60 protein-coding genes (2 of these 60 running past the window's edge) are annotated in these 56,955 nt (G+C 68.0%); 22 read left to right on the top strand and 38 right to left on the bottom strand.

The window, feature by feature from the left end; genetic code table 11:
* The 4 genes from manA to G341_RS0110285 form a co-directional block, all read right to left on the bottom strand.
* A protein-coding gene (manA, locus tag G341_RS0110270; protein ID WP_018179050.1) for a mannose-6-phosphate isomerase, class I crosses the window boundary here: on the bottom strand, positions 1–285 show its start. 945 nt of this gene lie to the left of the window's left edge; 285 of the gene's 1,230 nt are visible here — the first part of the coding sequence; the start codon lies at positions 283–285; its stop codon lies off the left edge, out of view.
* On the bottom strand, positions 285–1,373 hold the full coding sequence (locus tag G341_RS0110275; protein ID WP_018179051.1) for a hypothetical protein: 1,089 nt from the start codon (positions 1,371–1,373) through the stop codon (positions 285–287). The genes manA and G341_RS0110275 overlap by 1 nt, the downstream gene beginning before the upstream one ends.
* Before the next feature lie 21 nt (positions 1,374–1,394).
* On the bottom strand, positions 1,395–2,771 hold the full coding sequence (locus G341_RS0110280) for a phosphomannomutase/phosphoglucomutase (protein WP_018179052.1): 1,377 nt from the start codon (positions 2,769–2,771) through the stop codon (positions 1,395–1,397).
* 165 nt (positions 2,772–2,936) lie between these two features.
* Complete coding sequence (locus tag G341_RS0110285) at positions 2,937–5,333, bottom strand: ATP-binding cassette domain-containing protein (RefSeq protein ID WP_018179053.1); 2,397 nt, start codon at positions 5,331–5,333, stop codon at positions 2,937–2,939.
* Positions 5,334–5,547: 214 nt separating this feature from the next.
* Here G341_RS0110285 and G341_RS0110290 point away from each other — a divergent pair, with 214 nt between their 5' ends.
* A complete protein-coding gene (locus tag G341_RS0110290; RefSeq protein WP_018179054.1) occupies positions 5,548–6,675 on the top strand; it encodes a phosphatase PAP2 family protein in 1,128 nt (375 codons plus the stop codon).
* A 13-nt stretch (positions 6,676–6,688) separates the two neighbouring features.
* Here G341_RS0110290 and G341_RS0110295 read toward each other — a convergent pair whose 3' ends face one another.
* On the bottom strand, positions 6,689–7,099 hold the full coding sequence (locus tag G341_RS0110295; protein ID WP_081622500.1) for a DUF3499 domain-containing protein: 411 nt from the start codon (positions 7,097–7,099) through the stop codon (positions 6,689–6,691).
* A gap of 161 nt (positions 7,100–7,260) precedes the next feature.
* On the opposite strand from G341_RS0110295, the gene G341_RS0110300 reads away from it, so the two are divergent.
* Positions 7,261–7,752, top strand: a complete 492-nt coding sequence (locus G341_RS0110300; protein WP_018179056.1) for a metallopeptidase family protein — start codon at positions 7,261–7,263, stop codon at positions 7,750–7,752.
* 142 nt (positions 7,753–7,894) lie between these two features.
* Here the strand turns inward: G341_RS0110300 and G341_RS0110305 are convergent, their stop codons facing one another.
* The gene (locus G341_RS0110305; protein WP_187329177.1) at positions 7,895–8,164 is read right to left on the bottom strand and encodes a WhiB family transcriptional regulator; all 270 of its coding nucleotides are present in this window, start codon (positions 8,162–8,164) and stop codon (positions 7,895–7,897) included.
* 465 nt (positions 8,165–8,629) lie between these two features.
* On the opposite strand from G341_RS0110305, the gene cofD reads away from it, so the two are divergent.
* The 4 genes from cofD (at position 8,630) to G341_RS0110325 (ending at position 12,366) form a co-directional block, all read left to right on the top strand.
* On the top strand, positions 8,630–9,634 hold the full coding sequence (gene cofD / locus G341_RS0110310) for a 2-phospho-L-lactate transferase (protein WP_018179058.1): 1,005 nt from the start codon (positions 8,630–8,632) through the stop codon (positions 9,632–9,634).
* Complete coding sequence (locus G341_RS0110315) at positions 9,627–10,991, top strand: coenzyme F420-0:L-glutamate ligase (protein ID WP_018179059.1); 1,365 nt, start codon at positions 9,627–9,629, stop codon at positions 10,989–10,991. Before cofD ends, G341_RS0110315 begins: the two co-directional genes overlap by 8 nt.
* Positions 10,988–11,554, top strand: a complete 567-nt coding sequence (locus G341_RS0110320) for an NUDIX domain-containing protein (protein ID WP_018179060.1) — start codon at positions 10,988–10,990, stop codon at positions 11,552–11,554. The genes G341_RS0110315 and G341_RS0110320 overlap by 4 nt, the downstream gene beginning before the upstream one ends.
* Positions 11,555–11,652: 98 nt before the next feature.
* Positions 11,653–12,366 (top strand): LpqN/LpqT family lipoprotein, encoded by a 714-nt coding sequence (locus G341_RS0110325; protein WP_026303506.1) that lies wholly within the window; start codon positions 11,653–11,655, stop codon positions 12,364–12,366.
* Positions 12,367–12,375: 9 nt separating this feature from the next.
* Here G341_RS0110325 and G341_RS0110330 read toward each other — a convergent pair whose 3' ends face one another.
* From G341_RS0110330 to dapE, 14 genes are all read right to left on the bottom strand, one after another.
* Positions 12,376–12,870 carry an FBP domain-containing protein gene (locus G341_RS0110330; RefSeq protein WP_018179062.1) on the bottom strand — a complete coding sequence of 165 codons (495 nt, stop codon included), beginning with the start codon at positions 12,868–12,870 and terminating at the stop codon, positions 12,376–12,378.
* A gap of 179 nt (positions 12,871–13,049) precedes the next feature.
* On the bottom strand, positions 13,050–14,264 hold the full coding sequence (gene glgC, locus G341_RS0110335; protein WP_018179063.1) for a glucose-1-phosphate adenylyltransferase: 1,215 nt from the start codon (positions 14,262–14,264) through the stop codon (positions 13,050–13,052).
* A gap of 37 nt (positions 14,265–14,301) precedes the next feature.
* Complete coding sequence (locus tag G341_RS0110340) at positions 14,302–15,123, bottom strand: putative RNA methyltransferase (protein ID WP_026303507.1); 822 nt, start codon at positions 15,121–15,123, stop codon at positions 14,302–14,304.
* Positions 15,124–15,147: 24 nt separating this feature from the next.
* Positions 15,148–15,315, bottom strand: a complete 168-nt coding sequence (locus G341_RS23490) for a DUF3117 domain-containing protein (RefSeq protein WP_018179065.1) — start codon at positions 15,313–15,315, stop codon at positions 15,148–15,150.
* Positions 15,316–15,401: 86 nt separating this feature from the next.
* A complete protein-coding gene (locus tag G341_RS0110350) occupies positions 15,402–15,722 on the bottom strand; it encodes a DivIVA domain-containing protein (protein WP_018179066.1) in 321 nt (106 codons plus the stop codon).
* Positions 15,723–15,763: 41 nt separating this feature from the next.
* Entirely contained in the window at positions 15,764–16,531 is a 768-nt protein-coding gene (locus tag G341_RS0110355) for an acetoacetate decarboxylase family protein (protein ID WP_018179067.1), read from the bottom strand.
* Entirely contained in the window at positions 16,531–17,352 is an 822-nt protein-coding gene (locus G341_RS0110360) for an SDR family oxidoreductase (RefSeq protein WP_018179068.1), read from the bottom strand. Before G341_RS0110360 ends, G341_RS0110355 begins: the two co-directional genes overlap by 1 nt.
* Positions 17,353–17,498: 146 nt before the next feature.
* Positions 17,499–18,443 (bottom strand): glucosyl-3-phosphoglycerate synthase, encoded by a 945-nt coding sequence (locus tag G341_RS0110365; RefSeq protein WP_018179069.1) that lies wholly within the window; start codon positions 18,441–18,443, stop codon positions 17,499–17,501.
* Positions 18,440–19,342, bottom strand: a complete 903-nt coding sequence (folP, locus tag G341_RS0110370; protein WP_018179070.1) for a dihydropteroate synthase — start codon at positions 19,340–19,342, stop codon at positions 18,440–18,442. The genes G341_RS0110365 and folP overlap by 4 nt, the downstream gene beginning before the upstream one ends.
* A gap of 4 nt (positions 19,343–19,346) precedes the next feature.
* Positions 19,347–21,155 (bottom strand): long-chain-acyl-CoA synthetase, encoded by a 1,809-nt coding sequence (locus G341_RS0110375; protein ID WP_018179071.1) that lies wholly within the window; start codon positions 21,153–21,155, stop codon positions 19,347–19,349.
* 92 nt (positions 21,156–21,247) lie between these two features.
* Positions 21,248–21,802, bottom strand: a complete 555-nt coding sequence (locus G341_RS0110380) for an LOG family protein (protein WP_018179072.1) — start codon at positions 21,800–21,802, stop codon at positions 21,248–21,250.
* Positions 21,799–22,572, bottom strand: coding sequence for an LOG family protein (locus tag G341_RS0110385; protein ID WP_043451255.1), 774 nt, complete (start codon positions 22,570–22,572; stop codon positions 21,799–21,801). Before G341_RS0110385 ends, G341_RS0110380 begins: the two co-directional genes overlap by 4 nt.
* A gap of 60 nt (positions 22,573–22,632) precedes the next feature.
* The gene (locus G341_RS0110390) at positions 22,633–23,634 is read right to left on the bottom strand and encodes a hypothetical protein (RefSeq protein ID WP_018179074.1); all 1,002 of its coding nucleotides are present in this window, start codon (positions 23,632–23,634) and stop codon (positions 22,633–22,635) included.
* Positions 23,635–23,668: 34 nt separating this feature from the next.
* The gene (gene dapE / locus G341_RS0110395; protein WP_018179075.1) at positions 23,669–24,769 is read right to left on the bottom strand and encodes a succinyl-diaminopimelate desuccinylase; all 1,101 of its coding nucleotides are present in this window, start codon (positions 24,767–24,769) and stop codon (positions 23,669–23,671) included.
* Between the two features lie 73 nt (positions 24,770–24,842).
* Here dapE and dapD point away from each other — a divergent pair, with 73 nt between their 5' ends.
* Entirely contained in the window at positions 24,843–25,787 is a 945-nt protein-coding gene (gene dapD, locus G341_RS0110400) for a 2,3,4,5-tetrahydropyridine-2,6-dicarboxylate N-succinyltransferase (RefSeq protein ID WP_018179076.1), read from the top strand.
* A gap of 114 nt (positions 25,788–25,901) precedes the next feature.
* Here dapD and G341_RS0110405 read toward each other — a convergent pair whose 3' ends face one another.
* The 5 genes from G341_RS0110405 to fdxA form a co-directional block, all read right to left on the bottom strand.
* Complete coding sequence (locus G341_RS0110405) at positions 25,902–26,363, bottom strand: SCO6045 C-terminal-like domain-containing protein (protein ID WP_018179077.1); 462 nt, start codon at positions 26,361–26,363, stop codon at positions 25,902–25,904.
* A complete protein-coding gene (locus G341_RS21700) occupies positions 26,344–27,210 on the bottom strand; it encodes a multinuclear nonheme iron-dependent oxidase (RefSeq protein WP_245556962.1) in 867 nt (288 codons plus the stop codon). The genes G341_RS0110405 and G341_RS21700 overlap by 20 nt, the downstream gene beginning before the upstream one ends.
* On the bottom strand, positions 27,143–27,403 hold the full coding sequence (locus G341_RS23965) for a hypothetical protein (RefSeq protein ID WP_187329174.1): 261 nt from the start codon (positions 27,401–27,403) through the stop codon (positions 27,143–27,145). Before G341_RS23965 ends, G341_RS21700 begins: the two co-directional genes overlap by 68 nt.
* Before the next feature lie 405 nt (positions 27,404–27,808).
* Complete coding sequence (gene dapC / locus G341_RS0110415) at positions 27,809–28,957, bottom strand: succinyldiaminopimelate transaminase (RefSeq protein ID WP_018179080.1); 1,149 nt, start codon at positions 28,955–28,957, stop codon at positions 27,809–27,811.
* A gap of 9 nt (positions 28,958–28,966) precedes the next feature.
* Positions 28,967–29,293 (bottom strand): ferredoxin, encoded by a 327-nt coding sequence (gene fdxA, locus G341_RS0110420; RefSeq protein WP_018179081.1) that lies wholly within the window; start codon positions 29,291–29,293, stop codon positions 28,967–28,969.
* A gap of 139 nt (positions 29,294–29,432) precedes the next feature.
* On the opposite strand from fdxA, the gene G341_RS0110425 reads away from it, so the two are divergent.
* Positions 29,433–29,987, top strand: coding sequence for a cysteine dioxygenase (locus tag G341_RS0110425; protein WP_245556968.1), 555 nt, complete (start codon positions 29,433–29,435; stop codon positions 29,985–29,987).
* Positions 29,984–30,361: a rhodanese-like domain-containing protein gene (locus tag G341_RS0110430; RefSeq protein ID WP_018179083.1), complete on the top strand. Its 378-nt coding sequence runs from the start codon at positions 29,984–29,986 to the stop codon at positions 30,359–30,361. The genes G341_RS0110425 and G341_RS0110430 overlap by 4 nt, the downstream gene beginning before the upstream one ends.
* A 785-nt stretch (positions 30,362–31,146) precedes the next feature.
* Here G341_RS0110430 and G341_RS0110435 read toward each other — a convergent pair.
* From G341_RS0110435 to typA, 6 genes are all read right to left on the bottom strand, one after another.
* On the bottom strand, positions 31,147–31,461 hold the full coding sequence (locus G341_RS0110435) for a DMT family transporter (RefSeq protein ID WP_018179084.1): 315 nt from the start codon (positions 31,459–31,461) through the stop codon (positions 31,147–31,149).
* A 24-nt stretch (positions 31,462–31,485) separates the two neighbouring features.
* Positions 31,486–34,059, bottom strand: a complete 2,574-nt coding sequence (locus G341_RS0110440; RefSeq protein WP_043451261.1) for a bifunctional FO biosynthesis protein CofGH — start codon at positions 34,057–34,059, stop codon at positions 31,486–31,488.
* A gap of 77 nt (positions 34,060–34,136) precedes the next feature.
* Entirely contained in the window at positions 34,137–34,502 is a 366-nt protein-coding gene (locus G341_RS0110445) for a hypothetical protein (protein ID WP_018179086.1), read from the bottom strand.
* Entirely contained in the window at positions 34,499–35,377 is an 879-nt protein-coding gene (gene mshB / locus G341_RS0110450) for an N-acetyl-1-D-myo-inositol-2-amino-2-deoxy-alpha-D-glucopyranoside deacetylase (protein ID WP_018179087.1), read from the bottom strand. Before mshB ends, G341_RS0110445 begins: the two co-directional genes overlap by 4 nt.
* Positions 35,377–37,311 (bottom strand): ABC transporter family substrate-binding protein, encoded by a 1,935-nt coding sequence (locus G341_RS0110455; protein ID WP_245556963.1) that lies wholly within the window; start codon positions 37,309–37,311, stop codon positions 35,377–35,379. Before G341_RS0110455 ends, mshB begins: the two co-directional genes overlap by 1 nt.
* A gap of 5 nt (positions 37,312–37,316) precedes the next feature.
* Positions 37,317–39,224 (bottom strand): translational GTPase TypA, encoded by a 1,908-nt coding sequence (gene typA, locus G341_RS0110460; protein ID WP_018179089.1) that lies wholly within the window; start codon positions 39,222–39,224, stop codon positions 37,317–37,319.
* Positions 39,225–39,425: 201 nt separating this feature from the next.
* On the opposite strand from typA, the gene G341_RS23970 reads away from it, so the two are divergent.
* Entirely contained in the window at positions 39,426–39,602 is a 177-nt protein-coding gene (locus tag G341_RS23970) for a hypothetical protein (RefSeq protein ID WP_187329175.1), read from the top strand.
* Here G341_RS23970 and G341_RS0110470 read toward each other — a convergent pair.
* The 3 genes from G341_RS0110470 to G341_RS0110480 are packed head-to-tail and all read right to left on the bottom strand — an operon-like array spanning position 39,599 to position 43,645.
* Positions 39,599–40,993 carry an ATP-binding cassette domain-containing protein gene (locus G341_RS0110470; protein WP_018179091.1) on the bottom strand — a complete coding sequence of 465 codons (1,395 nt, stop codon included), beginning with the start codon at positions 40,991–40,993 and terminating at the stop codon, positions 39,599–39,601. The two genes, G341_RS23970 and G341_RS0110470, sit on opposite strands and share 4 nt — an antisense overlap.
* A 1-nt stretch (position 40,994) precedes the next feature.
* Positions 40,995–42,638, bottom strand: coding sequence for an ABC transporter permease (locus tag G341_RS0110475; RefSeq protein ID WP_018179092.1), 1,644 nt, complete (start codon positions 42,636–42,638; stop codon positions 40,995–40,997).
* Positions 42,614–43,645: a thiamine ABC transporter substrate-binding protein gene (locus G341_RS0110480; RefSeq protein ID WP_026303511.1), complete on the bottom strand. Its 1,032-nt coding sequence runs from the start codon at positions 43,643–43,645 to the stop codon at positions 42,614–42,616. The genes G341_RS0110475 and G341_RS0110480 overlap by 25 nt, the downstream gene beginning before the upstream one ends.
* Before the next feature lie 254 nt (positions 43,646–43,899).
* Between G341_RS0110480 and G341_RS0110485 the strand changes: the two genes are divergently transcribed.
* The 4 genes from G341_RS0110485 to G341_RS0110500 all read left to right on the top strand — a co-directional run bounded on the left by G341_RS0110485 (position 43,900) and on the right by G341_RS0110500 (position 47,822).
* The gene (locus G341_RS0110485) at positions 43,900–44,694 is read left to right on the top strand and encodes an Rv1157c family protein (RefSeq protein ID WP_018179094.1); all 795 of its coding nucleotides are present in this window, start codon (positions 43,900–43,902) and stop codon (positions 44,692–44,694) included.
* A gap of 278 nt (positions 44,695–44,972) precedes the next feature.
* Positions 44,973–45,848 (top strand): hypothetical protein, encoded by an 876-nt coding sequence (locus tag G341_RS0110490; protein ID WP_026303513.1) that lies wholly within the window; start codon positions 44,973–44,975, stop codon positions 45,846–45,848.
* A 40-nt stretch (positions 45,849–45,888) separates the two neighbouring features.
* Entirely contained in the window at positions 45,889–47,079 is a 1,191-nt protein-coding gene (locus G341_RS0110495; protein ID WP_081622501.1) for an alpha/beta hydrolase family protein, read from the top strand.
* Entirely contained in the window at positions 47,076–47,822 is a 747-nt protein-coding gene (locus tag G341_RS0110500) for a lysoplasmalogenase (RefSeq protein WP_081622502.1), read from the top strand. Before G341_RS0110495 ends, G341_RS0110500 begins: the two co-directional genes overlap by 4 nt.
* Here G341_RS0110500 and G341_RS0110505 read toward each other — a convergent pair.
* Complete coding sequence (locus G341_RS0110505; RefSeq protein WP_018179098.1) at positions 47,809–48,222, bottom strand: SRPBCC family protein; 414 nt, start codon at positions 48,220–48,222, stop codon at positions 47,809–47,811. The genes G341_RS0110500 and G341_RS0110505 overlap by 14 nt on opposite strands.
* Before the next feature lie 33 nt (positions 48,223–48,255).
* Between G341_RS0110505 and G341_RS0110510 the strand changes: the two genes are divergently transcribed.
* Genes G341_RS0110510 through G341_RS21705 form a run of 3 tightly spaced genes read left to right on the top strand, consistent with a single transcriptional unit; the run spans position 48,256 to position 50,755 of the window.
* A complete protein-coding gene (locus tag G341_RS0110510) occupies positions 48,256–48,843 on the top strand; it encodes an HhH-GPD-type base excision DNA repair protein (RefSeq protein ID WP_018179099.1) in 588 nt (195 codons plus the stop codon).
* 47 nt (positions 48,844–48,890) lie between these two features.
* Positions 48,891–50,003 carry a hypothetical protein gene (locus G341_RS0110515; RefSeq protein WP_018179100.1) on the top strand — a complete coding sequence of 371 codons (1,113 nt, stop codon included), beginning with the start codon at positions 48,891–48,893 and terminating at the stop codon, positions 50,001–50,003.
* A complete protein-coding gene (locus G341_RS21705; RefSeq protein ID WP_222836593.1) occupies positions 50,000–50,755 on the top strand; it encodes a rhomboid-like protein in 756 nt (251 codons plus the stop codon). Before G341_RS0110515 ends, G341_RS21705 begins: the two co-directional genes overlap by 4 nt.
* On the opposite strand, the gene G341_RS0110525 is transcribed toward G341_RS21705, so the two are convergent.
* The gene (locus G341_RS0110525; RefSeq protein WP_018179102.1) at positions 50,694–51,269 is read right to left on the bottom strand and encodes a helix-turn-helix domain-containing protein; all 576 of its coding nucleotides are present in this window, start codon (positions 51,267–51,269) and stop codon (positions 50,694–50,696) included. The two genes, G341_RS21705 and G341_RS0110525, sit on opposite strands and share 62 nt — an antisense overlap.
* Before the next feature lie 68 nt (positions 51,270–51,337).
* Between G341_RS0110525 and G341_RS0110530 the strand changes: the two genes are divergently transcribed.
* The 4 genes from G341_RS0110530 (at position 51,338) to G341_RS0110545 (ending at position 54,120) form a co-directional block, all read left to right on the top strand.
* On the top strand, positions 51,338–52,288 hold the full coding sequence (locus G341_RS0110530; RefSeq protein WP_018179103.1) for an NAD(P)/FAD-dependent oxidoreductase: 951 nt from the start codon (positions 51,338–51,340) through the stop codon (positions 52,286–52,288).
* A gap of 38 nt (positions 52,289–52,326) precedes the next feature.
* Complete coding sequence (locus G341_RS0110535; protein ID WP_018179104.1) at positions 52,327–52,710, top strand: PPOX class F420-dependent oxidoreductase; 384 nt, start codon at positions 52,327–52,329, stop codon at positions 52,708–52,710.
* A gap of 67 nt (positions 52,711–52,777) precedes the next feature.
* Positions 52,778–53,584, top strand: a complete 807-nt coding sequence (locus G341_RS0110540; RefSeq protein ID WP_018179105.1) for a maleylpyruvate isomerase family mycothiol-dependent enzyme — start codon at positions 52,778–52,780, stop codon at positions 53,582–53,584.
* A gap of 29 nt (positions 53,585–53,613) precedes the next feature.
* The gene (locus tag G341_RS0110545; RefSeq protein ID WP_051092752.1) at positions 53,614–54,120 is read left to right on the top strand and encodes a GNAT family N-acetyltransferase; all 507 of its coding nucleotides are present in this window, start codon (positions 53,614–53,616) and stop codon (positions 54,118–54,120) included.
* A gap of 1 nt (position 54,121) precedes the next feature.
* Here the strand turns inward: G341_RS0110545 and G341_RS0110550 are convergent, their stop codons facing one another.
* Both G341_RS0110550 and G341_RS0110555 read right to left on the bottom strand, forming a co-directional pair.
* Positions 54,122–54,631, bottom strand: a complete 510-nt coding sequence (locus G341_RS0110550) for a GNAT family N-acetyltransferase (protein WP_018179107.1) — start codon at positions 54,629–54,631, stop codon at positions 54,122–54,124.
* Positions 54,628–55,017 (bottom strand): hypothetical protein, encoded by a 390-nt coding sequence (locus G341_RS0110555; RefSeq protein ID WP_018179108.1) that lies wholly within the window; start codon positions 55,015–55,017, stop codon positions 54,628–54,630. Before G341_RS0110555 ends, G341_RS0110550 begins: the two co-directional genes overlap by 4 nt.
* Positions 55,018–55,063: 46 nt before the next feature.
* Here G341_RS0110555 and G341_RS0110560 point away from each other — a divergent pair, with 46 nt between their 5' ends.
* Positions 55,064–56,955: the 5' portion of an OPT family oligopeptide transporter gene (locus tag G341_RS0110560; RefSeq protein WP_018179109.1), read on the top strand. It continues 73 nt past the right edge of the window; the window shows 1,892 of its 1,965 coding nt (coding positions 1–1,892); it begins with the start codon at positions 55,064–55,066; its stop codon lies off the right edge, out of view.

Below are 56,955 nucleotides of genomic sequence, written 5' to 3' on the forward strand. Positions count from 1 at the left end.
CTGCAGCGACAACGGCTCCTCGGCGGCGAGCACCTTCATCAGAAACGGCAGGCGTCCGCCGAACTCGGCCACACAGACCGCGCCGAGCTGCACATCCGGGTCGGCATCGATCACCGTCAACAGGCTGATGTTCTCCGGCGCCGCGGTCGCCGGATCGCCCGGGTGCGCGCCGAACCACAGCTCGGCCTCGGGGTGCGGCGACGGGGTGGGCTCGCCGCGCAGTTCCGCGAGGGCGGTGCGCGATCCCCAGGCATACGGCCTGATCGCACCGGTCAGCAGCCGCATCAACGGCCCCCGACCAGTCGCAGATAGACCAGTGCCATCTCGATCCGCTGCACCAGAATCAGCAGCGGGACAAGGTCATCGGGCTGATCGCTCTCGACGATCTCCGACACCTGCGGCACCGCCGCCGATGTCTCGGACTCGGTACCGACCAGCACCTCGACGTCGGGTGCCGCCGCGGTGCGCCGTTCGGCCAACCAGGCGCGACCCGGCACGGAGATCACCTCGAACCGGTTGGGAACGGTCTGTGCCGGACCGTCGATCTGCGGGTCGTGGAACAGCGCATCGGCGGTCGGCGCCGATCCGGCCGGCGCCCGCATCGCCTGCATGACTTCAGCAGCGGCACAAGCGATTCCGGAAACGGCCAGAGCCCGTTCGGCGAAATAGGCGGCGACCGCGCAGGTGCCCGGCGTATCGCCGACCCAGGTGATCGACCGGTCCTGTAACCGCTCCGCGAGCAGCTTCGCGGCATTATGGAACAGTTCGCTGTCCGGATGATCGGCCACCGATTCCGTGTCCAGGTCGTCGGCGATCCGGGCGAGCGGCATCGCCGTGGACCCCCGCACCGCGGACAGTGATGAGCACACGGCCACCAGCGCCGCGGCGTGCCGGATCAGCGGCGAGCCCATGGTCGCCCCGAATCGTGGAGACAGGTCGATCGCCTTGTCCCCCAGCACCTCTGCCAATGGTCCTTCCAGCGGCGCCGCGATCACGACCTCGGCGTGGCGGCGCAGGGCCCGCCCGGCCGCATCGACCAGGCGCGGGTCGCCGGCGTCGTCGCCGAGCAGAACCACGACGTCCAGCGGCCCGATCCAGGTCGGCAGCGACGGGGCCGGCACCAGCGGCGCGTCCAGCCGCGGACCGAAGAGCGCCCCGACGACCTCCGTGCCCAGGCGAGCGGCACGAGTGGCAGTGACGATGACGACCGCCCGCGGTCGCAACGCGTTCAGCGGCGCGGTGACGCCCTCGGAAACTGCCTCGGCCACAGCCCGAATCGTCGCTCCGGACATGGCCGTAGAGCGCAGCAGTCCATCCACGTCGGCTGCCGCCAGCGCGTCGGCATCATCGATATCGGGCACGCCCGTCAGCATGGTGTCCAGCCTATCGGCCGATCAGCCCGCGCGGCCCCGGACCACGCCCAGCACCCGATCGACGATCGCCTGCACCTGGTCGGTATCGGCGGCCTCGACGTTCAGGCGCAGCAGCGGCTCCGTGTTCGACGCCCGCAGGTTGAACCAGGCCCCATTGGCCAGAGAGACGGTGACGCCGTCCAGGCGATCGATCTCGGCGACCTGGTCGCCGAACTCGGCGATGACCGCCTCCGTCGCCGCGGCGGCATCACTGACCGTCGAATTGATCTCGCCGGACGATGCATAACGCTCGTACTGGGCCATCACCTCGGACAACGGGCGGTCCGACTCGCCGAGCGCAGCCAGCACGTGCATCGCGGCCAACATGCCGGAGTCGGCGCCCCAGAACTCGCGGAAGTAGTAGTGCGCCGAGTGCTCTCCGCCGAACACGGCACCGGTCTCGGCCATCTGCGCCTTGATGAACGAGTGACCGACCCGGGTCCGCACCGGCTGCCCACCCCACTCACCGACCTGTTCGGGCACCGCGCGGGAGGTGATCAGGTTGTGGATGATCGTCGAACCCGGGTGCGCGGCCAGCTCACGATGGGCGACCAGGGCGGTGATCGCCGACGGCGACACCGCGTTGCCCTGCTCGTCGACCACGAAGCAGCGGTCCGCATCGCCGTCGAACGCCAGGCCGATGTCGGCACCCTGATCGAGCACGAATCGCTGCAGATCGACGATGTTCGCCGGATCCAGCGGGTTGGCCTCGTGGTTCGGGAACGAACCGTCGAGTTCGAAATACAGGGGCCGGATATCGAGCGACACGATCGTCGACAGCACCTTCGGCACAGTGTGCCCGGCCATGCCGTTGCCGGCGTCGACCGCGACGACCAGCGGCCGCGACTGCGTCAGATCGACCAGCTGCTGCAGGTACTCGGCATAGCCGTCGAGCATGTCCGCGCGGGTGATCGTTCCGGCCTCGCCCGCATACTCGGGCACCCCGGCGACCAGCTCGGCCGCGATGGTCGCCAGCCCGGTCTCCTGCCCGACCGGCTTCGCACCCGCGCGGCAGAGCTTGATGCCGTTGTAGGCGGCCGGATTATGGCTCGCGGTGAACATCGCACCGGGGCGATCGAGTACGCCCGACGCGTAATAGAGCTGGTCGGTGGACGCGAGGCCGATGAGGGTGACGTCGAGGCCCTGCGCGACCACGCCGGCCGCGAACGCCTCGGACAGCGCCGGCGAGGAATCACGCATGTCGTGGCCGATCACCACGGCGGTCGCGCCCTCCTCGCGCATCAGTCGGGCGAAGGCGCCACCGACGTCGCGAACGAAGTCGGCATCGATTTGCTCCCCGACCAGTCCGCGCACGTCGTACGCCTTGACCACGGCATCGACCAGTTCTTGCGGTCGCATCGCGCCGCTCCTTCCCACAAGTCCGTCTCAGCCCGGCAGTGATCTGCCAGGCGAGGCCCGGCAGTCATCGTAGTGGACCACGCTGAGCCGGCCTGTCAGCCAGCTGAGCGGATGCTGATCATCCGCCCCCACGGCCGACCCCGGCTCCCCGCAGTCGCGGCGCGGTCAGGCGCCGACGTAGGCCGCGAGGTGCCGGCCGGTCAGCGTCGACCGATCCGCCACCAGGTCGGCGGGCGATCCGGTGAAGACGACCGTTCCGCCGTCATGTCCGGCGCCCGGGCCTAGATCGATGATCCAGTCGGCGTGGGCCATCACCGCCTGGTGATGCTCGATGACGATCACCGTCTTCCCGCCGTCGACCAGCCGGTCGAGCAGGCCCAGCAGCTGCTCGACATCGGCCAGATGCAGGCCGGTCGTCGGCTCGTCGAGGACGAGGATGCCGCCCGGCTCGTTCATGTGCGTGGCCAGCTTGAGCCGCTGCCGCTCGCCGCCGGACAGCGTGGTCAACGGCTGTCCCAACGTCACGTAGCCGAGTCCGACATCGACCAGCCGGGTCAGAATCTTGTGCGCCGCCGGCGTCTTCGCGTCGCCCTCGCCGAAGAAATCGGCCGCCTGTGCCGCCGACATCGCCAGCACCTCACTGATGTCGCGGCCGCCGAACTTGTATTCGAGCACCTCGGCGCCGAATCGCTTGCCGCCGCACTCCTCGCAGGTCGTCGCGACGCCCGCCATCATCGCCAGGTCGGTATAGACGACGCCCGCGCCGTTGCAGGTGGGACACGCGCCTTCGGAGTTCGCGCTGAACAACGCCGGCTTGACCCCGTTGGCCTTCGCGAACGCCTTGCGGATCGGCTCGAGTACACCGGTGTACGTGGCCGGATTACTGCGCCGCGAACCCTTGATCGCCATCTGATCCACGGCGACGACATCCTCGCGCGTACTCACCGACCCGTGGATGAGCGAGCTCTTGCCCGACCCCGCGACACCGGTGACCACCGTCAGGACGCCGAGCGGAATATCGACGTTCACCGACCGCAGATTGTGCGTCGACGCGCCCTTGATCGACAGCTTTCCGCACGCCTCACGGACGGTCTCTTTCACGACCGCGCGATCGTCGAGATGCCTGCCGGTCAACGTGTCGCTGGCGCGCAGCTCGGCAACAGTGCCCTCGAACATCACCTGACCGCCCTCGGATCCGGCCCGCGGACCGAGGTCCACCACATGGTCGGCGACCGCGATCGCCTCCGGCTTGTGCTCGACCACCAGCACGGTATTGCCCTTGTCGCGCAGGCGGATCAGCAGCTCGTTCATCCGCTCGATGTCGTGGGGATGCAGGCCGATGGTCGGCTCATCGAAGACATAGGTGATATCGGTCAGCGACGATCCGAGATGCCGGATCATCTTGGTGCGCTGCGCCTCTCCGCCGGACAGCGTTCCCGACGGCCGATCCAGGCTGAGGTATCCCAGGCCGATCTCGACGAATGAGTCCAGCGTCTCGCCGAGGGCGTCGAGCAGCGGCGCCACCGACGGCTCCGTGAGGCCCCGCACCCACTCGGCGAGATCGCTGATCTGCATGGCACAGGCGTCGGCGATGCTGAGTCCCTTCGCTTTCGGCGACGACGCGATCTTCGACGACCGGGCGAGTTCGGACAGCCGGGTGCCGTCGCATTCCGGGCAGACCTGGAAGGTCACCGCCCGCTCCACGAAGGCCCGGATATGCGGCTGCATCGCTTCGGGATCCTTCGACAGCATCGACTTGCTGATCTTCGGGATCAGGCCCTCGTACGTGAGGTTGATGCCATCGACCTTGATCTTGGTCGGCTCCTTGTAGAGCAGATCGCTGCGCTGCTTCTTCGTGAACTTGGCGATCGGCTTGTCGAAGTCGAAGAACCCGCAGCCCTTGAAGATTCGGCCGTGCCAGCCGTCCATGCTGTATCCGGGCACCATGATCGCGCCCTCGGACAGCGACTTGCTCGCGTCGTAGATCTGCGTCAGATCGATGTCGTTGACCTTGCCCATGCCCTCGCAGCGCGAGCACATGCCGCCGGTGATCGAGAAGCTGCGCCGCTCCTTGATCTTCTGTCCCGCCTTCTCGACGGTGACCGCGCCGGCGCCGCTGATCGATGCCACATTGAACGAAAAGGCTTGTGGCGAACCGATATGCGGCTTGCCCAGCCGGCTGAAGAGGATCCGCAGCATCGCGTTGGCGTCGGTGATGGTGCCGACCGTCGATCGGGGGTTGGCGCCTATCCGCTCCTGATCGACGATGATCGCGGTCGTCAGGCCGTCCAGGATGTCCACGTCGGGACGCGCCAGCGTCGGCATGAAGCCCTGCACGAACGCGCTGTAGGTCTCGTTGATCAGCCGCTGCGACTCGGCGGCGATGGTGCCGAAGACCAGCGAACTCTTACCCGACCCGGAGACTCCGGTGAATGCGGTCAGCCGGCGCTTGGGGATCTCGACACTGACGTCCTTCAGGTTGTTGACGCGAGCACCGTGCACTCGGATCAGCTCGTGGCTATCGGCCCGATGAGGCGCCGGCGGTCGGGTCGATCGGGCCATGCGTCGGATTCTCCGTTCGGACAACGTGGTAGACACTTTAGGTGAACTAATAGTGACGGTGATCTGAACCCATGACGACTACCATTTCACCGACCCGGGTCGCAGCTCGGCGACTGAGCGACGGAGAGACGATGCAGACCTCCAGGAAGCCCGTCGACGATGGTATTTCCGGCCGCCACGGCCGTGATCATGTCGGAGAGTAGCCCCGTTCCCGATGACCTGCTCCACAGAACAGACAGAACAGCCCGAAGAGGCCGCCGGCGCGGATGACCGCGAGGCGGCCGAGTCCACGAAGAAGTACCGGCTGCGCTGGTGGCGGCGACTCGCGATCGCCTGTTGGGCAGCCGCGGTCGTCACGCTGGCGGTCACCCGCACACTCTCCTTCGGCACCAGCTACATCCTGCTGATCGTCGGCACCGGTATCGCCGCGCTCAGCATCGGCCGTCGCAACGTGCTGCTGGTGGCGCGCGACTGGTTGCCATTCGGCATCCTGCTCGGCGTCTACGACATGACGCGCGGCCTGACCGCGTTCCTCGGAATGCCCACCCGGTGGCATCTCGGGCCGGACGCCGACCACGCGCTGTTCGGCGTGGTTCCGACCGTGTGGCTGCAGAGTCACCTCAAACACGCTGAGCCGCAGTGGTGGGAGGTGATCACCAGCGTCGTCTACATGTCCTACTTCGTCGTGCCCTTCGCGGTGGCCGGGTGGCTGTGGCTCAAAGATCGCACCGCGTGGCGCAAGTACGTCACACGCTTCGTCGCACTGTTCTTCCTCGGTCTCGTCGGTTTCGTGATGGTGCCGGCCGCGCCGCCCTGGGCGGCGGCCCGCTGCAGCGCCGCCGAGGTCGCCGACGGTCCCCCGTTCCCGCACTGCATCACCCAGCCCGCGACCCCCGCGATGAACGGCGGCGTCATCGGCGTCGTCCACCCTCGCGACCCGCAGGCCGAGCCGTTCGTGGAGCGGATCTCCAGTCGCGGCTGGGACACGCTGCACATCGGTCCGGTCAAGAAGGTGGTCGAGGTCGGCGAGGGCCGCTCCAATCAGGTGGCGGCGATTCCGTCGCTGCACACGGGCGTGATCGTGCTCGTGGCGCTCTTCCTGTGGCCGCGGGTCCGGGCCCGCTGGCGTCCCCTGGTCGCCGCCTACCCGCTCGCGATGGCCTTCACCCTGGTGTACGCCGGCGAACACTACGTGATCGACACATTGATCGGCGCCTCGCTGGCGGCGCTGGTGGTGATCGGGTGCGGGTTTGCCGAACGCTGGTGGGAACGACGTCGCGGTCGCGAGCGAAGTCTCGCGGATGTGGACGCGGAGCCGCTGGAGAAGGTCGCCGCCGACTGACGGCCCGATCGGGCTAGTCCGGGTCGGGCAGGACCCGGAGGTGTCCGCGGCGACCGGGGCGCGGGCGCTCCAAGCGCGGCAGCGACGATTCCGCAGGCTGCGTCGGCTGGTGAATCATGTCGAAATGATCGGGCACGACCGCCATCGCGGCGCCCGACGCATTGACCTCGCGCACCGCTTCGGCGAGCGCCGTCAGATCGTCTTCGTCCCGCGGCTGGCCGAAGCCGGTCTCGCTGCGCATCAATTCCCAGCCCACCGGGACGGTGATGCGGTTGGCATGGTTGGCGCACAGATCCCACGAATGCGGCTCGTCCGTGCGCCCCAACGGGCCGACGACGGCCGTCGAGTCGGCATAGACGAAAGTCAGCGTGGCCACGGCGAGGTGGGCGCACCCGGGCCGGGAGCACTGACGCGGAAAACTCACGCGTAGAGACTATCCCGGCGGCCGAGCGTCCCAGAGCGGACACGCTGAGGGATCGGTCACCAAGACATAACAGTCGCCCGACGGCTTACACTGCGCGCATGGCAGGACCACCGTCACCGCGCCGGCGACCGCAGATGCGTCGCGCGGGCCGCATGACTGCGATGGGAACCGGCCGGCGCGAGCACCTGATCCGGCGGCCCCGCGGCGGATCCCGGCTTCGTGATCGACGCGGTCGCGGCCTGCGCGGAATCCTCCTGCCGAGTTATGTGCCGGCGGCGGCGTCGCGGTCGCAATCGTTCGATGCGGCCGTATTGGAGGCGTTCGCGGCGATCGACGTTCGCTGGCACGACCGCCTGACCGACCTCGATATCGCGGTCGACGAGATTCCACGCATCCTGCCGCGCGATCCCGAGTCCGTGAGTTGGCCGGAGGATGTGACCGCGGACGGCGCGGTGCCATTAGCCCGCCTGGTGCCGATCGGAATGGACCGCGGCCAGGCCACGCGCGCCCGAATCGTGTTGTTCCGCAGGCCGATCGAGGCGCGAGCCAAGCATGAAGAAGACCTGTTGGACCTCATTCACGAGATCCTGGTTCAGCAGGTCGCGGTGCATCTGGGTGTCGACGAGGACACCATCGACCCGCCGCCCGAGTAGAGCACGCCGCCCATTAGATCTGACGGCCTGTTGGATCTGACGCAGTCCAGCGCGCGGCTGGCAAGGGCGGAGGGAGGTCGGCAATAGCGAAGCTATGGCGACCGACCGACAACGCAGCCAGCGGCGTGCTGGGCGCGTCAGATCAGATGATGCCGCGCTTGAGGCGCCTACGCTCCCGTTCGCTGAGCCCGCCCCAGATGCCGAAGCGCTCGTCGTTGTGCAGCGCATACTCCAGGCACTCGGCCTTCACCTCACAACCGCTGCAGATGCGCTTGGCCTCCCGCGTCGATCCGCCCTTCTCGGGGAAGAACGCCTCCGGGTCGGTCTGCGCGCACAGCGCGTTGTCCTGCCACTGCTCTTCAACGGCATCGAACAGTTCGTCGAAGTCGGAGACGGAGGGCACCAGGCTCAGGTGATTTTTCGGCTTTTCGTTGGGTTTTTCAGCATCATTGTCGTGATCGAACTGGCCAGCCATGTACTCAAGAGCCATCGCCGGGCCTCCCTCTGCTGATCGAAATCGATTCTCTGTCACTGCTACTGGTGCGGTACCGCCGGTGTGTCATTCGGACCCGCATTCGAACATTTGATCGAACATGTTGGCCCTCAACAATTCTCGTTGTCAAACATCGTGAATGACACTGATGTGATTAGACACGTGAAACGGTGTCCGGGTCAAGCTGAACGGATAAATTGCAATAACACTGATTGCAAGGTTCGCCGAGTCTCGACACGAACTTTATGTGTTGCGCTTGTCTCACGTGTCGCTACCGAGTTGATCGCGATCGTTGTGATGTTCGCGGTCGTTGTGATGTTTGCGGTCGCGTCACCGCCGGAACCCCGCACCGCACAACATCGTGCTGCCGCCTAGCCTAGTCACGTGAAGATCACCGTTCTCGTCGGCGGCGTCGGCGGCGCCCGCTTCCTGCAAGGCGTCCGGGAACTTCTCGGCCGTACCGCGTTCCCGGCCGTGCTCGGCGAAGGGAGCGAACCCGGACCCCATTCGGTGACGGCGATCGTCAACGTCGGCGACGACGCCTGGATGCACGGCGTGCGGATCTGCCCGGACCTGGACACGTGCATGTACACCCTCGGCGGTGGCATCGACACCGAACGCGGCTGGGGCCGGGTCAACGAGACCTGGCACGCCAAGGAGGAACTCGCGGCCTATGGCGCGGACCCCGACTGGTTCGGCCTGGGCGACCGCGATCTCGCCACGCATCTCATCCGCACCCAGATGCTCTCGGCCGGCTTCGCGCTCTCCGACGTCACCGAGGCGCTCTGCCGGCGCTGGGACCCGGGCGTGCGACTGCTGCCCGCGACGAACGACCGGCACGAGACGCATGTCGTCGTGAACGACCCCGACGACCCGGATACCAAGCGCGCCATTCACTTTCAGGAATGGTGGGTGCGGCATCGGGCCGACATCCCGACGCACGGTTTCGCCCAGGTCGGCGCGGACGATCCGGCGCCCGCTCCCGGTGTTCTCGAGGCGATCGCCGAGGCCGACATCGTGCTGCTGGCGCCCAGCAACCCGGTCGTGAGCATCGGCGCGATCCTGTCGGTTCCGGGCATCCGCGGGGCGCTGCGCACCACCGCCGCACCGGTGGTGGGAATCTCACCGGTCATCGGCGGACATCCGCTGCGCGGCATGGCCGATGCCTGTCTCGACGTGATCGGCGTCGAGACGTCGGCCGAGGCCATCGGCGACTACTACGGAGCCCGGTCCGGAAACGGCATCCTCGATGGCTGGCTGATCGCGCCCGAGGACTCGGCCACCGTCGCGGGCGTCGCGGTGCGGTCGGTGCCGCTGCTGATGACCGACCCGCCGACCACCGCCCAGATGGTCCGCGACGCATGCGAGCTGGTCGACATCGATGTCTGAGCCACCAGCCGGACTCTCCCCGATCGACCACGCCCCCGGCGGGAGCATCGAGATCCTCCCTGTCTCGGGTCTGCCCAGGTTCCGCCCCGGGGACGATGTCGCACAGGCGATCTCCGCGGCCGCACCCTGGCTGCGCGACGGCGACGTGCTGGTGGTGACGAGCAAGATCATCTCCAAAGTCGAAGGCCGGATGGTGCTCTCGCCCACCGACCCCGACGAACGCGACGCCGCCCGGCGCGCGCTGGTGGACGACGAGGCCGTCCGCATCGTCGCGCGCAAGGGCCGCACGCTGATCACCGAGAACCGGTTGGGCATCGTGCAGGCCGCCTCCGGCGTCGACGGCTCCAACGTCGACGGCGGCGAATTGGCGCTGCTGCCTGTCGATCCCGATGCCAGCGCGCGCCGGCTGCGGGATGCGTTCGCCGGGCGCGGACTGTCGGTCGCGGTCGTCATCACCGACACGATGGGCCGGGCCTGGAGGATCGGCCAGATCGATGCGGCCATCGGCGCCGCCGGCCTCGCGGTCTCCCATCCGTACGAGGGCACGGTCGACGAGTACGGAAATCCGTTGGTGGTCACCGAGATCGCCGTGGCCGACGAGATCGCGGCGGCCGGCGATCTCGTCAAGGGCAAGCTGGGCGAGATCCCGGTGGCGGTGGTTCGCGGGCTACGCGTCAGCGATGACGGCAGCACCGCGCGCGATCTGGTGCGCAGCGGCGTCGACGACCTCTTCTGGCTCGGCACCGCCGAGGCGATCGATCAGGGGCGGCACGAGGCGCTGCGGATGCGGCGGTCGATCCGCGCCTTCAGCGACGAGCCCGTCGACGCCGGCGTCATGCGCGAGGCCTTCGCCGACGCGTTGACCGCGCCGGCGCCGCATCACACCCACCCCGTTCGGCTTGTCTGGGTGCGCGACGTCGCCACGCGGACGGCGCTGCTGGACGCGATGGCCGACCGCTGGCGCACGCATCTGTCCGGAGACGGCAAGACCGACGATTCCATCCGACGCCGCGTGACCCGCGGCCAATTGCTGTACGACGCACCTGAATTGGTGATCCCGTTCATGGTCCCGGACGGCGCCCACGATTACCCCGACGCCGAGCGCACCGCGGCCGAGCACACGATGTTCACCGTGGCCGCCGGGGCCGCCGTCCAGGGGCTACTGGTGGCGCTGGCCGTCCGCGGCGTCGGGAGCTGCTGGGTCGGATCGACCATCTTCGCGCCCGACGTCACACGGCAAGTGCTCGGCCTGCCGGACGACTGGGAGCCGCTCGGCGCGGTCGCCATCGGTCATCCGACCGATGAGCTGACACCCCGCCCCGCGGCCGACACCGACCGGCTGGTGGTGGAGCTGTGAGCGTTACATCGCTGCACCGGTCGGCCGTCGACCTGCTGACCGACTGGGATTCGCCCAATACCGATCAAGACGTGTTGCGGCACACCATGCTTGCGTTCCTCGACAGTGCCCCGCGCGGCTGTCTGCGCGCGTGGGAGCCCGGCCACATCACCGCCTCGGCCATCGTCTTCAACGCCGCTCGTACGCATGTGCTGCTGACGCTGCATCCGCGGGTCGGCAAGTGGCTGCAACTCGGCGGGCACTGCGAGGAATCCGACCCCGACATCGCCGCCGCCGCGACCCGCGAGGCCCGCGAGGAAGCGGGAATCCCCGACCTGCCACCGGTATCCGGGCTGGCGCGCATCACCACGCATCCGATCACCTGCTCCCTCGGCAAGCCGACCCGCCACCTCGACATGCAATTCGTCTGCGTGGCCGCGGGTTCCGGCGATGAACTGCCCGCGATCGCCCAAAGCGCCGAGTCCGTGGACCTGGCCTGGTGGCCGGTCTCCGATCTGCCCGCGGACGCGGAGCGCCCTGGCATTCCGGAACTGATCACCGCCGGCCTGTCGCGCCTGCCCTGACGGCCGGAGCTCTCCACCAAGCCGGCTCCAACCGCATTCCAAACGCGGATCGCTAGCTTCTCGAAAGGCCCAATCCGGTGGGCCAGGAGGAGAAGACCATGCGATCGACCACATCCGTACGCGCCTGTGCCGCCGCCGCGAGCATCGCGCTGGCGCTCGGACTCGGCGCCTGCAGCAGCGACAAGAAGAGCGATAGCGCCACGGCCAGCTCGTCGTCCGCCTCGTCGGCGACCACCTCCGCGTCCGCATCAACACTCAATCCGCGCACCGTGGACGCCGAGGATGGGCCCAACGAGACCATCGCCGACTACATAAAGTCGGCCAGAATCCACGAGACCGCCGCCAAGCCCGGCGAGGACGGCGCGCCCATCATCGATCTGCCGACCCCCGACGGCTGGGAAGACGCCGGCGACAAGACCCCGGACTACGCCGCCGGCGCGATCGTCTACACCGGTCCGGAGGCACAGGGCGCCAACTACACCCCGAATATCATCGCGATCCTGTCCAAGCTGACCGGCAACGTCGACAAGCAGAAGCTGATCGACCTCGCCGGCGGAGAAATGAAGAACCTCCCCGACTTCCATCAGTTAGGCGGCGGCACCGATCGGCTGTCTAGCTACCCGTCGTACAAGATCGCGGGCACCTACGACCTCGACGGCATCAGCGCGGTCACCGCGCAGCAGACCGTGATCATTCCCGGTCCGGACGGCGTCTACGTCCTGCAGTTCAACGCGACCAGCAACGAGGACCAGGCGGATGCCCTGCAGGCCGCGACGGAGTCGATCGACGCGAACACGAAGATCTCCTTCTGAGTCAATCGCTCAGCCCTCGGTGGACAGCACCTCCGTGACGAACGCGTGCACGCGCCGCCGCAGATCCGCGATGCGCTCGCCGCGCAGCGCATCGAGGTCGGTCGCCGCGTGAAAGGCCGGCGGCAATGAGCGGGCGTTCTTCGCGCAGCCGAACCCGGCGCAGATCATCACTCCGAGCGTGTCTCCCTTGCGACCCGCCGCTCCCCCGCGCCGCACGGTGTAGAGAACCGCTTCGTCGGCGAGATTGACGTCGTTGCACCAGGTGCACATCGCCCGACCGCGGGGCTTGGCCTCGGCGCGGGTGAGCAACAGGGCCACCGGCCCGTCAGCTCGGTCGACGACGAGATAGGCGCGCCGGGGGATCTTTCGATCGTGCCAGCCGTAGTACTCCAGCCGATCGAAGTCGACGGCGGCGAAATCGGCGGCGAAGGTGACTCGCTTGATCTCACTGCGCGTGGCGCCGCGGAAGGAGTTCAGAATCTCTTGCTGGGTGTAGGTATTCATGAAATGACCGTTCTGGTGGCACCGCGAGCTACGGCATCGCGGTGAAGGAGTTCGAGGTACGACGACACAGCCGATCGGCGCGATCAGCTGTGGGGCGCGGTCATCTGCCCAGGGCGCGGAATGCGCCGGACTCCTCGACTCGGGTTGCGGTCACGGCCGCCACGATACCGAACACCGCGCTAGATCCAGATTCCTTTTCCGACGGCGACCACCCCGCCGGCGCTGACCGTGAAGCGCTCCCGGTCCCGTTCCAGGTCGACGCCGACAAGCTCGTTCTCGCCCACGACGACGTTCTTGTCCAGGATCGCGTGCCGCACCACGGCGCCCGGGCCGATACGCACCCCGGGCATCAGCACCGAGCCCTCCACGGTGGCCCCCTCGTCGACCATGACATTGGAGCTCAGCACCGAATTACGCACTGTCGCAGCCGAAATGATGGATCCGGCCCCGATGACGGACTCCTGTGCGAGGCCGCCGTGCACGAATTTCGCCGGCGCCCAGTTCTCCGCGGCACTGCGGATCGGCCAGCGCCGGTTGTACAGGTTGAACGCCGGCTCGTCGCTCACCAGATCCATGTGCGCGTCGTAGAAGGCGTCGAGGGTTCCGACGTCGCGCCAGTAGCCGCGATCGCGTTCGGTGGCACCGGGCACATGATTGTCGTTGAAGTCGTAGACATAGGCCGATCCGTGGCGCACGAAGGCCGGGATAATGTCGCCGCCCATGTCGTGGTCGGAGTCGCTGTTGTCGGCATCGTCGTTGATGGCGTCCACCAACGACTTCGTCGTGAACACGTAGTTGCCCATCGAGACGTACGCCTGATCCGGATCGTCCGGCGTGCCGGGTGGATTACGCGGCTTCTCCAGGAACTTTGTGATCCGGCCCGAGGAATCGGAATCGATGCAGCCGAACGCCTTTGCCTCGGCCCGGGGCACCCGGATGCCCGCGACGGTGGCCTCGGCACCCGACTCGATATGTGCCGCCACCATCTGCTCGGGGTCCATCCGATAGACGTGGTCGGCGCCGAACACGACCAGGTATTCGGGCGCCTCGTCGTAGACCAGGTTGAGCGACTGCAGGATCGCGTCGGCGCTGCCGGTGTACCAGCGCGGCCCCATCCGCTGCTGCGCCGGCACGGGCGTGATGTATTCGCCGTGAAAGCCGGACAGCCGCCAGGTCTGCGAGATGTGCCGGTCCAACGAGTGCGACTTGTATTGCGTCAGAACGCATATCCGGTGATAACCGGCGTTGACGAGGTTGCTCAGTACGAAATCGATGAGTCGGTACGCGCCGCCGAACGGCACTGCGGGCTTGGCGCGGTCGGCGGTCAACGGGAACAGTCGTTTCCCCTCGCCTCCGGCGAGCACGATTGCGAGCACATGCGGCTGCGATCTCACATGCCAAACCTATCCGGCGAGCACGCTATCGGCCAGCTCAGCACGCGAGTCGGTAGATCCGAAGCGTGGTGTCGACGGTGATCGACAGCGGCTCATCGAGTTCCTGGGCGCGGGCGGCGATCTCCGCGCGCCGCGAGTGGAACGCCGCCGGCCCCATCATCACCACATCGACGGCGAGATCCCGATCGACCGCGGTGACCGCTCGGATGTCGCGGTGGTCGATGAGTTCGAACCCGTCCGCGAACTGCGCCTCCAGCCGCGCGGCCTTGTCCTTGTCCTGGCCGATCATGCCCAGACCGTCGACCATTTCGGCCAGGTGGTCCGGACCCGGACCCAGCACCACCACGCGGCCGCCGGGCCGCAGCACGCGGGCGAACTCGGCGGTATTGCGCGGCGCGAACACCGAGAGCACGGTGTCGGCCACGCCGCCGGCGATCGGCAGATCCTGCCAGGCGTCCGCGACGACGGCGCCGACCGCCGGATGACAGCGGGCGATCGAGCGGGCGGCGAACTTGGACAGATCCAGCCCGACTCCGCGGCCATCCACTGCCGTGACCGCGGCGGCGAGGTAATGTCCGGTGCCGGCCCCGACATCGACGACGACGTCGCCGGCCGCGGCCGAGGCGACCGCCTCGATCAGCGGCGCGTAGGCCGACGCTTCGAGTACCCGGGTGCGGGAGGAGATCATGTCCGCGGTGTCGGCGGCATACGCGGTACCGCCGCCGCTCAGCAGGCTGACGTAGCCCTGTCGGGCCACGTCAAAGACGTGACCGGAATCGCAGCGAAGTGTGCGATCGGAGTGGTGCAGCGCTGCCGCGCAATGCGGACAGCGCAGTAGGTCGGTGACTGCAGGCAGCACCGGAACGGCTCGATGGACGCCGTGCTAGGCCGTGACGCCCCGCAGCTCTTCGCCCAACGCCGACGCTTCATCGGCGGTCAGCTCTACGACCAGACGTCCGCCACCCTCGATGGGTATGCGTACGACGATTCCTCGCCCTTCCTTGGTTGCTTCAAGGGGACCGTCGCCGGTCCGTGGCTTCATCGCCGCCATCGTCTGCTCCCTTCAGATCGTCGCCCGTATGGCGTCGAAATCTGATCTTATCGAGTGAACGGAACTATTCTTCCCTATCGCCCCAGCTATGGCACGTCGCGGTCGGTCCCGGCACCCGCGTCCCGGGCCTGCAGACGGTGCACCGCATCGCGCAACTCGTCGATTTCTCGGGCCAGTTTCTCGAGCGCCCAGTCGACCTCGGCCTGCTTGTACCCGCGCGCCACCAGTTGGAACCGCAGCGCGCGGATGTCATGCCCGGTGACCCCGTCCACCGGGAGCCGGGTCAGCGTCGTCTCCGGTTCCAGGGGCGGCAGGTCCTCGCTCCGCCCGAAGACGAACCACACCACGGCGAACAGCAGGGCTACCACGGCCGCCAGGATCACCAGGTAGATCAGAAGCGTCTGCACGCGTCCACCCTATGACGGGCGAGGCGCTCGGCCTCGTCGCGTCAGCCAGAAACCTCGGTCGCGCGACCGAAGCTCATGCCGAAGTCGCCCACCGACGTCGTCATGAGCGCCCGCCGCGGCAGGCCCAGCGACTTGAGCTCCTCGGCGATCGGATGGGAGCCCAGGATGAGGTCGGCGCCGCCGATGCGCACCCTCGTATCGCGGGCCTGCATATGCCACGGGGTGAATCGGGTGACCCCGTCCAGATACGAGTACGACGTCAACTCGGCCGACGACTTCTGGTCGGGCACCGCGATCCCCTTGCGCACGCTCAGCTGCGCGATGAGCTGTCCGTCGGCGCGGACGCCGGCCCGTTTGGTGTCCGAGTCGTGGTCGGCGTCGAACTCGGCCATGATCTTCGGAAACCCCCAGATGCCACGACCGGCCTGGCGGGTGAACTCGCCGTCGACCGGCAGCTGGTGGATCAGCGCACAGGCATCGCCGGTCACCATCGCCTTCGCGTCCAGCAGCGCCGACGATCCGGCGGCTGCCCGATGATCGCGCACCATGAAGCAGACGCCGAACTCGTTATAGGGCCCCAGATCGCCGTCCACGTAGTCGACGAGCACCAGCATGCAGATGGTCCGCTTGCCCAGCCCCGGGAGACCCGGCAGCGCCAGCGGACTCAAGCCGGTCGGCGAGATCAGTCGGGCGGCTTTGTCATACGGAACGGCGAACGCCGCGGTGAATGCCGTCGCCTTGCGGATCTCGACCGGCAGCGTCACCTGCTCGCCCATAATGTCGTAGCTGTCGACCGTCGACGAGTTCATCAGTTGCTCCCCGCCACGACGCCCCGCAGGCCGTCCGCGCCGAAGGCCGGCTCCAGCATCGACGTGAAGTCCGGTCCCCGGCGCAGGCTCTGGCCGCCGTCGACGTTGATGATCTGTCCCGTGATCCAGGTCGACTTGTCGCCGAGCAGAAACGCGGCCAGCGCGGCGATGTCCTCGACCTCGCCGATCCGCGGCAGCGGCGTCGATTCCTGATAGTCCTCGAGAATCGGGCCGCCGTCGGTGATCACCTGCACCAGATCGGTCCGGGTCAATCCGGGGCGGATGCCGTTGACCCGGATGTTGCTGGCGCCCAACTCATCCGCCGCGCCCTTGAGCAGCATCTCCATACCCAGCTTGCTCGGGCCGTACGCCCCGAACCAGCGGTGGGTGTTGCTGGCCGCGATCGACGAGATGCCGACGAAGGACCCACCGCCGGCGGCAACCAGCTGGGGCGCCGCATGTTTGAGGGTCAGCATGGTGCCGGTGAGGTTCAGCTCGACGGTCCTGCGCCAGGCGGCGGTATCGATCTGGGTGATCGGGCCGATTGTCTCGTTGCCGCCGGCGCAGGCGACCACGCCATCGAGCGTGCCGCCATGCGCCACCGCCGCCGCGACGGCGCCGGCGACCTGCTCCTCGTCGGTGACATCGGCCCCATAGGCAAGCGCCCCGGCGCCCAAAGCCTCGGCGACCAGCCCGAGCCGCTCAAGGTTGCGTCCTACGATCGTCACCTTGGCGCCGGCGTCGGCCAGCTCCTTCGCGACGCCGGCCCCGATGCCGCTGCCGCCGCCGGTCACCAGAATCGATCGACCTTCCACCTGCATCACTCCGCCCTAAACGAGAACATGTTCTAGTTCAGGTTGCCACACTGCGCCCAGTTGCGAGTCTCACCCACAGAATTGCGCGCTCAGCGGGCTGCGGACCGCCGATGGCGGATCCCAACGCGCTCAGCGCGCGGTTTCGGCAGCGATCAGGAGGCACGACTTCGGCGCGTAGGGCGGATGGTGTTCATCGCCGGCCGATCCGTGAGGTGCACGGGCGTGGTGGTCGGCGTGAAGGTGTTGTCGAACTGCGCCGCGAACTGGGTCAGCGGCGCCGCCCCGTCGTCCACTCCACAGCGCTGCAGCAGCGTGCCGACGATCTGGCGACTCATCACGCCCAGCTCGTCGAGCGGTCGGTTGCGATGCGTACGGACACCCAGATTGACCTGGGCGATGCCCTCGAGACCGAACTTGTCATAAGTGTCGACCAGCAACCCGATCTCGACGCCGTAGCCCGGCGCGAACGGCACCGACATCAGCAGGTCGCGGGTGCCGGCGTACTCGCCCCCGAGCGGCTGGATCACCGCCGAGAGCTCGGGCTTGAGCGCCGCGAGCATCGGGCGCGCGACGAGTTCGGTCACCCGGCCGCCGCCATGCGCCTGCTGCACGCCGCCGGTATTCAGCGGGCGCCGGTAGAACGCCTTCACGAGCTTGATCTCGTCATCCAGCAACAGTGGCCCGAGGAGTTTCGGCACGAACATCGGATCCGGGTCGATCAGATCCGAATCGACGAAGGCGATCACGTCGCCGGTGGTCGCGGCCAGCGACCGCCACAGCACCTCGCCCTTGCCCGGGACCGGCGTCAGCTCGGGCACCGCCTCCTCGCGGCTGACGGCCCGCGCACCCGCGGCCCGCGCGATCTCCACCGTGCGGTCGGTCGATCCGGAGTCGAGCACCACCAGCTCGTCGACCAGCGTGCCGACCAGCGGGCGGATGGATGCCACCACATCGGCGACGGTCGCCTGCTCGTTGAGCGCGGGAAGCACCACCGAGACGGTGCGGTCGCCCTTGGCGGCGACGAGATCGTCGACGGTCCATTCGGGCGCATCGAAGCTGTGTGTGGCCAACCAGGTATTCATCTCGAGACGGTTCATGCCAGTCCCCTCACTGTTCGGGCCGGGGGCCGGGTTCCCGCGATAGCGGCAACCATGTCGACCACCCTGCGGGTGGCGGCAACCTCGTGAACGCGGAACACCCGGGCACCGACGCTGGCGGCGAGTGCTGTTGCGGCCAAGGTTCCCTCCAAACGTTCGTCGAGTCCGACACCCAGAGTCTCCCCCACAAAGTCTTTGTTGGAGAGCGCCATAAGTACTGGCCAGCCAGTGTTTACCAGGTTGTTCAACCCGCGTAACAACGCGAGCCCGTGGTGCGTATTCTTCCCGAAATCGTGAGTCGGGTCTATCAGGATCGAATCGGCGGCCACTCCGGCGGCCCGGGCGCGCTCCGCGCCGGCCACGATGTCGGCCGTCACTTCGCCGACGACGTCGGCATAGCGCACGCGGTACGGCCGGGTCCGCGGCGTCGCCCCGCCGGTATGCGAGCAGACGATTCCGGCTCTGGCCGCAGCCGCCACCTCGACCAGCCCGGGATCGGCGCCGGCCCAGGTGTCGTTGATCAGATCCGCGCCGGCCGCACAGGCCTCCCGAGCCACCTCGGCCCGCCAGGTGTCCACGCTGATCAGCACGTCCGGATGCTGCCCGCGCACCCAGGCGATGAACGGCACGACGCGCCGGACCTCGGCATCGGCGTCGACGTCCTCCCCCGGCCCCGCCTTGACCCCGCCGATGTCGACGAGGTCGGCCCCCTCGGCCACCGCCTGGTCGACCCGCCGCTTGGCGGCATCGTCGGTGAACGCGGCGCCGCGGTCGTAGAACGAGTCGGGGGTCCGGTTGACGATCGCCATCACCAGCGCACGGTCGGTCGCGACCGGTCGGCCGCACAGCGTCGAGTGCGGCTCCGCCCCTGCCGGGCCGGGTGTCGGCGATGTGGTCACGATGTCAGCCGCGCGGGGCCTTTCCGGCCGCCACGTCGGAGGCGAATGCCGCCGCCGCGTCCGGGTCCACCTGGACGTATCCCTCGGCGGCACCCCGGTATGCGAGCAGCGGATCGCCACCGACCTTCTCGAAGCCCTCTTGCCGCAGTTCGACCTTGCGGTTCTTGAATGTCGAAGTCTGCTCGAGCTGATCGACGATGCGGACGAACAGCGGCACCGCATAGGCCGGCAGCTGTGCGGTGACGACTCGCGCCAGTTCCGCACCGTCGATCTCGGTGACGCCGGCGGCAAGCACCACGGCGGCCATTCCGGCACGGCCGTCCGTGTCGGGCACCTCGACCCCGTAGACCACCGACTGCTCGATCTGATCGCAGCTGTCGACGGCGGCCTCGACCTCGGTGGTGGCCACGTTCTCACCCTTCCAGCGGAAGGTGTCGCCCAGCCGATCGACGAACGCGATATGCGAAAAGCCCTGCGAGCGAACGAGATCGCCGGAGTTGAACCACTGATCGCCGTCCTTGAAGGCGTCGCGGATGATCTTCTTGTCGGTCGCCGACTCGTCGGTGTAGCCGTCGAAAGGCATGCGCGCGTTGATCTTCGAGATCAGCAGACCCGGCTCACCGGCTTTGACCTTGGTCAGCCGACCTTTCGCGTTGCGCTTGGGCGCGCCGGTCTCCTGGTCGTACGCGACGACCTTGTACGGCAGCGGGCAGAACCCCGCGGTCTTGTCGACGTTGAAAGCATTGACGAACGCCAGATTCAACTCGCTGGCGCCGTAGAACTCGACGATCCGATCGATGCCGAATCGCTCCTGGAACTCATCCCAGATCTCCGGCCGCAGCCCGTTGCCGACCGCGATCCGCACCTGATGCCGGCGATCGACGTCGCGCACCGGCTGTGCCAGCAGGTAGCGGCACAGCTCGCCGATGTAGCAGAAGGCCGTGGCCCGATTGAGGATGACGTCGTCCCAGAACTTCGACGCCGAGAACTTGCGTCCGATGGCCAGGCAGCCGCCCGAATCGATCACGGAAGCAAGGGAAACGGTCAGAGCGTTGTTGTGGTACAGCGGCAGCGAACAGTACATCGTGTCGTCGTGGTTCATCCGCACCGCAAGACCCGCGAGCCCGCTCATGCCTGCGAGCCAGCGGTAGTGGCTCATCACGCTCGCCTTGGGCATCCCGGTGGTGCCGGAGGTGAAGATGTAGAAGGCCTGGGTCGACGCCGGCAACGATGCCGTCACCGAATGATTGCCGGACCGCAGCCCGGTCGACTTCTCCTGCAGCTGGGCGAAGTCGTAGGTGATCGCTGGGACCGCGGCGGCGGGTACCGAGTCGAGCGCCTCGGCTGCGTCGGGGTCGACGATCAGCACCTTCGCGCTCAGCAGGCCGAGACTGTGCTCGAGAACCGCGTCGCGCTGGTTGTAGTTGAGCATGCCGGCGACCGCGCCCAGCTTGACCGCCGCCAGCATCGACAGCACGGTCATCGGGTGGTTCATGGCGAGAATCCCGACCACGTCGCCGGTGCCGACGCCGCTCTGCGACAGCAGCGCCGCGTACTGGTTGACCCGCCGGTTGCATTCGCCGTAGCTCAGCGACTCGCCCTCGAAGCGCAGAAAGGGCCGCTCCGGATGCGCGTCGGCGACCTTCTCGAACGCCAGGCCGAGCGTCTCCTTGGTATGCGGACGGCGGACGGCCATCGCCGGAGCGTTCTTGATCATGTGCGGGAAGTCAGGCGCCATCGTCAGCACCCCCTTGGCGACATCCATCAGGCCCACTCGGGACCGGGTCTCGGGGCTGCGCTGCGCACTGCTCACTATTGGCTCCTGCGATCGTCGACTGACATTCTTCGTTGAATCGGCGCTGCCTACCGCACCGCCGAGCGACGGGCATGACTCTACTGAACGGCCTATCCCGCGGGCGACTGCGGCTTCGTCGCGCAGTACTCGACCGCGTCGGCGACGTCATCGGTCAGATGCAGCTTCTTCAGCGCTCGGTCGGCCACGAATCCCTGCGCCTGCAGATCGCGCAGCCAGTTCAGTAGCGGCCGGTAATGATCGAACGGGTCGAGCAGCACCATCGGCTTGTCGTGCATGCCCAGGTAGCCGCCGGTCCACGTCTCGAACAGCTCCTCGAGCGTGCCGATGCCGCCGGGCAGGGTGATGAACGCGTCCGCCCGCTCGTCCATCAGCGCCTTGCGTTCGCGCATGGTGTCGGTGACCACCAGCTCGTCGGCGTCGGTATCGGCGACCTCCCGGTGCACCAGCTTCTTCGGGATGATGCCGATGGTCCGGCCGCCCGCGGCGCGGGTGGCCTGGGCGACCGCACCCATCATCGAGACGTTGCCGCCGCCGGACACCAGCTCGTGCCCGGCGGACCCGATCGCCGTTCCGACCTCGGCCGCCAGCGTCAGGTACCGCTCGTCGACCGGCCCGGATGCGCAGTACACGCAGATCGCGGTCATTTCGCCGGATCAACCTCGCCGAGATCGCCGCCCGGTCCGCATTCGCGGACGATGTGCAGCGCGTCATCGACGCTGTCGGTGAGATGCAGCAGGTCGACGTCGCCGGGCGAGACCATGCCCTCGGCCTCGAGTCGATTGCGCAGCCAATCGACCAGACCCGACCAGTAGTCGACGCCGAGCAGCACGATCGGGAACCGCGTGACCTTGCCGGTCTGCACCAGCGTCAACGCCTCGAAGAGCTCGTCCAGCGTGCCGAAGCCACCCGGCAGGCAGACGAAGGCCTGCGCGTACCGCACGAACATCGTCTTGCGGACGAAGAAGTAGCGGAAGTTGATGCCGAGATCGACCCAGTCGTTGAGGCCCTGCTCGTGCGGGAGCTCGATACCCAGGCCGATCGACTTACCGCCGGCCTCGGTCGCGCCGCGGTTGGCCGACTCCATGGCGCCCGGCCCGCCGCCGGTGATCACGGTGAAACCGGATTCCGCCAACCCGCGACCGAGCTCGCGGCCCATCTCGTAGTACTTCTCCCCGGGGTGCGTGCGCGCCGACCCGAATACCGTGACGGCCCGGCCGACCCGGGACAGCGCGCCGAAGCCCTCGACGAACTCCGACTGAATCCGCAACGCGCGCCAAGCATCTCCGACGCCCTCGTTCGTCCGGTCACGCACTTCTGCCTGCGTGTCGAGCAGACTCTGATCCAGCGTGACGACGGGCCCCTTGCTGCGTTTGATGCGAACCGCGCCGCGATAGCTGGTGATCTTGTCACTCATGGCGACCACCCTAGTGCCGCCACGCACCACTCCGGAGCTGGTGCCGCCAGGCGGCACTCATCACTTGGAGACCTTCAGGGCGCCCTGCGCTCCCTCGACCACCGCGCGATTCGCGGTGTCGCCGATCGGGGTCGCGCCGAAGAAATAGGTCACCGGATTAGTCGCGACGACGACGATCCGCACCGAGTCCCCCGGCACCGGCCGACCGGACACGGTCACGTTGGCGTCGGACTGCACCGCCCGGACCCCGTCGACCGTAATGTTGGCCGAGGTCACCGGTCCGAGCACCGGCTGCGCCCGGTTGTAACCGGGCCCCTGCGCGATGCAGCCGATGAGCTTGGCGGCCTGATCGGTGATGCTCATCGTCGGCACGAAGTTGGTGATCCCGACCTCGACCTGCATCATCCACTGGGCGTCGGGCAGATCCTTGATCGCGCCGACCATGGCGATCGAGTTCGGCATCGACGCATCGGCGTACGGCGTCCAGCCGGGCGCCGCGCTCAGCGGGAACGACAGCGGCCCGGCCGACGCGGTGCCCGCGGGCGTCGTCGCCGCCGACGCGTTGGGGGTGCAATCGGTCGCGGTCTGCAGCGCACTGTTGGGGTTCGACGGGGTCGGCTCACCGCTCGAACTCGTGGAGGGCTCGGTCGACGTCGAGCCGCTCGACGCGGCGCTCGAGGACGAACTACTCCAATCGACCGTCAGTCCGACGACCAGCGCCACCACCGCGACGATGACCAGGAGGCCGCCGCCGATCCACCACCATTTGGTCGACGGCTTCTTCGGCGGCTGCGGCGGGAACTGCCCGCCGCCCGCGGCGAACGGCGGTTGCTGCGCGCCGTACGTGCCGGCCGCGCCATATGTCCCTGTGGCACCGTACGGATCGGCCGCATAGGGATCCGGCCCCGGCTGCTGGCCGTAGGGGTTCGGCTGACCGTACGGATTCGGTTGCTGCCCATAGGGACCGGACTGACCGTAGGGATCCTGGCCGTAGGGGTTCTGCCCATATGGGTTCTGGCCGTAGGGATTCTGACCGTAGGGATCGTTCGGCGGGTTGGTCACTGCGTTCCTCCGGATGCGCGCTGGTACGCCGACGCTACCGGTCGGCGGTCCCGGTCAGGTACCGACGCAGGGTCGCGGTCACTTCGGCGATCTGTTCGACCTCGACGCGCTCGTCGCGCTTGTGCGCGAGCCCCGGATCACCCGGCCCGAGATTGACCGCCGGGATGCCCAGCGCGGCGAATCGCGACACGTCGGTCCAGCCGAACTTGGCCCGGAACCGTCCACCGGCGGCCGCGACCAGTTCGGCGGCGGCCGGATGCGCGAGCCCCGGCAATGCGCCAGGCGCGGCGTCGGTGCGCTCGAACGTGACTGTGCCGGCATCGATCTGAGCGGCGAACAGCGCGCGCACATGTTCGGTCGCCTGTTCCACGCTGCGGTCGGGGGCGAAGCGGAAATTGATGTCGACCGATGCCGCGTCCGGCACCACGTTCCCGGCGACACCGCCGGTGATGGCGACCGCGTTCAGGCCTTCGCGATACTCGCAGCCGTCGATATCGACCGTGCGCGGCGCGTAGTCGGCGAGCACCTGCAGCGGGCGGGCCAGCTTGTGAATCGCGTTGTCCCCCAGCCAGGATCGGGCAGAATGCGCCCGCGTTCCGCTGGCGGTCAGCCGCACGCGGAGGGTGCCTTGGCAGCCGGCCTCGATCAGGCCCCCGGTGGGCTCGCCCAGGATCGCCACATCGGCCTGCAGCCATTGCGGCAGTTCGCGTTCGATCGTGCCGAGCCCGTTGAACTCGGCGGCGATCTCCTCGCAGTCGTAGAAGATCAGCGTCAGGTCGACCGCCGGATCGGCGATCGTGGCGGCCAGATGCAGGAACACCGCATCGCCGGACTTCATGTCGACGGTGCCGCAGCCGTGGATGATGTCGCCCTCGCGGCGGCTGGGCACGTTGTCGGCGATCGGCACGGTGTCGAGATGCCCGGCGAGCAGCACGCGGCGGCCCTTGCCGCGATTCGTCCGGGCCAGAACGCAGTTGCCGTGCCTCACGATGTCGAACCCGGTCGCTTGCTCCCGTAGCGCGGCCTCCACCGCGTCGGCGATCACCTTCTCGTCGCGCGAAACGCTGGGAATGTCGACCAGGGCGGCGGTCAGCTCGATCGGATCGGCGGTCAGGTCCAGGGCCGGCACAGACATGCACCGACTCTAGCCCGCGGCCTACCGGCGGCCCACTGCCCGAATCTCCACGGCTTGGATAAACTGACCAACCGTGACTTCAGGAGCTAGCGCCACCGGCATCGCGACCATCACCGCCGACGGAACCGTCCTCGATACGTGGTTCCCGGCCCCCCAACTGGCCGACCCCGGCACCACCGGCACCGAGATCGTCGACGCCGCGGGCACCGAGATCGGCTCGCTCGTCGACGAGGACGTCGACCGCGGGGTACGGACCGTCGCGGTGCAGACCACCATTGCGTCGCTGGCCGACGCCCCGGTCGACGCGCACGACGTCTACTTGCGACTGCATCTGCTGTCGCATCGACTGATCGAGCCGCACGGCGCCAGCCTCGAGGGCCAGTTCGGCCTGCTGTCCAACGTCGTCTGGACCAACTTCGGCCCGTGCGCGGTCGAGGGCTTCGAGCTGACCCGGGCCAAGCTGCGCGCCCGCGGCCACGTCACCGTCTACTCCATCGACAAGTTCCCGCGCATGGTCGACTACGTCGTGCCGTCGGGTGTCCGCATCGGCGACGCCGACCGGGTTCGCCTCGGCGCGCATCTCGCGTCGGGCACCACCGTGATGCATGAGGGCTTCGTCAACTTCAACGCCGGCACCCTCGGCAACTCGATGGTCGAGGGCCGCATCTCGGCGGGCGTCGTGATCGACGACGGCTCGGACGTCGGCGGCGGCGCGTCGACCATGGGCACGCTCTCGGGCGGCGGCAAGGAGATCATCAAGCTCGGCAAGCGCTGCCTGCTGGGCGCCAACTCCGGCTGCGGTATCCCCCTCGGCGACGATTGCGTCATCGAGGCCGGCCTATACGTGACCGCCGGCACCAAGGTCGTCACCCCGGACGGCACCAGCGTCAAGGCGCGAGAACTGGCCGGTCAGAACAATCTGCTGTTCCGCCGCAACAGCGTCACCGGTGCGGTGGAAGTCGTTGCGCGCCAGGGCCAGGGCATCGAGCTCAACGCCGCGCTGCACGCGAACGACTGAGCTGCTTGCCAAGACGGGACGAAATGGGCGGTGGTGCACAGATTCGGTCATCGTGCAGTTGATCGATCAACTGCATCGTGAGCAGATCGCGGCACCCCACATAGCAAGCGACAATCAACCGGTCCAACGCCCCAGCGTCACCCACACCACCCGGCGGCCGATACCGAGCACCAGCTCGGATCGGCCGCGGTGCGTCACCTGCGCGGCGCGGCGCTCGCCGGCGAACACATCTTCGGCAGCCAGCCAACCGATCGTCGCCGGCGTGGGGTTCGGCTGGGCGCGCAGCCAGCCGCGAAACGCCCGCATATCATCGTGCGAGCAGCCATCCTTGCGATTTTCGACGGCATAGTCGTGGAAGAAGTTCCGCCAGTCCGGGAGATCGCGCAGGTCCGGGCACACGTCTGCGGCGCCGTCGGCCCGTTTGCTCGCGAGAATCCGACCAGACTGCCGAAAGCCCCTGGCACGTAAGGACTCCCGCTCGATGTCCGGCGGCAGGGTGCCCGCCAGCAGATGCCGGACGTACAGCTCTTGACGGGCCGCCAACTCGACCCTGGCCTCACGCAATGACGCCGACACGACCAGCCCCCTTCGTCAGCGCGTCTCGCACGCACTCGAGTTCGGCGGCCATCCGTACCGGATCGAGGTCATCGTCTCGCTCCAGCAGCAGGCCCGCGTCGCATAGCTCACCGTAGGCGCCGACCAACTCGAGCACCGGCGGCACCACGTCGTCGGCATGCGAATCGAGGTAGAGGTCGTTGACGTAGCGACCGCCGGCAACGTGCCCGTATGCGATGTGCGACAGCGGGAATCGGCGAAGCTGCGCTATCGGATCCCGCCCGGTGGCGATCGAGCTGGCGTACAGGTTGGCCAGATCGAGCACCAGCAGCGCCCCGGTCCGGTCGACCAGCTCGCTCAGGAAGTCGGGCTCGTCGAACTCGTCTTCCGGCCAGTCGAACAGTGCCGCAATGTTCTCGACCGCGAGCGGCACCGGCAACGCATCCTGCGCCCGCCGAATGTTATCGACCAGCACCGCGAGCGAATCACGGGTCCGCGGGGGCGGCAGGAGATGACCCGCCTCAAGGACATTGCCGTGCAACGGATCCGGCGTGTCTGCGGCCCGGACGAAGGCGACATGCTCGCTGATCAGCGGAGCCCGGACCGCCTGCCCGACCGCAGCGAGGTGTCGCAGCCGGGCGGGATCGGGCTCGTCGGCGCCCGCCAGCCCCAGGGTCACCCCGTGCACGACAACCGCCGCGCGGCTGTCGACCAACCGGGCAAGCCGGCGGTCCAGATACCGCGGAGCGGTATTCTCGGCCAGGACCTCGGTGAAATCCATCGCCCCGGAATCAGCCAATTCAATTGCCAGGTCGGCCAATTCCGGCCGCCACGCCAATGCGATCCCGCGCTTCATCTGCGTGCTCATCGCTACCCTCCGCCGCCACCACCGCAGCCGCCACAACCCCCACCACCACCGCAGCTTCCGCCTCCGCCGCAGCTGTTTCCACCACAACCACCGCCGCCACCGCATCCATGGCCATGGCCGCCGTGCCCGCCGTGGCCACCACTTCCGCCGTCGATGAATCCGGCTGAGCCGCCAGCGAATCCGGCTCCCGCATCTCGAATACGACGACCAGTCTTGCCGCGCCCGCGGGAGCTGACCTTTGCCCGTCTGGCGACGAGTCGGGAAACGCAGAGAATTGCGATGATGCCAACCGTTACGGCGATGAAAGCCATGAGCTTGTCCTTTCGACCATCACAGGCGCTGTACGACCTGCGAGAGGGGGCGGGTTACCACGTCCTTTCCACGTGTTGAGTAGGTGTCGCGACGCTGCAACTATGTCAGGTCTGTTTTCGGGCTATCCCGTTGCCGGACAGTGGATTCGAGCCACTGCCCGGATCTGAACATCAGTGTGCACGCCGATCCCGGAATCGCGGTATACAATCGGTCTCAGATTGGTCACAGAACAGTGACGGTGCCGCATTCATGCAGGTAATCGCCCCGATACCGCGGCGGCGGCGAGTCAGTCGGTCAGCCGGCCGACCGCGGCGTCGATCCGCTCGTCGGTCGCGGTCAGCGCGATCCGAACATGCCGGGCGCCGGCCGGGCCGTAAAAATTGCCGGGCGCCGCAAGAATGCCCAGCTCGGACAGCTTCTCGACTGTCTCCCAACAGGTCTCGCCCCACCGCGGATCGGCCGACGTCGACCAGAGGTACAGCCCGGCAGCCGACTCGTCGACCCGGAACCCGACAGATTCGATTGCCGCCTTGAGCCTTTCGCGACGACCGCGGTAGCGCTCGCGCTGCACCGTCTCGTGCTCGTCGGAACTCAACGCGGCCGTCATCGCCGCTTGAATCGGCAGCGGCGACATCAAGCCGGCGTGCTTGCGCACCTCCAGCAGTTCGCTCACGAGATCGGCATCGCCGGTGATGAATCCGGCGCGGTAACTGGCGAGATTCGAGGTCTTCGACAGTGAATGCACCGCCAGCAGGCCGGTCATGTCGCCGTCGCAGACCCGCGGATCGAGGATTGAGTACGCCTGCTCGTCCCAGCAGAGTCCGAGGTAGCACTCGTCGGAGACGACGATCGTCCCGCGCTCGCGCGCCCATTGCACCACCTTGCGCAGATGATCGAGACCGAGCACCTTGCCCGTCGGGTTGGACGGCGAGTTGATGTACAGCAATGCTGGCGACTGCGGTCCGAGCTGCGTCAGCGAATCGGCCGCCACCACGTCCGCACCGGCTAGCAGCGCGCCGACCCGGTACGTCGGGTACGCGACCTCCGGAATGACGACCGTCTGGCCCGGACCGATCCCCAGCGTCGACGGCAGTCCGGCGATGATCTCCTTGGTCCCGATCACCGGCAGGATCGCCGATTCAGCGATGCCGGGCACCGCGAACCGTCGTTCCATGGCCCCGGCCGCCGCGGCCCGCAACTCGGCGGTGCCATGCGTCGTCGGGTAGCCCGGCACGTCCGCCACCGACGACAGCGCCCGCTGGATCAGCGGGTCGACCGGGTCGACCGGCGTACCGACCGAGAGATCGACGATCCCGTCGGGGTGACTCTGGGCGCGCTGCTTGGCACCCGTGAGGAGATCCCACGGGAAGTCCGGCAGCCGGTCGGCGGGGGAGGTCCGCCGAGCGGACGCGGAACGGGCAGGCTGAACAGTCACAGCGGCGGTCTAGTCCTCTTTGTTCATGGGCGGCAGGCCCTTGATGAACGTGGGGTCGTCAGAGGTCTTGCCGACCTTCGACGCGCCACCCGGCGAACCGAGCTTGTCGAAGAAGTCGACATTGGCGTTGACGTAGGGCTCCCACTCGTCCGGAACATCGTCCTCGTAGAAGATCGCCTCGACCGGGCAGACCGGCTCGCAGGCGCCGCAGTCGACGCATTCGTCCGGCTGGATGTACAACATGCGGTCGCCCTCGTAGATGCAGTCGACCGGACACTCCTCGACACAGGCCTTGTCCAGCAAATCCACACAGGGCTCGGCGATGATGTACGTCACCTGGACGCTCCTTCGTAACTATCGGTTCGAAAAGACCAGAGGGGCTGAATGGTCGCCCACCAGTATCCAACGCGCGCCGCCAACGTCGCCAATCGCCCCGGTCACATCGACCGGCATTGCGATCATCCGGGCTCAATCTATCGACGCCCCGGACCGTCGGCGAGACGCTGGTCCAGTGAGCGTCGCCATACTCCCCACCCGACTGCGGCCCGCCGACCTGCTGCGGATCACCGACCAATGCGCCTCTGAGGTGCTCGACGGTCGGCATGACGCCATGCTCCCGGCACGGTGGGATCCCGTGCATCGGTGGGCGGCCCGACTGCGGCAGGACGACGACCTGGATGTCTGGCTGATCAGCTGGACTCCCGGCGAAGCCACCGAACTGCACGATCACGCCGGTTCCATCGGCGCCCTCACCGTGGTCTCGGGATCGCTGGCGGAATACCGCTGGGCCGGAGACGGTCTGCGGGCCCGCACCCTCGACGCCGGCGACCAGGCCGCGTTCCCCCTCGGCTGGGTGCATGACGTGGTCCGCAATCCGGACGACACCACCACCAGCGGGCCGACCCTCAGCGTGCACGCCTATTCGCCGCCACTGACGGCGATGAACTACTACGAGGTCACCGGCTCCGGTCGGAGCGGCCCGACCCACCTGCGACGGGTCCGCACCGAACTGACGGATCAGCCCGAATGACCGCCCGCACGATCGACGAGGTGCTCGCGGACGCCCGGTCGCGGTTGGATCGCCTCGCCGCCGCCGACGTCCCGGCCGAGCTGGCCGCCGGCGCGCTGCTGGTGGATATCCGACCCGCCGCCCAGCGCGCCGCCGAGGGCGAGGTGCCGCGAGCGCTGGTGATCGAACGCAACGTCCTGGAGTGGCGCGCCGATCCGGCCAGCGACGCCCGCATCCCCGAGGCCGTCGACCACGACGTGCGCTGGATCATCCTGTGCTCGGAGGGGTACACGTCGAGTCTGGCCGCGGCGGCGCTGCAGGACTTGGGACTACATCGCGCGACCGACGTGGTGGGCGGCTACCACGCGCTGAGCGGACTCAAGCCGCACCGGTGAATTCGCGGTGCCGTCCACGATCCGGTGAACGGCTGCGTCGCCTCACCACCTCACGAACTCACTGGTAGAGGCACTGAATCCACTCGTACCCAACACGCAGACAATGGAATCCGACAGGTTCCCACATGCCGTGTTCTTGTAGTGAATTATCATCTGGAGTTGCCGCCCTGGGCGGAGTACGCGGGTCGGCGTGTTCACAAAGGCTCTCTGCGGCGCGCAACTTCGTGCCGGATTGATTGTTGGATTCCAGCTGTTGGACCAGCCGATGAGTGTGCTCGACGCGGGGTCTTGACCTCGCTGAGCATCGCACTGCGTATCCACTCCGAAAAGCGGCTTTCGTGCTGAGGTGTAGCGGCATAGCTGATCGAACTCGTTGAACTGACAGACGATTGACCCGTCCGAATTGGAGAAACGTACCCCTGCGGGGTTGGTGCCATCGACGAACACGTTGTTGTCGGCTATGGCCATCCGGTTCAGTGCATAGTCAAATCTTGTGCGATCGTTCTGCGTCGCAGGCACGCTCGACGACGTGGTATCTACCGGTTCAGAACTGCGACCGCTGCATGCGACCAAAGACACCAGACCAACAGCAGCAAGAGCTGCAGCAGATATGTCAGCGCCACCTCGTGCCCGGCACCAACGTTGCCTGAGCACAGCTACACACCGTCTCCGGCGGAGACGTAGTTCCATAGGGCATTAGACCACGCCCGAGGGCATCACAATCAGCGATGATGTCGCGAACAAGTGCTCATGGTCCGACAGACCACGTTCCGGAACGCGGGCCCTTAGTGCAGCGACTTCAGCCCGATCACGCAGCCCACGATGCCGAGGATGAACAGCACCTTGAGCCAGGATGCCGATTCGTCACCGCTGACCATCGCGTAGGTCACCGTCAGCGCGGCACCGATCCCGACCCACACCGCATACGACGTGCCGACCGGCAGGGTCCGCATCGCGTAGGCGAGGCCGCCCATCGAGGCGGCCAGTGCGACGCCGAAGACGACCGACGGCATCAGCCGACTGAATCCCTCCGACTTGCCGAGCGCGGTCGCCCAGACCGCCTCCAGCACACCGGAGATGACAAGCACTATCCAGGCCATGACGAAATCGCGGACGGACGGCCGTCAGGCGGCGTCGCGGCGACCGTAGGTGGTGGTGCGCTCGCGCGCCGGCCGGCCGATCCCCGCGGCGATCGCGCGCAGTTCGGCGACGGTCTTCTCGGACCCGTGCTCGGAGCCGGCCATCCGCGAGATGGTCTCCTCCATCAGCGTGCCGCCGAGGTCGTTGGCGCCGCCCTGCAGCATCATCTGGGTACCGCGGGTGCCGAGCTTGACCCAGCTGGTCTGGATGCTGTCGATCCTGCCGTGCAACATGATTCGCGCCAGCGCGTGCACCGCACGGTTGTCGCGATTCGTCGGGCCCGGGCGTGACGCACCCGCCAGATACAGCGGCGAGGACTGGTGCACGAACGGCAGCGGCACGAACTCGGTGAAGCCGCCGGTCCGGTCCTGGATGTCGCGCAGGATGTTCAGGTGCCCCACCCAATGGTGCGGCGCATCGACGTGGCCGTACATCATCGTCGAGCTCGACCGCAGGCCCACCTCGTGCGCGGTGGTGATGACCTCCACCCAGGACGACGTCGGGAGTTTGCCCTTGGTGAGCACCCACCGCACCTCGTCGTCGAGGATCTCGGCGGCCGTGCCCGGAATGGTGTCCAGCCCGGCGGCATGCAGCTCGACCAGCCAGTCCCGAATGCTCTGCCCGCCACGGGAAGCCCCGTTGACGATCTCCATCGGGCTGAAGGCGTGCACATGCATCGACGGCACCCGCGCCTTGACCGCGCGGACCAGGTCGGCGTATCCGGTGACCGGCAGTTCGGGATCGATTCCGCCCTGCATGCAGACCTCGGTCGCGCCGGCTACATGCGCCTCCCAGGCCCGGTCGGCGACATCGGAGGTCGACAGCGTGTACGCGTCGGCGTCGCCCTTGCGCTGCGCGAAGGCGCAGAACCGGCAGCCGGTGTAGCAGATATTGGTGAAGTTGATGTTCCGGTTGACGACGTAGGTGACGTCGTCGCCGACCGTGTCGCGGCGCAGCGAATCGGCCAGCGCGGCAACCGCATCCAGGCTGTCGCCATCGGCGGTGGCCAGTGTCAGGTAGTCGGCGTCGGACAACCCGGCCGGGTTCGCCTCGGCCCGGCGCAGCGCCGCGGCGACGTCCGAATCGATCCGTCCGCCGGCGCCGATGCTGTCGGAATGCTTGGCGATCTCGGCGACCTGCTCGCGGATCGTCTCCCAGTCGCCGAAGGCCGACATGATGTCGCTGCGGGTCTCGGTGTTGCGCCCGTCGGTATCGATCGCCGAGTGCAGGTCGGTGCGGCCCAGCGACTCCCAGGACTCGTCCGGCTCCTGCCAGGGGTGCCCGACGACCTCCGCGTCCGGCAGCGCCAGCCCGGTCTCCGGATCGGTCAGCGCACGGACGTGCGTGGTGATCCGCGGATCGATCCACGGCTGACCGGCCAGCACGTACTTGGCGTGCACCGCGGTCCGCTCGACCAGCGTGCAGCCGGCCGACTCGGTGATCTCGGCCAGCGTGTCGAGGTTGGGCCACGGTCGCTCCGGATTGACATGGTCCGGGGTCAGCGGCGAGACGCCGCCCCAGTCGTCGATGCCCGCGCCGAGCAGGGCCCGGCACTCGCTGTGCGACACCAGGTTCGGCGGCGCCTGAATATGCATCTTGGGCCCGAGCAGCACCCGCGCGACCGCGACCGCGGCGAGGAATTCCTCGAACCCGGCGTCGGGCGCCGAGCGCATCGCGGTGTCATCCTTGGCGCGGAAGTTCTGCATGATGACTTCCTGGATGTGCCCGAACGCCTTGTGCACCTTGCGGATCTCCATGAGCGACTCGGCGCGCTCGGCCAGCGTCTCGCCGATGCCGACCAGGATGCCGGTGGTGAACGGCACCGACAGGCGGCCCGCGTCGACCAGCACCCGCTTGCGGATCTCCGGGTCCTTGTCCGGCGAGCCGTAGTGGCACTGCCCCTTCTCGGTGAACAGCCGGCTCGACGTGGTCTCCAGCATCATCCCCATCGACGGTGACACCGGCTTGAGGCGCGACATCTCCTCCCAGCTCTGCACGCCGGGATTCAGGTGCGGCAGCAGCCCGGTCTCCTCCAGTACCCGGATCGACGCGGCGCGCAGATAGTCCAGGGTCGAGTCGTAGCCGCGCTCGTCGAGCCACTGCGCCGCCTCGGGCCAGCGCGCCTCGGGCCGATCACCCAGGGTGAACAGGGCCTCTTTGCAACCCATTTCGGCGCCGCGCCGGGCGATCTCCAGCACCTCGTCCATCTCCAGGAACATGCCCTGGCCCTCGCGGGCGAGCTTGCCGGGGACCGTTACGAAGGTGCAGTAGTGGCAGTGATCGCGGCACAGTCGCGTCAGCGGGATGAACACACTGCGCGAGTAGCTGATGGAAGGGCGGCCCGACTCCCCACTTGCGTCGACGGCATTCGGATCGACCGACGCCGCGTCGCGGATACGGGCCGCGGTGGCGCACAGGTCGGTCAGGTCGTCGCCGCGGGCGGCGAGCAGCACCGCGGCTTCGTCGACGTTGATCGTCGCGCCGTCGCGGGCGCGACGCAGCGCACGGCGCATCGCGGACGCCGACGGCGCGGGCTCTGACTCCGACCGCGTCGGCATCACGGGATCTGGCAACGGGGTACCGGCCGAATCACTCACGCACTCGATCATGCTCCATCACTAGAACGCGTGCCATTTCAGGTTCGCCGATGTCCGTTCCACCCGACGATCATCGCGCCGCCGATGCCCAATACCAGCAGCAGAATCACCCGCCAGTCCTGGACGAACATAGAATCCTTGCCCGGCCCGCCCCACAGCACAGCGATCGCGACCGGGACGGCCCAGCCGACAAGCGGGAGGAACCGGCCGCGCGCCGACTCGGTATGCCAACCCGCCATCAGCCGCAGCGTGCAGTTGCCGACGGCCGCGATGATCGCGCCGAACGGGATCGCCGCGGACCCGACGTAGCAGTCCAGGAACATCACCGACACGATCCCGAGACCGAATCCCACGACAGTCAGCAGCCCGATCAGCACGCGATCGACCAGCTGCCCCGCGTTCATTCCAGCCCCGCGAAAAGGTCGTGCTCCCGGCCGTCCGCTCCCACCGGCCCGCGTTCACCGCCGACCAGCATGTAGTGCTCTTCGGCGAAGATCGGCTGAATCACGTTGTTCGACAGCGCGTACTCGGCGCCCGACGCGGCCACGGTCACCTGAGTCGCATGTGCGGCCAGCGCCGCCACCTTCCGCTCGAACACGCCGGACACGTCCAGCACGGTCGTGATCTCCGCATCGGGATGCGACGGCAGCTCGCCCTCGGCCGGGAACGTCCAGCCGTCCGGCACCCGGTCGCGGGCGGCGTCCAGGCCGCGGTGCAGCGCCGATTCCTCGGCGACGGTCCAATAGTGCTTCGCGACCTGCCACGTCGGCGCCGCCGCCGCGATGGCCGCGCGGCAGATCCGGTTGACCTGAATGTGGTCGGGGTGGCCGTAGCTGCCGACCTCGTCGTACCCGACCAGCACCTGCGGCCGGAAGTCGGCGATCACCGCGGCGAGCGCCTCGATCGGTGCATCGCCGGCGTTGGTGAACGCCCGCGGATTGCTCGTGGACGCGGTCCCCACCATGCCCGAATCCCGCCACCGGCCGGCACCGCCGAGGAAATGCGGAGCGAGCGGCTCACGCTCGGGCGGGGTGAGTGCGGCGAGTGCGGCGGTGATCTCCCCGATCCGGAAGCCGCCCAGCTGGTCGGCCCCGCGGGTGCCGTCGCCGAGGACGACCGCCAGGCCCGCCCACTGCGCACCGATCACTTCGCCTTCCTCGCCGAGCGTGCAGGTCACCACCAGCACTTCGGCGCCTTCGGCCAGATACCGCGCGATCGCGCCGCCGGTGGTGATGGTCTCGTCGTCGGGGTGCGCGTGGACGAACAGGATGCGGCGCATCAGTCGCCGACTCGCTGCCAGCCCGGGGTCCCCGCGAAGATGCCGTCCTGGACCGGACCGGTGAGCGCGACGCCGCTGACGCCGGGTCCGGCCGCGGTGGTCACCAGGTCCTGATACACCGGGCGATACACCTGCTGCGCGGCGATCAGCCCTTCGGCCTCACGCAGCGCGTCGGTGGAATTGGGCGCCGAAACCGCCTGCGCGGCAATGTCGCTGAGTTGCCGATCGCACAGACCCGAGACATTGCTCGAGTACTGCGTCGAGCTCGATCCCGAGTCGGTCGTGGTCGTCGGCGCCGATGTCGGTGTCGGCGTGGAACTGCTGGACGGCGTTGCTGCCGAAAGGCATTCGGTCGACGAGGCCAGCCGCGTCGCAGGCGCCACCCCGACTCCGGTCCAACCGACCACGAGGTCGACCCGCGGGTCGGTGAGCGCCGTCCCGTACAGGTCGGATGCAGACAACGCGACGACCTCGGCCCGAATCCCCTGTCCCATCAGCTGATCGACGACCGACCGGGCGACCGACACCGCGTTGGTGTCCGACCCGTTCACGCCGACGCGAACCACGACCGGGCTGGAACCGCGGGTCACCTCGAACACCCCGGCCGGCAGCGCCGGCAGGTCGGTCTCGCTCGCGGAGGAGCTGGTCGTCGTGGTCTCCGGAGCATCGGACGGACCCGACGGGACGGGCGGCGTGGTCGTGGTGGTGGTCGTCGTCGTGGATTCTTCGGAGGACGACGACACCGGGACCGGCGTGGCCGACCGGGTAAGTCCGGCCGCCGCGAGTTCCGAATCGATCTGCGGTCGATCCCATTTCGGTCGCGGCACCGGGAAGTAGCCGGGGTCGCTGGGCGCCAACACGTCGTTCTCGGCGGGCAGGGTCGCCGTATCCGATGCCCCCGCGAAGGTCAGCAGCTGCGGATCCAGCAAGCCGAGAACCGCTCCGCGAAAATGGATGTCGGCCATCTCGGGCGACCGCGTATTCGCGGTGACACCCATGACGCGGGGCTCGGCGACCGAGCCGATGTGCACGCCGGTGATCGCCGTCAGCTGCGCCTGCAACGCGCGACCGCTGCTCACCGCCGCCACTCGCGTGTCACCGTTGCGCATCGAATCGATCAGCTGCGTCGAGTTCGCCCGACGCAGCACGATCGAGTTGGTGATCGCCGGTGTCATCCAATACCGATCGTTGCGCTGCAGGCTGATCTCGTCACGACTGCGGTCGATATTCGAGATCTTGTACGGCCCACCGGATTCCGGGAGCCCGCCGTCGAGGCCGGAGGTGAACCCGTTGGACGCACCGCCGAACGTGTGCGACGGCAGCAGCCCGCTGAAGAGCTGCCGCCAGTCCGGATACGGCGCCGAGAACACGACGGCGACCTGCTTGCCGCCGTTGGTCGACCGCATGTCCTTGATCAGTCGATAACCGGCCGGCGCCACCACCCCGGCCCGCTGCACCATCTGCTGCCAGAGGTAGCGGAAGTCATCCGCGGTGATCGGCTGCCCGTCGGACCACTGTGCGTTCTGCTGGATCTTGTAGGTCACCGTGAACGGCCCGGCGTCCGGCGCCGAGGGATCGACGGCTGGTCCGCCCGTGCTGTCCGCGGAGATCAGCAGCGACGAATCCATCCGCCACACCGTCTGGCCGTCCGCCCCGAGCACCGGACGGAACGCGCTCGGCAACGTCAGGGCGGCCACCGCACTGGTGGCCGACGACTGATCGGCCGACAGGTGCGGGTTCAGGCCGGGACCGATCGAGTCGATCCCGACGTAGATGGTGTCCTTACCCGCCTCCGCGGCGGTATCGGGAACCTTCGATTGTTGCTGGGGCGGCGGCGGACTCGCCGAACATGCGGCGAGCATCACCGCGCTCGCCGTCACCGGTACGGCGACGAGCAGCTTGGTGGCCGCGGACATTCGGGAACGCACGCGCACCCCGGCTACCCCTTCGCCTGGTCCCGCGCCTTGGCCCGGGCACGCTCGCGGCCGCGAACATTCGCTTCCAGATGCACCTTGCGAACGCGGACCACCTCAGGGGTCACCTCGACGCACTCGTCGGCCGCGCAGAACTCCATCGCGCCCTCGAGGTCCAGGACCATCGGCTTGGCGAGGGTCTCCATCACGTCCGCCGACGACTGACGCATATTGGTCAGCTTCTTCTCGCGGGTGACGTTGATGTCGAGGTCTTCCTGCCGCGGGTTGATGCCGACGACGTGTCCCTCGTAGCTGTCATCGCCCGGGTTCACGAAGAAGGTGCCGCGGTCGGCCAGCTGGATCATGGCGAACGGCGTCACGCTGCCCGATCGGTCCGATACGAGCGAGCCGGTGTGGCGGGCCCGGATCTCGCCGGCCCACGCCTCGTAGCCCTGGAACACGGCGTTGGCGATGCCGGTGCCGCGGGTCTCCGTGAGGAAGTCGGTGCGGAAGCCGATCAGACCGCGCGAAGGAATGATGAATTCCATACGGACCCAGCCGGTTCCGTGGTTGTTCATCTGCTCCATGCGCCCCTTGCGCGCGGCCATCAGCTGGGTCACCGCGCCGAGGTACTCCTCGGGGGTGTCGATGGTGAGGTGCTCGAACGGCTCGTGCAACTTGCCGTCGACCTTGCGGGTGACCACCTGTGGCTTGCCGACGGTGAGCTCGAAGCCCTCGCGACGCATCTGCTCCACCAGGATGGCGAGCGCCAGCTCGCCACGGCCCTGGACCTCCCAGGCATCCGGGCGGCCGATGTCGACGACCCGCAGCGACACGTTACCGACCAGCTCGGATTCCAAGCGGGACTTGACCATTCGCGCGGTGAGCTTATGACCGGAGACCCTGCCCGCCAGCGGCGACGAGTTGGTGCCGATGGTGACCGAGATGGCCGGCTCGTCAACGGTGATGCGCGGCAGCGGTTCCGGGTTGTCGACGTCGGCGAGGGTGTCGCCGATCATGATCTCCGGCATACCGGCCACGGCCACGATGTCGCCGGCGAACGCCTCTTCGGCGGGCTTGCGCTCGACGCCCTCGGTGGCGAGCAGCTCGGTGATCTTGGCGCGCTCGATCACCGGCTCGCCGTCGACCTCGCGGCACCAAGCGACCTGCTGACCCTTGCGCAGCGTGCCGTTGTGAATACGGACGAGCGCCAGACGGCCGAGGAACGCCGAGGCGTCGAGGTTGGTGACATGCGCCTGCAGCGGCTTGGTCGCGTCGCCCTTGGGCGCCGGGACGTACTCCATCAGGACATCGAAGAAGGCGTCGAGGTTCTCCGCGTTCGGCACCTGGCCGTTCTCCGGCGCCTCGGTCGAGGCGACGCCGGCGCGGCCGGACGCGTAGAGCACCGGCAGATCCAGCGCGAGCTCGGCGGCTTCGGCGGCCTCGTCATCCAGGTCGGACGCCAGGTCGAGCAGCAGGTCGTGGCTCTCTTCGACGACCTCGGCGATGCGGGCGTCCGGCCGGTCGGTCTTGTTGACCACCAGGATCACCGGTAGCGCCGCGGCCAGCGCCTTGCGCATGACGAAGCGGGTCTGCGGCAGCGGCCCCTCGGACGCGTCGACCAGCAGCACGACGCCGTCGACCATCGACAGGCCGCGCTCGACCTCGCCGCCGAAGTCGGCGTGGCCGGGGGTGTCGATGACGTTGATGATCACCTCGGTGCCGTCCGGCTGCGTCCGGTGCACGGCAGTGTTCTTGGCGAGAATGGTGATGCCCTTCTCGCGCTCGAGGTCGCCGGAGTCCATGACCCGATCGACCGGCTCGGCCCGCTCGGCGAAAGCGCCGGATTGGCGCAGCATCGCGTCGACCAAAGTGGTCTTGCCGTGGTCGACGTGCGCGACGATCGCGACGTTGCGGAAGTTCGGTGCGGTCACAGGCTTCTTTCGGGTCGAGTGCGGAACTGCATCAGAGTACCGGCCTGCCTGCAGCAAACGCGATCTCGGGCGGGCCGACGGCTGGTCGTTTTCGTCACAGCCCGGCCGCGATCGTCCTGCTCAGCGGAACGCCACGAGGTTCACCTAACTAAGGCAGTGCTAACCTAAGACATCCAGTTCCGCGCGCACGTAGAGGTTTCGATGGGCAAGGCAGACCCCAACAAGGTGCGTCGTATGACGCCCAAGAAGAAGTGCTGCAAGTCGAAGCCGCGCTGCGCACGCTGCCCGTTCGTGGTGTTCAAGGTGCAGAAGGCCCATGACAACGGAACCCGCGGCAAGGACCTGCAGAAAGTGCTCAAGAAGGCCCGCGCGGCCTAGCCCGGCAGTCGCTCTTTCAACAGCACCGCCAGCGCCGGCACCCACGTCGCGTCGGCCGGCACCAGCTCCTCGAGCGCGGCCAGTTCGGTGGCATCGACCCAGCGCAGCGCCGAGTGTTCGGCGGCCGTCGGCTCCCCCTCGATGAGTTCCGCGGCGAGCGCGACCAACCGCCGGTCGGCCCCGATCGGCACCGGCCGCCCGATCGCCTCCCCGACCCGAACCTCGATCGCCAGCTCCTCGCGCAACTCCCGGCGCAGTGCCTCGACCCGCGATTCACCGTCGTGCACCTTGCCACCCGGCAGCTCCCAGAGGCCCGCGACCTCCGGCGGATACGTGCGCCGCGCCAGCAGCAGCCGACCGTCCCGGATCACCGCGCCGGCCACCACCTCGCGGACCGGGAGGACCGCCGCCCGCTCGGCGACCAGCGACACCGTCACCCGATCGCCGACCTCGCGGCGATCGACCAGGGTCGCCGGTACATCGACGTCGCCGACCCGGACCCGGGCGCGGGCGCCGACCGGCAGCCCGGACACCGACAGGACCGTCGCCGGGCTGCCGTCGGCCGCCTCCGCCACCGATTCCGGACGCAATGCGACCCGCATCGGCCCGGCGAAGGGTGCCGGCACCGCGCCGATCGGCGTTCGGGCCAGTCCGCCATCGACGTCCGCGTCGATGAAGTCCGTGTAGCCGAGGAATCGGGCGGCACGTTCCGATACCGGCGCCTGCCAGATCCGATCAACCGAATCCTCTTGCAGCAGTGCGCCATCGGCGATCACCGCGACCCGGTCGGCCAACGCGGCGGCCTCGGTGTGGTCGTGGGTGACCAGCAGGGCAGGCGTGCGCGTCGTCCGCAGGATCTGGGCAGTGTCGACGATCAGGCGGTCGCGCAGTTCGCGATCCAGCGCCGACAGCGGCTCGTCGAGCAGCAAAAGCCGCGGCCGCGGGCCGAGCGCCCGCGCCAGCGCGACCCGCTGCGCCTGGCCGCCGGAGAGCTCCTCGACGCGGCGATCACCGAGTCCGGCGAGATCGGTCAGCTCGAGCAATTCCGCTGTCCGCCGGGCGATATCGGGCTTCGACCACCGGCGCACCTTCAACCCGTAGCCGATATTCGCGGCCACCGTCCGACCGGGGAGCAGCTGACCGTCCTGGAACACCACGCCGAAGTCACGCCGATGGGGCGGCGTCGACGTGACATCTGTTCCGTCCCAGGCGATCCGGCCACCCCGGAGCGGCACTAGGCCCGCGATCGCCTTGATCACCGTCGATTTGCCGCTGCCGGACGGGCCGAGCAGCGCGGTCACCGGCGCCTGCGGCGAGCCGATCTGCAGGCTCAACCCGTCCACCACCACCGTGTCGGCATATGCGATCGTCACCGATTCCAGGGACAACACGTCAGATGTCACCTCCCGCCGAACCGCGCACCGCCTCGATCAGCCCGACCACCGCGACGGTGACCGCCATCAGCACCACCGAGGCCGCCATCGCCAGCGCCAGGCTGTCCGCACCGGGCCGCGACAGCGCGGTGCCGATGAGCACCGGCAGCGTCGTGGTGTCCGGGCGCGCCACGAAGCCCGTCGCACCGAACTCGCCGAGCGCGATCACGTAGGCGAAACCCAGTGCGGCACAGACCGGTCGCAGTACCAGCCGCAGATCGACATCCAGCCAGGCGCGGATCGGCGAGGCGCCCAGCGTCGCGGCCGCCTGGCGCAGCCGCGGGTCGACCGCGCGTAGCCCAGGCAGCACCATCCGCACCACCAACGGCAGCGCGATCACCGCCTGGACCGCCGGCACCACGAACGGCGAGTCCGCGACATCGGCCGGCATCGAGGACAGCACGATGAGATAGCCGAAGCCGACCGTGACGGCGCTGACGCCCAACGGCAGCATCGCGATCGCATCGACGACGGCCGAGAACCGCCCGCGGATCCGGGAAATGGCCACCGCCGCAAACAGTCCCACCACGAGTGACAACAGCGCCGCCCACAGCGCGCTGGTCATCGAGTAGCCGAGGATGTGCCAGGCGCTGTCGCCGGCGGCGTTCGATCCCAATGCCCGGTAGCCGGCCAACGACCAGGGTCCGCCGACGGTGGGCCGCAGCGACCGATACACCAGCACCGCCACCGGACCGAGCACGATGATCAGCGTTGCCGCCGCGGTCACGATCACCGCAACCCAGCCGATTCCCCGGGGACGCTGCGCATGTCGCGTCGCCCCGATCCGCGAGCGCGCCGACGACAGCCGCCCGACGAGCACCATGACGACGACAACCATCGCCAGTTGCAGCAGCGACAGCAGCACTGCCTGCGGCAGTTGGAAATAGCCGATCGCCTGCCGATAGATCTCGGTCTCCAGCGTATTGATCGTGCCGTCGCTGAGCATGAGGACCACACCGAAGCTGGTGGCGCAGAACAGGAACACCACCGACGCCGCCGAGACGATCGCCGGGCCCAGCGCCGGCAGCGTCACCGTCAGGAAGGCTCGCGCCGGTCCGGCACCCAGCGTGCGTGCCGCGTCGACCGCGCGCGGATCCAGGCCCGCCCACACCGAGCCGACGGTCCGCACCACCACGGCCAGGTTGAAGAACACATGCGCCGCCACGATCGCCCATACCGTGCCGTCGATTCCCAGGCCCGCGAGCGGACCGCCATCGCCCAGCAATACGCGGAAGGCGATGCCCACCACGACGGTCGGCAGGACGAAGGGGACGAACACCAACGCTCGCAGCACCCCTATACCCGGCAGCCGCACCCGTGAGGTCAACCAGGCGATCGGCAGGCCGATTGCCACCGTGCACAGCACCGACATGCCCGCCTGAAACACCGTGAACCACAACAGATGCCAGGCCCGCGTCTGCTCGAGCATGGCGCCGATGGAATCGCCGCCCGACTCCCCGAACGCCCGGTTGATCAGTGCGATCAACGGAATCAGAAAGAACGTCCCGACGAAGGCCAGGGGCACCAGCGCCAGCAGTGCCGAACGACCGCCGCGGCCCGTCGGCCGCGGCCGCGAGATCACCGCCCCATCACCGAACGCCACTGCTGCTGCCAGCTCTCGCGGTTCTTGTCGATCTGCGCCGACGGCATGGTGGCGGGCGCCGCGGGCTCCGGCGGCCACCCGGCCGGCACGGCGATGCCTTGCTGCACGGGATAGACGTACATGCTGCCCGGCACCGCGGCCTGTACCTGCGGACTGAGCATGAAATCGATCCATTTACGGGCGCCATCGGCGTTCCGGGCGCCGCGCAGCACTCCCGCGTATTCGGTCTGGGCGAAGCAGGTGTTCGGCAGCGCCGCCGTCGCCGGATTGGCCGCCGGCGACGATGCATACGAGATCACGATCGGCCGCAACCCTTTGCCGTCGCCGCCGGAGAACTCCCGGTTGTAGGCGTCTTCCCAACCGGAAACGACCTGGACGCCATTGCTTTTCAGCTGCCGCCAGTAGTCCTGCCACCCGGTGCCGGGGTAGGCGACGATCGTCGCGAGCAGAAACGCCATGCCCGGCGACGAGGTGGCCGGATCCATCGTCACCGTCAGGTTCTTGTATTGCGGCTGGGTCAGGTCGGCCAACGACGTCGGCGGCGCGAGGTGATGCGCCCCGAACCAGGCGTTGTCGACGTCGACGCAGACATCGCCGCGATCGATCGCGGTGAGCTGATCCGAGCCGTCGATGGCGTACCGGGCGGCACCGCCGGCAGCCGCCGCCGGCACATAGGCGTCGAGCGCACCGGCGTCGATGGCGCGCGAGGCGAAGGTGTTGTCGATGCCGTAGACGACGTCGCCCTTTGGCCGGCCCGGCGTCAGCGAGATGACCGACGACAGCTGGCCGGCGTCGCCGTTGCGGACGATCTTGGCGGTGTAGCCGGTCTGCTTGGTGAAGTCGGCGAGCAACCGATCCGGCAGGGCGAACGCGTCGTGCGTCATCACGACGACGTCCTTGTCCGAGCCCGAAGAACCGCAGGCGACCGCACCCGTAACCACCAGTCCGACCGCGACCAGGCCCGCGCAGAGGCGACGCAGGCGACCCGACGGATTCACACCACTCACCCGGCTGATCTAACCAGCCGAGCCGCCCCCTCGCTGCGACGCGCATTACCCGCGGCTGAACATCGTCTCGACATCACACCAGTAACAATTGAATCACCAGCACCAATGGATCCGCTGGCAACGTACTAGCGTCAGGATTTGCCCTCCCAGGTCGTAGGCTGTGAAGCTGAATGTGTCGGGGAGGGACGCCGGGCGGGATCGAAAGACCCGCGTGAGCGATACACATAACGAACGAAGAGGTACGAAACGTGGGTATGTCGATGTTCCGCAGCCGTGGCCGCACCCTGGCCGCCGGTCTGGCAGTGGTCGCGATCGCGGCGGGCGCCGGGCTCGGTGCGCCGACCGCCGCCGCCGATCCGGCCGCGCTGCCGATCCCGGCTACCGCTCCGCCGGTCGACCAGAAGGTACTCACCGCCTTCGGCAACTTCATTCCGGCGATCATCGGGTCCGTGGCGACGCCGGACACCCATGGTCAGATGAACAGCGACCTGCTGGCGCAGGCGAAGTCGCTCGCCTCCGCGACCAGCGTGGCCGCGCCGCAGACGACGCCCCTGTGGAATCAACTGATCGGCTTCCTGACCAACAAGACTCCCGCCGCGGGTACCGGCCCGTCGATTCCGCAGGGCCCGCACAAGCCGGTCATCCAGCAGTTCCTCTACCCGACCATCGGCGTCGGCTGCCTGCCGGACGGCAATTCGGTCGGCATGGCGCTGGCGACGGCGGGTCCGCAGGAAGCCCCGGCCCCGGGCCCGAAGGTCGGCCAGGCCGGCTTCGTCTACACCAGCCTCGGCACCGGCCCGGCGCTGCGGAACAACGCGGCCCCGCTGACCCTGAACTGGCTCAACATCGACAACGGCCGCACCGGATCGCAGCCGCTGCTGCCGAACCCGAAGATCAACGCGACCTCGGGTCCCGGCACGTTCACCGCGATCGCCAACACCGGCAAGGGTCGCGTCCTGGCGGCGATCTACGGCAACGTGACCACCAAGACCAAGGGCCACCCGATCGGCTGCACCATCGTGCCGACGGTCGGCCTGGCCTACGTGTAGATCGCAATCGTGTAGATCTCTCGACATCACCGACACGGCGTCGGCTCCATTCGGAGCCGGCGCCGTTCGCGTTTTGCGACCACCTTCGGCGGACGAGGATGCGGGCGGCGCTGTGACCTGCACAACCCGGGCGGCCCCGTTCCCCGGCGAAACGGTCGCGGTTGCGTCACAGCTTGGCTGCGCAGCTTGATCCCGACGACCCGACGCTGATGTGATGTAACACAAGCACCACTAGTCACATTTGCAACATCGGTAACATTTTTCGACCGGAGGTTCCCATGCCGTCATCACCTTTGCCGCTGCGTCGTCGCATCATTGCGATCGCCCTGGCCGTGTCCGGCGCAACCTTCATCGGTGCACTTCCGGCCGCCGCCGATGCCGCGCCCGCTGCAACTCCGCAAACGGCGATCACCGCCGATTCCGTGCCATCGGACGGCATCCTCAGCGCCGCGATCGACCGCCTTCGCGCCGAGGCCAGCGATCCGGCGTCGCTGCAGGCCGCGCTCGCGATCCTGCAGAGCCTCGGCCAGCGGTCCCAGGTCTCCACGCCCGTCGCGAGCCCCGCCGCGGCCTCGCCGGCGGACTTCGCGACGATGCTGGCCGCCGCCAACGCGCTGCTGAACAAGCTCGGGGTGCAGACCTTCATCAACCCCTCGGTCGCGTTCAACTGCGTCGACCCCACCGCCGACAACCCGTTCGGGCTGGCTCCGGCCGTCTCCGGCGCGGTCGCCGGTCCGTGGGCCGCCCCCGGCATCTCCCTGCCGACCATTCCGCTGGTGAACATCGATCCGAATGTCGTGAAGTCCGGTCAGGTCCTCTACGGTTTCGTTCCCGGCGGCCTCGGCGCCGACACCAACCCGAAGGGCATGCAGGTCGCCTGGTTCAACGTCAACACCTTCAAGGGCGGCTTCGTCGACATGGGCCCGTCGGGACAGACCCTGCTCGACACCTGGCTCGCCAACATCCCCGCACAGTTCCAGGGGATCGCCCGCAACGCCCTGCAGCCGATCGCGAACACCTTGACGGTCAACGGATCCCGGCTGGCCCCCGTGGACACCGATCACGGCACCGTGCTCTCGGCCGTCTTCGGCAACGTGCAGAACGGCAACCGCTCCTGCTTCTTCTTCCCGATGGTCGGCATCGTCCAGGCCTAGTCGACAGCGTCGACCACTCCCTTCTAGATCAGGAAACGACATGCAACGCATCAGAGGACGCCGCCTGCGGCGCAACCGTTCGCGAATGATCGGTGCCGCCGCGATCACCGTCACCCTCTCGGTCGCCACGGCCGTGACCGCGATCGCCGTGCCGTCCGATCCTGCGGACCCGGCCACGCCCGTCGCGCAGGTCGCGGGCACCAGTCCCGGCGGCAACGTCTTCGCCAATCAGACGCTGCCCCAGTCGAAGCTGGTGCCCGGGTCGGCGTCGGCCCAGCGGTACATCTACTGGACGAGCGGCGCGGGCAACAACGCCCAGATGTCGAGCGCCACGATGTACGTACCGAAGGGCGCGGTCCCCGACGCCGGCTGGCCGGTCGTCGCCGTCGCCCACAGTGCCGCGGGCCTCACCGACCAGTGCACCCCGTCGCTCGGCAGCCAGCCCGACCGGAACTTCATGTCCCAGTTGCTCTCTCGCGGCTACGCGGTGGTCGTCAGCGACTACGCCGGCCTCGGCACCAACGGCAACTACGGCTACCGCGACGGCATGGTCGAGGCCCGCAACATCGTCGACGCCGTTCGCTCGGCCGGCGACGTGGGCGCCAAGCTGTCCCCGAAATGGGCCGTCGTCGGCCAATCGTCGGGTGCCGCCGCCGCCCTGACCACGGCGCGCTACGCCCCCGCCTGGCAGGGCTCCACGCTGAACTTCCGCGGCGCCGTCGCCTCCGGGGTTCCGGCGTACACCGAGGACACGATCTCCAACCTCGGGCCGAGCTTCCCGCCGATCGCGCTCCCGCCGGCCATCACCACCGACATCCTGTACTCGCTGGTCGGCCTGCGCACCACGCGTCCGGCCGCCGCCGTCGACAGCTACCTGACGCCGGTCGGCCAGAGCTGGCTGACCAAGGCCGAGACGATGTGCGCGCCCGACCTGCAGCGCGCGGTCGCCTCGCTGAACCTGAACACACTGTTCAACAAGCCGCTGGCGCCGCTGCGCAGCATCCTCGCCAGCTACTACGCGTTGCCCAGCACCGGATTCGACCGGCCGGTGATGCTGCAGCAGGGACTGCTGGACACCGACGTGGTGCTGCCCTACGCACTGACCTATGCCAACGCGGCCAGCACCGCGAACGGCCAGGTCAGCCTGCGCACCTATCCCGCCAATCATCAGGACACGATCGTCACGGGCATGCCCGACACGACGAATTTCCTCGCGACAGTGCTGCGATGAGTCGCAGTCGCGACCGGGCTGCAATCAGTCGCGGCCGCATCCGGTGGGCGTTCGCGGCTTCGGCCGCAACGACAGCGCTCGCCGGAGCCCTACACGTTCGGCCGGTTGTCGGGGTTTTCAAACCCCTGACTATGGGGTTGCTGGCCGTCGACGTCCTCTCGAAGGACGTGCTCCACCGTCACACCGCCCGCCCCCGAGTAGACGATGTTCTGCTCGGGGCGGCGGTGGGCACGGCGATGGCGGGCGACTACTTCATGTACCGGGACGAATTCGAGCCCGAGTCGACCGAGAACCATGCTGCGACAATCGATCTGCGCACCGGCGCATCGATGTTCGCGCTGACCCAGCTGAGCTACATCGGGCTGCTGGCCCGCCTCGGCGCCCGCCCGACCCTGACCGGTTGGCTGACGCGGGTCGCACTGATGGGCGAATCGGGTGCGCTGGTGATGGCCAACCAGCCCAAGCTGCTGCCGGTGTTGGGCACCTACGGCAACCTGCTGGCCACGATGGCGGCGTTCGCCGGCTCCCCCGCCCTCAGCGACCGCCCGCAGCGACGCCGGATCCTGGCCGGCAGCCTGCTGTTCATGCTGTCCGACTCGCTGATCATGAATCGCCGATACCTGTTGCAGGACAACGAACTGCGCGGCCCGGTCGAGGGCGCGGTGCTCGGCACCTACTTCGCGGCGCAGGCGCTGCTGCTCGGCGGCATCGCCGACGCGTCGCGACGCCCTATCGCGAACTGAGGATCTCGCGCAACGACTGCAGGTCCCGGACCACCGCGGCGCAGTCGGCGTCGAACTCACCGCCCGTCGCGGCCAGCTGCCGCACGGTGAAGATGATCTCCGCACCGTCCGGATGCGCGATCACCCGGAGCGGGTTGTACACCACCTCGCCGGTCGGCAGTGTCACCCAATGGTCCAGCACCCCATAGTCATTGGCCTCGGCGAAGCGCACCCGGACCGTCCCCATCGGCGACTGCACGACCAGTTCGTCGCCGTCCCGCCGTACCTCGTCTGCCGCCGCCAGACCGGCCGCCCAGTCCCGCAGATGATCGGGGTTCGCGACGTACTCGTACACCTGCCGCGGATCGGCGGCGATCACGGTCGAGATGTGGCGGCTGACGGGAATCTCATTGGCAGTCACCCATGCAGCGTGACACGGAAATAGACTGCCCATATGACGGAACGGCACATCCAGATCGCCCAGGAGCCCGAGGCCGACGCGATCCTCTCGAACGACGACTTCGCCCTGCTGATCGCGATGACCCTGGATCAGCAGTATCCGATGGAGCACGCGTTCCGCGGACCGCGCAAGATCGCCGACCGGATGGGCGGTTTCGACATCCACGCGATCGCCGCGGCCGACAGCGACGAATTCATCGCGCTGTGCTCGGTCCCGCCGGCGATCCACCGCTTCCCCAAGTCGATGGCGACCCGGGTGCAGGACATCGCCCGGCACATCATCGACAACTACGACGGCGTCACCGCGGGCATCTGGACCGCGGACAATCCGAGCGGCAAGGAGGTGCTCAAGCGGCTCAAGGCGCTGCCGGGCTGGGGCGATCAGAAGGCCCGCATCTTCCTGGCGCTGATCGGCAAGCAGCTTGGCGTCGCCCCGTACGGCTGGCGCAGCGCGGCGGGGGCCTATGGCGACAAGGACTCGCACCGCTCGATCGCCGACGTGGTCGACGGGGAATCGCTGCTGGCCGTGCGCGAGTTCAAGAAGGCCGAGAAGGCCGCCGCGAAGGCCAAGGCAAAGTCATGATCCACGACCTCGCCATCGTGCGATGACAATGAATTAGTGTTACCAGCATGGACATCAAGTCGGTCGTGGAGTTGCCGACCAAGGTTGCTTTCTCCGCCGCCTCCGGCGTATTGGCGGTCGCCGAGGCGTCCGTTGCCGTAAGCCGGCTCGCCGTCGAGAGCGTGCACTCGGAGGTCGGCGCGATCCTGTCGGACGCCGACCCCGAATCCATGCGCTCGCCGCTCGATCTGCTGCAGAAGTTCGCCCAGCTGCTCGAGGACGACCGGTCGTTCGGCCGGCTGCTCTCGAGCGACGGACCACTGGAGCGCCTGCTGGCTCCCGGCGGGGTCGTCGACCGGATGACCGCCCCGGACGGCTTTCTGGAAAAGCTGACGCAGCGCGGCGGCCTGCTGGATCAGGCCACCGACGAGCGCGGCATCCTGATGCGCCTCGTCGCCAAGGACGGGCCGCTGGACCGGCTGGCCCGGCCGGGCGGCGTCATCGATCAGGTCACCGACAACGAGGGCGTGCTGGAACGACTGACCGGCGAAGGTGGCCTGCTGGATCGCCTGACGATCGAGGGCGGGCTGATCGACCGGCTCACCGAACCGGGCGGCGTACTCGACCAAGCCGCCGATCCCGACGGCATCCTGATGCGGATCACGGCGCCGGACGGCCCGCTCGACCGGCTCACCCGCCCGGGCGGCGTGGTCGACCAGTTCACAGAGAACGAGGGCATCCTGGAGCGCCTCACCAGCGAGGGCGGCATCGTCGATCGACTCACCGAGACCGGCGGCGTGCTGGAACGGCTGACCAGCGAGGGCGGCATCGTCGACCAACTCACCAAGACCGACGGCCTGCTCGAGAAGCTGGCCGCCGAGAACGGGCTCCTCGAGCGCGCCGCCGCCGATGACGGACTGCTGGATCAGGCGTTCGGCTCCGACGGCGCCATCGAACGGGCCATCGCCCCGGGCGGCACCCTCGACCGGGTCACCGAACTGGCCGACTCGATCGGCGATCTGGCCCCGAGCATCAAGGACCTGCAGGAGACGGTGCGTGAGCTCAAGACTGCGGCCGAGACGCTCGGCGGTGCGGTCGTCCCGATCGGCGAACTCGTCGGGCGCCTGCCCAAGAGCCTCACCCGCTCACGCACCAAGAACGGGTACGCCACCGAGCCATGAAAGACAGGGCCGTGATCGGCCGAGCCAGCCGCTGGTTGTGGCATCAGATATCAACCGCCCCTTTGACTTTCGGGTGGCTTGCGATCCTGTTCGGCACCACGGTCGCCCAGCATGTGCTGTCGGGTCATGAACTCAACCACATCCTGCTCGAACGCTCGACCAACCTGCACAATCTGTCCACCGATCCGCTGAAGGTCTTGTGGCTCAGCCTCTTCTGGCTGGACGGCGCGTACTGGCTGCCCTACCTGCTGATCTTTTCGCTGCTATTGGCTCCGGCCGAACGCTGGCTGGGCAAGGCGCGTTGGCTGCTGGTCGGCCTGGCCGGGCATGTCATCGCGACCTACGTCAGCGAAGGTCTCGTCGCGGCGGCGATTCATCACAACCGGATCAGTTCGTCGATGACCAACGTGCGCGACATCGGCGTCAGTTATTTCATGGCGGCGATCGCCGGGATCATGCTGTTCCACCAGTCCCGCCCCTGGCGCTGGGTCTACCTGGGGGTGTTGCTGGTCTATTTCGGACTGCCCGCGTTCGTCGACACGTCCTACACGACGATCGGCCATTGCTGCGCGCTGCTGCTCGGAATCGCCTGCTACCCAATGACTCACGGCCGCGACCGACGCCAGTTCGATCTGTTCGCCGTGATCCGCCACCGCCTCGACCGCGCGCGTCCCAACCGGCGCGTTCGTCTCAGTCGGCGGACGGCGCCACCCGCACATGCGCCCGCTCCCCCTGCGGGCCCATCATGCTGAGCACCTCCACGGGCCGCCCGTCCGCCGGGCCGAACCAGTGCGGCACCCGGGTGTCGAACTCGGCCGCCTCGCCGGGCGCGAGGATCAGATCGTGCTCGCCGAGGATCAGGCGCAGCCGGCCGTCCAGCACGTAGAGCCACTCGTGCCCCTCATGCGTCTTGGGGTCCGGATTTCCGCGTTCCGCGCCGAGGATCATCTTGTAGGTCTGGATGCCGCCGGCCCGCTGCGTCAGCGGAATGATCGTCGCGCCATACCGTTTCACGGGCCGCATATGCACCCGCGGGTCGCCGGTGGTCGGCGCATCAACCAACTCGTCGAGCTGCACCCCGTGCGCCCGGGCGAGCGGCAGCAGTAGCTCCAGGGTCGGTTTGCGCCGGCCGGATTCCAGACGCGACAGCGTGCTGACCGAGATGCCGGTCTGTTCGGACAGCTCGGCCAGGGTCGCCTGTCGCTGCTCACGCAGCATCCGCAGCCGCGGCCCGACGGCCGCGAGAGTCCGGTCAGTGTCATCCATACCCACCAGTTTGCCAAATCGGCAACAGAGTTTGCCAGTTGTTCGTCTAAGTCGGCAGGATCGCAGTCATGAATGATCCCTATGACGTCCTGGTGATCGGCGGCGGCGCCGCCGGTTTGAGCGCGACCCTCCTTCTCGCCCGAGCACGCCTCCGGGTGCTGCTCGTCGACTCCGGGCAGCAACGAAACCTGCCCGCGGCCGGGGTCCATGGCTTCGTCGGCAACGAGGGGACCTCGCCCGCCGACCTGGTCGCTCGCGGTATCGCCGAGGTGCGCGGCTATGGCGCCGAGGTGATCGAGGGCCGGGTCGAGTCGCTGGCACGCGACGGCGACACCTTCGGAGCTCGGCTCGCCGACGGCACCGCGGTGACCGCGCGCCGGGTACTGGTCACCACCGGGTTGGTCGACGAACTCCCCGACCACATCACCGGCATCGCCGAACGCTGGGGCCGCGACGTGCTGCACTGCCCGTTCTGCCACGGCTGGGAGGTGCGCGACCAGCCGATCGGCATCATCGCCACGGGGGCCGCCGCCCTCCACCAGGCGACCCTGTTCACGATGTGGACCGACGACCTCACGCTGTTCACCAACGACGCCGTCGTGCCCGACGAATCGGCCCGCGAGCTGCTGGCGGCCCGCGGCGTCACGATCGTCGACGGTGCGGTCGAGTCGCTGGTGATCGAGGACGATCGGGTGACCGGAATCCGACTCGCCGACGGGACGATCGTGCCGCGCACGACCGTCGTCGTCGGCCCGCGTTTCCACGCTCGGTCCGAACTGCTGCAGTCGCTCGGTGTCCAAACCGCCGAATTGCCGATGGGTATGGGCGAGCACGTAGTCGCCGAGGCCGACGGCCGCACATCCGTCCAGGGCGTATGGGCCGCCGGCAATGTGGCCATCCCGATGGGCCAGGTGATCAACGCAGCCGCGCAGGGCCAGGCCGCCGGATTGTCGATCGTTGCGGACATCTTGGAGGAAGCGAATCATGTTGCGATTGGGGAATATCGACGCACAAACTAACGGCGCGGGAGGCCGCCGACGCGGGTAAGGTTCACCCTATGAGCGCAGAGGCCGATCGACTCGGTTCCGAGAAGTACGTCCTGCTGACGACGTTCCGCCGCAACGGAAATGCCGTGGCCACGCCCATCTGGCTCGCCCAGTCCGGCGACGAGCTGGCGGTGTGGACCGAACGGAATTCCGGCAAGGTCAAGCGCATCCGGGCCACCGGCAAGGTGACGGTGCAGGCCTGCGACGTCCGCGGCCGCAAGACGCACGGGGCCGTCGCGAACGGTGTCGGCCGAGTGGCCGATGATGCGCAGACGGAGCAGATCCGGGAACTGATCAAGAAGAAATACGGGCTGCTCGGACGCCTGACGATGTTCGGGTCGTCCCTGCGTGGTGGGCGTGACCGCACGGTCGGCGTGTTCATCAAACTCGACTGAATTCTCGCGGCGAAATCATCGCCACATCGGGACTACGAGGCGGGGGCATTGTGAGTACGGTGAAGTAATGGTGGCTGAGACAGCACCCGCTGGGGACCATAATTATGTCGACGCGATCCGGCGCGAACGCGAATCGGTCCTCGCCTACTGTTCCGATCTCAGCGACAAGGAGTGGCGCACACCCAGCGCCGCAGCCGGCTGGACCGTGCAGGACGTCGTCGCCCACCTGGGCGCCAACGCCCGCGCGGTGTTCGGGCCCGACGGCCTCGCGGTATTGCGCACCGATAGCATCGAACGGGTGGCCGACGCCGCGGTCGAGAAGCGGCGCGACTGGTCGAGCCAGAAGGTGCTCGAAGAATACGCGCGCTGGAGTTCGCGGCTGGCCGGCCTGGCGCGGGTGATCGCCCAGACCCCGGCGAGCCGACTACCCATTCCGCTCGGCGAACTCGGCCGCTACCCGGTCGGCATGTTGCTCACCGGCGCAATGGTTTTCGACCAGCACACACATCTGCGGCACGACATCGCGCCGGTGCTCGACCGACCGATCCCGACCTCCGACGAGGCCCGGTTGCATGTTGCAGTCACCTGGATGTTCGCGGTGTTGTCGAATCAGATCCAACGCAGCGGATCCGACCTTCCCGGGGTTCCAGTCTCCTTCGAACTGACCGGAATCGGCGGCGGGACATGGGGTTTAGCCGCCGACGGATCATTGAGCGACGGCGCGCTGGATTCACCCGCCATCACCATTTCCGGACGGGTGGAGGACTTCCCGTCCTGGGGCACCCGCCGGTCGTCATGGCGCGACGCGAACCTGACCCTGGGCGGCGACACGGCCGTCGCCGAGACCTTCCTCGATTCGATCAATGTCGTCTGACACCGCCGCCATCGTGCATGCTGTATCCCATGGTGCAATCGCTTCCACCGCAGGCTGATCCACGCATTCGTCCGGCCACCCACGACGACATACCGGCGATCCTGGGATTGATCCGGGAACTCGCGATCTACGAGAAGGCCGAGCACGAGGCGCAGGCGACGCCGGCACAGCTGGACACGGCACTGTTCGGCGACCGACCGACCGTCTACGCGATCGTCGCGGCCGAGACGCCGGGCGGGCCCGTCGTCGGATTCGCGCTGTACTTCCTCAACTTCTCGACCTGGCTCGGCGTGAACGGCATCTATCTCGAAGATCTGTATGTCCAGGAGGATCGACGCGGCACCGGCCTGGGCAAGGCGCTGCTGCAGACGCTCGCACAGATCGCGGTCACCCGCGGCTACGGCCGCGTCGAATGGTCGGTGCTCACGTGGAACACCCCGTCGATCGGGTTCTACGAGTCGATCGGCGCACGCGCACAAGACGAATGGCAGACGATGCGGCTCACCGGTGCCGCCCTGGCCGACTTCGGCCGCTGAATCACAGCCGCAGCCGCATGGCCTGCCGCGGCCAGGCGTCCAGCCCCACGGCCCGCTCGTGGTCGCGGATCTCCCGCAGGCCGTCGGTCAGCTCGCCGTCCGGGATCGGTTGCCAGCCAAGCGAGACGTAGAACGGCCCGTTGAACGGCACGTCGCGGTAGGTCGTCAGGGTCATCCCGTCGAATCCCCGCGCCCGGGCCAGGTCCTCGGCCGCCCGCATCAGGGCCGTGCCGATGCCGCGCCGACCGAAATCCGGTGCGACGGTGATCTGCTCGACATGCATGCAGCCGTCGACGATCTCGAGCAGCACGAACCCGAGGATCCGTGCATCGGCGGCGACGAGCAGGTGCCCATCGCGCTGCGCCACCGCGAACACCGACTCCGCCGGTGGCGGGAATTCGGCGACCAGGTCCATGCCGAGATCACGGAACGCCAGGCCGCCCGACGCCTCCAGTGCCGGCAGCCCCGCGACCTCGTCGGCCCGCGCGGGCCGAATCACCCAGTCCGTCACGGCAATCGCGAACGCAGTGACGTCGCCAGCCCGCGGATCGCCGATTCGGTGGCACCCACCGGCGCCAGCAGGGTCTCCGCGATCGTCACCAAACGCTCGACGCGCACGGCGATCTGCTCCATCTGTTCAACGATGCCCAGCAGCCGTTCGCCGGTCGAGTTCACCATCGCGATGCTGGCGTCCATCTCGGTCAGCGTCTTACCGAAGTGTTCGAGCGTGCCGTCGAAGTCGCCGAAGGTGGTGTTCATGCGTTCGAGGACCGCGCCCATGTCGCTCAGCACGGACTCGGCCTGTTCGACCGTGTTATCGGCATTCAACGCCGCCTGTGCCAGCCGACGCAGTCGCTGTCGCTCGGGTCCGCGGTCACCGGGGCCTCGATCAGTCATACCGAAATCGTATACATCCACCTCAGGCTCACTAAGGTGATTCCCCGTGACCCTGCAGTCCGCCGCGCCTGCGGCTATCAAAGAGATCACTACTCGCGGCGTCGTTCTCGGTGGTGTCATCACCCTCGTCTTCACCGCCGCAAACGTCTATCTCGGTTTGAAGGTCGGTCTCACCTTCGCGACATCGATTCCGGCGGCCGTGATCTCGATGGCGCTGCTGCGCTACTTCGCGAATCACTCGATCGTCGAGAACAACATCGTGCAGACGATCGCGTCGGCGGCCGGCACGCTGTCGGCGATCATCTTCGTACTGCCGGGGTTGGTGATGATCGGCTTCTGGAGCGGTTTCGGCTACTGGACCACGGCCGCGGTCTGCGCATTCGGCGGCGTCCTGGGCGTGATGTTCTCGATCCCGCTGCGCCGAGCCCTCGTCACGGGGTCGGACTTGCCATTCCCGGAAGGTGTCGCGGCCGCCGAAGTCCTGCGGCTCGGCGACTCGCAGGAGGGTGCGGCCGACAATCGCCGCGGCATCATCGCGATCTCGCTCGGTGCGCTCGGATCCGCGGGCTACTACCTGCTCACCGCCCTCAAGCTCGCGGCCGCCACGGTCAGCGGCGTCGTGCGGGTGGGCTCCGGCGGCACCGTGGTCACCGTCGGTCTGTCGGCGGCTCTCGTCGGCGTCGGACACCTGGTCGGCCTGACGGTGGGAATCGCGATGATCGTCGGCCTGGTGATCTCGTTCTTCGTCCTGCTGCCCATCAAGACCGCCGGCGACTTCACCCACGGCGGAGTCGTCGGCGACGTGGTGAACAGCGTCTTCAAGGACGACGTCCGCCTGGTCGGCGCCGGCGCGATCGCGGTCGCGGCCGTCTGGACGCTGCTCAAGATCATCGGTCCGATCATCAAAGGCATTGTCGACGCCGCGAATTCGTCGCGTCAGCGGCGCGCCGGCGCCGACCTCGACATCACCGAACGGGACATCCCGATCACCATCGTCGGCGGCGTCATCCTGTTCATGCTGGTCCCGATCTGGTACCTGCTCTACCACTTCGTGCAGGACACCCCACTGCAGGGACACTCGGCGGCGATCATCGCGGTGAGCCTGGCGTTCACCTTGGTCATCGGCCTGTTCGTGGCCTCGGTCTGCGGCTACATGGCGGGCCTGATCGGTGCCTCCAACAGCCCGATCTCCGGCGTCGGCATCCTGATCGTCCTGTTCTCCGCGATCCTCATCAAGGCCGTCTACGGCGGCGCCGACCAGTCGCAGTCGGCCACGCTGGTCGCCTACACGCTGTTCACCGCCGCGGTGGTCTTCGGCGTCGCCACCATCTCCAACGACAATCTGCAGGACCTCAAGACCGGTCAGCTGGTCGGTGCGACGCCGTGGAAGCAGCAGGTCGCTCTGGTGATCGGCGTGGTGTTCGGCTCGGCGATCATCCCGCCCGTGCTGCAGCTGATGTTCACCACCTACGGCTTCGCCGGCATGAAGGGCGCGGGCGATAACGCCCTTGCCGCACCGCAGGCGTCGTTGATGACCACGCTGGCCAACGGCGTCTTCGGCAGTAATCTCGACTGGAGTCTGATCTGGATCGGCGTCGGCATCGGCGCGGTCGCGATCACCATCGACGAATTACTCGCCCGCAGAACACGTTTCCGACTTCCGCCATTGGCCGTCGGGATGGGCATGTATCTGCCGATGAGCGCGACGCTGATGATCCCGATCGGCGCATTGATCGGGCATTGGTACAACAACTGGGCCGACCGGTCCGGCGATCGGGCCGAATCACGAAAACGCCTGGGCGTCCTCCTTGCAACCGGACTCATTGTGGGCGAAAGCATCTGCGGCGTCGTCGTGGCCGCGATCGTGTCGGCGACGCACAATTCGAACTGGTTGGGGATTCCCAGCGGCTTCGAGAACTGGAGCGAACTGATCGGCGT

Origin of the sequence: Jongsikchunia kroppenstedtii DSM 45133 (assembly GCF_000380485.1) — a bacterium.
Lineage (GTDB): Bacteria > Actinomycetota > Actinomycetes > Mycobacteriales > Mycobacteriaceae > Jongsikchunia > Jongsikchunia kroppenstedtii.

Bases quoted from the DNA above. Each gene is read 5' to 3' on its own strand.
- G341_RS23490 (WP_018179065.1), bottom strand. From the start codon at position 15,315: ATGGCGGCGATGAAGCCACGGACCGGCGACGGTCCCCTTGAAGCAACC.
- G341_RS21705 (WP_222836593.1), top strand. From the start codon at position 50,000: ATGAAAGACAGGGCCGTGATCGGCCGAGCCAGCCGCTGGTTGTGGCAT.
- G341_RS0110275 (WP_018179051.1), bottom strand. From the start codon at position 1,373: ATGCTGACGGGCGTGCCCGATATCGATGATGCCGACGCGCTGGCGGCA.
- G341_RS0110435 (WP_018179084.1), bottom strand. From the start codon at position 31,461: ATGGCCTGGATAGTGCTTGTCATCTCCGGTGTGCTGGAGGCGGTCTGG.
- G341_RS0110485 (WP_018179094.1), top strand. From the start codon at position 43,900: ATGTCGATGTTCCGCAGCCGTGGCCGCACCCTGGCCGCCGGTCTGGCA.
- G341_RS0110540 (WP_018179105.1), top strand. From the start codon at position 52,778: ATGGTGGCTGAGACAGCACCCGCTGGGGACCATAATTATGTCGACGCG.
- G341_RS23965 (WP_187329174.1), bottom strand. From the start codon at position 27,403: ATGCGGGAGCCGGATTCGCTGGCGGCTCAGCCGGATTCATCGACGGCG.
- G341_RS0110365 (WP_018179069.1), bottom strand. From the start codon at position 18,443: ATGAACCGTCTCGAGATGAATACCTGGTTGGCCACACACAGCTTCGAT.
- G341_RS0110545 (WP_051092752.1), top strand. From the start codon at position 53,614: ATGGTGCAATCGCTTCCACCGCAGGCTGATCCACGCATTCGTCCGGCC.
- G341_RS0110290 (WP_018179054.1), top strand. From the start codon at position 5,548: ATGACCTGCTCCACAGAACAGACAGAACAGCCCGAAGAGGCCGCCGGC.
- G341_RS0110300 (WP_018179056.1), top strand. From the start codon at position 7,261: ATGGGAACCGGCCGGCGCGAGCACCTGATCCGGCGGCCCCGCGGCGGA.
- G341_RS0110530 (WP_018179103.1), top strand. From the start codon at position 51,338: ATGAATGATCCCTATGACGTCCTGGTGATCGGCGGCGGCGCCGCCGGT.
- G341_RS0110385 (WP_043451255.1), bottom strand. From the start codon at position 22,572: ATGAGTGACAAGATCACCAGCTATCGCGGCGCGGTTCGCATCAAACGC.
- G341_RS0110510 (WP_018179099.1), top strand. From the start codon at position 48,256: ATGACGGAACGGCACATCCAGATCGCCCAGGAGCCCGAGGCCGACGCG.
- mshB (WP_018179087.1), bottom strand. From the start codon at position 35,377: ATGCGCCGCATCCTGTTCGTCCACGCGCACCCCGACGACGAGACCATC.
- G341_RS0110525 (WP_018179102.1), bottom strand. From the start codon at position 51,269: ATGGATGACACTGACCGGACTCTCGCGGCCGTCGGGCCGCGGCTGCGG.
- G341_RS0110535 (WP_018179104.1), top strand. From the start codon at position 52,327: ATGAGCGCAGAGGCCGATCGACTCGGTTCCGAGAAGTACGTCCTGCTG.
- G341_RS23970 (WP_187329175.1), top strand. From the start codon at position 39,426: ATGGGCAAGGCAGACCCCAACAAGGTGCGTCGTATGACGCCCAAGAAG.
- G341_RS0110355 (WP_018179067.1), bottom strand. From the start codon at position 16,531: ATGAACTCGTCGACGGTCGACAGCTACGACATTATGGGCGAGCAGGTG.
- G341_RS0110280 (WP_018179052.1), bottom strand. From the start codon at position 2,771: ATGCGACCGCAAGAACTGGTCGATGCCGTGGTCAAGGCGTACGACGTG.
- G341_RS21700 (WP_245556962.1), bottom strand. From the start codon at position 27,210: ATGAGCACGCAGATGAAGCGCGGGATCGCATTGGCGTGGCGGCCGGAA.
- dapE (WP_018179075.1), bottom strand. From the start codon at position 24,769: ATGTCTGTGCCGGCCCTGGACCTGACCGCCGATCCGATCGAGCTGACC.
- G341_RS0110325 (WP_026303506.1), top strand. From the start codon at position 11,653: ATGCGATCGACCACATCCGTACGCGCCTGTGCCGCCGCCGCGAGCATC.
- G341_RS0110380 (WP_018179072.1), bottom strand. From the start codon at position 21,802: ATGACCGCGATCTGCGTGTACTGCGCATCCGGGCCGGTCGACGAGCGG.
- G341_RS0110430 (WP_018179083.1), top strand. From the start codon at position 29,984: ATGACCGCCCGCACGATCGACGAGGTGCTCGCGGACGCCCGGTCGCGG.
- G341_RS0110330 (WP_018179062.1), bottom strand. From the start codon at position 12,870: ATGAATACCTACACCCAGCAAGAGATTCTGAACTCCTTCCGCGGCGCC.
- G341_RS0110445 (WP_018179086.1), bottom strand. From the start codon at position 34,502: ATGAACGCGGGGCAGCTGGTCGATCGCGTGCTGATCGGGCTGCTGACT.
- G341_RS0110500 (WP_081622502.1), top strand. From the start codon at position 47,076: ATGAGTCGCAGTCGCGACCGGGCTGCAATCAGTCGCGGCCGCATCCGG.
- G341_RS0110285 (WP_018179053.1), bottom strand. From the start codon at position 5,333: ATGGCCCGATCGACCCGACCGCCGGCGCCTCATCGGGCCGATAGCCAC.
- G341_RS0110490 (WP_026303513.1), top strand. From the start codon at position 44,973: ATGCCGTCATCACCTTTGCCGCTGCGTCGTCGCATCATTGCGATCGCC.
- G341_RS0110440 (WP_043451261.1), bottom strand. From the start codon at position 34,059: ATGCCGACGCGGTCGGAGTCAGAGCCCGCGCCGTCGGCGTCCGCGATG.
- G341_RS0110555 (WP_018179108.1), bottom strand. From the start codon at position 55,017: ATGACTGATCGAGGCCCCGGTGACCGCGGACCCGAGCGACAGCGACTG.
- G341_RS0110360 (WP_018179068.1), bottom strand. From the start codon at position 17,352: ATGCAGGTGGAAGGTCGATCGATTCTGGTGACCGGCGGCGGCAGCGGC.
- G341_RS0110495 (WP_081622501.1), top strand. From the start codon at position 45,889: ATGCAACGCATCAGAGGACGCCGCCTGCGGCGCAACCGTTCGCGAATG.
- G341_RS0110315 (WP_018179059.1), top strand. From the start codon at position 9,627: ATGTCTGAGCCACCAGCCGGACTCTCCCCGATCGACCACGCCCCCGGC.
- G341_RS0110515 (WP_018179100.1), top strand. From the start codon at position 48,891: ATGGACATCAAGTCGGTCGTGGAGTTGCCGACCAAGGTTGCTTTCTCC.